Genomic DNA, 57,671 nt, shown 5'->3' on the forward strand with positions numbered 1-57,671 from the left:
GAAAAATATATTGAATACTACAATACCAAACGGTTAAAAGCAAAAATCAAAATGAGTCCGGTACAGTACCGAACTCATTTTGAGAAAGCTGCTTGATGAAATAACCGTGTCTAGCTTTTGGGGGTCAGCGGCTTGTTTTGCGTTATCGGTAATTTGATTTCGCTTTTTTTACTAGGCTATAACCCCAGCCGTTTTCCTAAAGGAGTCGGCATACCGTCGATCGTGCTCCTGTTTTTCTCCTGCCAGTAGTCGTGAAGCCCTTGTTCGCCTTTATGCTCTGCCCATCGATGAAGCGTGTCCCTTTCCTTTTCATAGGTCATGAAGGGGACGGCATATCCGCAGGACGTCTGCACTTTATGCACATCGACCGTTATAATCTGCCTGGCTCCGAGCATCGGATCAAACAAAGGGTATAACGTCTCCCACTCGCTGCTCTCCGGTAAAACCACCGTGCCAGTTCCGTACAGGCGCATAATGTTCGCCGGCCCTTCAAACGCACAGAACATGATCGTGATCCGGCCGTTTTCTTCCAGGTGGGCACTGGTTTCATTGCCGCTTCCGGTCAAATCCAAATACGCGACCCGGTGCTCGGACAAGATCCGGAACGTGTCATAACCTTTTGGCGACAAATTGACGTGCCCCTCCTGCGATAACGGCGCAGTACCAACGAAAAACATATGCTGCTTCCGGATAAAATCCATATGCTCAGGCAGCATAGCCGGAAATTGTTTCCCCATTTGATTCCCCCCATTCGTACGCTGTCGCTTAATTAAATTCATTGTATGTTAATCCGCTGCATATTAAAAATATATTTTTACCGCGTAATCATACATTAAAGTTATGAGTGTTTGTGTTATGGGGGCTCCCTGGTATTGTTTTTGGTTACCGGAAAGCCCCTTCATACAGAAAGGTTAGTTTTTATTGATAATGGCACCGAAACTCTTTGAGATTACGTGTCTCCTGTTTTTCAATGGATATCCTTTTTTACAACCAAAAGACTACATGGAAAGACTTCAGTCTTTATTTACCCACGCCCAAACATCCTGCAATTCTATCCGTGCTTGTTTTTCCAAACTAATCGCAAGTGTTTTATCGTCCCCATTTATCTTCACACTTAAGAAGGTGGCAGGGATTTTAACTAACTTTATTGGGGCAATATTGGGGCAATATATTTAAAAATGTATTCTGAAACAATTAAATCCTCTAATGAATTTCATAATCGTTTGGCGACAACACATCATTTGCATTTTAGTAACTTCCTTCTTTCTAAAATTGAGAATGATGTGTTAAGAGAAGAAACACTTGCCATAATAATGCGGAGACTAAATGATCTTCGCTTTATCTGTTTGAATTATCTGTTTGAAAGGGGTAGGGGCAAATCTCTAAGAGACGTTGCCGAAGGGGAGGCTTCACTTACTTGTACTGTAAAAATATAAAAGGGCATTTCATTTGGTTGTAATTCATACTGATCCATCTCCTTATTAAGTGAAGGCGAGAAAAGTTCAAACCCGGTAATGGCGGCGGAGGCTGGAAAAAGTAATTTTATGATGAAGAAAGAGCGGCTCATTTAGACGGCCGCTCTTTCTTTCGTTTTTTATGGTTATTTCAACTTATCCAAGGATGCGTCATAAGCCCAAGTTAAGCCACCGTCTTTGCTGGATAAATAAATGGTTCCAATGATTCCATTATCCCCGGACAGGCTAATAGGAAAACGTCCTTCTTTCCCGTTAAAGAAAGGCGAGAGCGGGTTCTTTGAGTATTTCTCAAACTTTTCTGGAAGGCTGACAGGGAGTCGATCCCAAGTCTTCCCCCGATCCTTGGTCCAATAAATGATCGGATCGGGCGCTGTGAAATATCTGTATCCTAAAAAGCCGATATCGGGGCTAGCGAAACCGACCCCCGTTAAATGTTCCGAATACTTATCATTCGGATTTCCTGTTTCGATCCATGTTTTTCCGCCATCCGAAGTCTGAAAGACAAAGTTTTCCGCGCATGCGACTCCGCAGCCGTGGCCGACAACCATCCAACCTTCTTTTTCCGACGTGAAACCGATGAATAGCTCATCACCCTTGGCGTCTTCGTTTTGAATGACCGTCTCATTCCATGTCTTGCCCATGTTGTCGCTGATCAGAACATGAACCGGAGCGAATTTGTCAGGATCGGGATTATACACAATGGCGGTTTTATCTTCGGAGATGAAAAAGCTGCCTTCGCTTAGTCCTCGGTCGTAGGATTCCCTTGCCATATCTAATTGTAAAGGCGTTTTTGCAGTCACCTTCCCATTTCGATATGAGATGGAAACATGGCCTTCCTTATCAATCGAATAGGAATTGCCTGCGTCATAGGAGACAACTTGGTCCCCGACGAGGTTAGAATAGATCGTACCGGGTTTGAAGGCCGCGCTGTTGCCGCTTGTAACATTGGCGCAGGCGGCTAATACGCCCAGTGAAAGGATAACCGTACAGAACAGCATAAGTCCACTTCGTTTCTTCTTCATACTCAGGATGGACTTGAATCTTTGTTTCATGGTATGTTTCCCTCCTGAAAAATTCGTGGATAACGCTAAAAAGCGAGGACCCGGCTTCTGCATGACAGATAGAATGACTTCGCAATATTTTTTGCGATAGGCTAGGCTTTGCTTACTCACGACAGTATCGTCGCAGTACAATTCAATTTCTCGACTGGCTTCCCGGACGAGCAGCCATACAAAAGGATTAAACCAATGTAGAGCATGCACCGTTACGAGCAGCAACTTATACAGGATGTCATGGCGCTGATAATGGACCAGCTCATGCTTGATGATGAACGTCAATTCTTCTTCGGAATACTGCTCATGCGGCAAAAGCAGCAGTGGCTTTCTGAAACCGACAAGCATCGGATTTGGCACTTTTTCGCTGGTTAGCACAGGGACAGACAAGGGGACGCCCATTTCGAGCATCATGTTTCGGATTCGGGCTGCGATTGGTTTGCTCTCGATGGGTCTGCTCCAGCGAAGCGCCTGTTTTCTGAACGTGTAATATCCTGCGACATGATACGCGAGAAACAACACCGCCCCGATCAGCCAGAGCGTAGCTAGAATGTAGAAAAGAGACGGGGCATGGACGGCCGGCTCGACGGCTGTCTGTACCTGTATGGGCTGCGCGGCAATTGGCTGTTCAACTTGCGTATTTGCTTGCGAGACGCCTTGAGCGGCGTGGTTAACGATTGGGTTATCGGGTAACGAAATGTCGATTAAGCTCTTGTCAAATGAAAAATGGAAAGGCAACAGCAATCTGATTGCCAAAACCATCCATATCCAGTAGGTCCATTTTGCCGAATAACGTTTGCGCAACAGGGGAGTCAGGAAAAGTAAGATTGCAATGAGCAAGCTGGTCGTAACCGAAATGTTCAGATAGTCTGAAAATAGGCTGGCCATCAGCTTTCCTCCTTTTCCACTTTATCAATGAACTCCCGCAGCTCGGCAAGATCGTTTTTGTTAATCGCTTTCCCGTTGTACAAGGACATCACCATGTCTTGGACTGAGTTGCCGAAAAGCTTCATCAATGTGGACTTGCCTTCGCTCTCCTTATACTCGCTTTCCGATATGGCGGGATAGTACCTGTTATTTCGACCTTCTTTCTCACAAATTAGAAATCCTTTTTCCGTTAACCGTGCAAGCACAGTCATAAGAGTAGGCAATGACCAATTCCGCTTATCCCGAAGTTGATCCAGAATGTAAGAGGAATTTAGCGATTGCCCCGTCTTCCAGATGACTAGCATGACTTCCAGTTCAGCATCGGGCAGTCGTTTCATTTTAGGTTCCATGTTTTTTTCCTCTCTGTTATACATTTGTCTAATACAACCAATTATACAAGTGTATAATTGAAATGCAAGTTATTCCTTATAATTTTAGTTTTCATTATGTTTGACGTTCCGGAATGATGGAAGGTTGCATTAGGGGGACATTTGCGTTAACCCAATATGGAACATGCACGCCGAAACAGCGGCCGTTCTCCCTCCTGTTCAATGAGCTACGGCCTTGTACAGAGCGAGAACGTCCGGACGGGAACTGGGAGGTAAAGAAAGCGTCAGTCTACAACTCCTAAGCCAATTGAGGTAGTTGGAAATGGAACAATTGGAGATGCAGATGAACCAATTATTACTCCAATGGATTTGGATTCTACAAAGGTGTTTAGCACTAATTTCAATGGGGATAGAACATCTGATTACTGAGTATTTACAACATCAAATGCTATGCCCCGACGGGGGACCACTTAAACGGTTTAGCGTCATGCAGAATCGCTTCTACTATGGCGGAATTAGACGTTTAAAAAATTCTAGTGTTTAGATTAGTTAGTTTAAACGAATAACTATAAACAGACAAAAAAAGCATCCTTCAGGGGTGCTTTTTTCATTTCCCAATAAAGAAATTTGGGGATGCTACGCATGAACAAACTTGAATTTTCTAGGGAAATATTAAAAATCGCTTTGACTATTCCAGGAGATTTTACATTCTATTGGATCTGATAGACTTCTCAGAATCAGTTATTTTACCAGATGTATCAAAAGGAGTCGTATGATCTTGTAATGCTTTACGCTCCTGAGAAATACCTTTACCGGTAATCTGCTACTGCATGAACCAGGTCGGAATGCACTTATGTAATATTCTTGTTGTCTTGCATTACACCGTTGTTATCAGAACCTTGTACGAGTTCGAGAAACTCAGTAATGATAGCTGATATCGCATCTTCCTTAGGCAAATGGATAAATTGACTAATTCTCAAAATATCCTCTCTAAAAAGGTCTATGAGTTGTAACATCGCAGTACGATCCTTTTGTTTGGCAGCTTCAAGAAGTTTTATCATTTCGCTATTAGAGATAGTTGTGCAAGCATTTTTCGCTTCCATTTGTTCACCGCCTGTTGACTAATGTTAAGCTGTTTCGCTACTTCAACTTCTGTAAGGCCTTGTAGATATATTTTTTCAATAATTGATTTCCCCTGAGGGGGTAATGTGTCAAGCAATTGATGAACCCACATTTTTTCTTCTGTTTCCGTAGCAAAGTTTGAGTAGAAGGGCTCTTTATCATTGAAGGAATGTTCACGATTTCGTATCTTTTTAGCTTGATACTGAACCCTCCAACCAATACGATAAATTTCTGTTTTATAGTGTTCATAAATTTCTGTTTGTTCCATTTGTATCTCTCCCTTTTGTGATCATCGTGTATATATAGGGAAAACAAGGAGTAATTTTACAACTAAAATAGGAACACTTGTTCCTGTTTTTTTTATTGTATCATTTTTTGTTGTTAAATGGTAAATTGAGTTTCCTAATAGATAGAAATTCGAAAAGGAGGGTACGGTATATGGAAGTTACGGATACAATATCATTAATTACAAATGTGGGTTTTCCGGTAACTTTGTGTTTCATTTTGATACGCTATGTCTTACAGACGATAGGTGAGAAACTGGATCGTTTGGACTCCTCCTTAAAGCAGCTTGCTCAAGCCATTCAATCGGTTCATAAAGAAACACAAGATTAAAGGTTTTTGGTCTATATGGATTGAAGTGATTACTTTGAAGTTAATTTCAATTTTGTATAACAGGATCTGCGAAATTACCTGGTTAATGAGAAGTCGGTCTAGGCTTTCTGTTCAGTCTTCTCGTTATATTTTTTCCGGAAGATCATGGTCAATGGATCAAAGCGAAGGAAGCAAGCGTCGTATTGGATGGAAAGTTCATCATTATTAACATGGATCAACCGTCTATTCAAATCCCAGAAAAACCAAAAAATTACGGATGCACGGTTAAAGGTGTTGTCCGAGAAGCTAAACGAAGCAGGGAATACAGCATCACTGAAAAATGTTAGTGCACATTTTAAACCGTATTTTACTGATAAACTGATAAAATCGATTGTTCAAAATAAAGGACTGGGTACGGTAAATACTTATACAGCCCCTGTTACTTTGCCTGAATATATCAGTCAGACAAAAGCTTATACTTTCACAGTCTGTCATACTAGCAAATGGCTTAATGGGTGAAGATCAATATATAGAGGATCGGTCAATTACGCTTGTGTTTACAAATGGGGTATGGAAGGTGGACGGTGTTAACAGGGGTCCTCGAACTCTTATTACAGGATACGCATTTTATGAATAATTAATTTATTCAGACCAAGCAAAGAAGCCCTTTGTAGGGCTTCTTTGCTTGGTTTTTGTTTTAAGGAGCTTTATTCCTTTTGCCTTCCGCATGGCAACGCGAGTAGCATCCTACTAGCCGTTTGACAAGCCGCCTCTTAACCTGCAAAAAGCTAAGGCGGTCGAACGGTCTCCCTTTCGAGGAGATGGGGCAATAAAGTAGGAAAATGTCGGGCCTCTTGCGGCTGCTCGCTGTATTTCTGTCGGTTATCGATCCGCTCTGTCCGGACTGAGCATTAGCTGCGCTGATCTTCCACATTTCGCAAGGAATGATATAACGCCCTCGCCTCCAAGTGGAGGCAGGCATCAAATCTTCCCTCAAAATAAATGATAAGTAGTAGTACAAAAATGAATACCGAAAAATAAGAAAATATTTTTTAGTGGTTGTTTTTTAACTCTCTCAAACTACTCTACTGTATAAGGATTCAATCGGAACGGTGCACAGTTTACGAATTGAAACTTAAATTTAATATTCAAAGCGAGGTTATTATCAATGACTTGTAATCAAACTGAACTTGCCAAAGAAACTAATGTTCCTAACGTAACACCCACAAACTTTTATGGAATTCCCGTATCTGGTTCCCGTCGATTCTTTATCTCGGATAACCCGGAAACGATTCGATCCTCGGATTTTACGAATGCAAATACAAATATGATTACATTGTGGGATGATACGGTATCTAGTCAATCGACTGTAAAATATCGTGTGTTTTTTTGGCACTTGAATGGTACTTCTCAGCCGATTAAAGTTGGCTTTACGATTGGTAACGGTTCGACTACAGACACGTATACCGTTTCTAATATCAATACAGGTGTTGCAATTACAAATAACTTCTTGCAACAAGGGAAATGTGCTGCCGCCGCCCTGCTAGCTGGAACCTTAGATGGGGGCAACTCAAATATATCTGTACCGAAAAACAGTTTAAAAGTGATTAAAGAATGGACTGTGAATCCTGGTTATTTAGTCGGTGGTGTGATGGAGTTCGATATCTCAAACGCTACAAATTCGAGCAGTGCGTTGATTTACAAAATCCGCTCCGTAGCGGGTAAAGACACTTCGCAAGACTTGACCAAGCATCAAGGATTTGTCGTTCGAGCGGGCACTGATTCTAACGGTAACCCTACAAAACATCCACGTGGCTCTTGGAGCTTCAGTGACATTAGCGGGTCCATGAATACATCCACGGTTCAACCATTTGTATATAACGTGGGTTCAGCACCTGCTAGTGTTAATGTAAGTAATAAGGATTATGACAACATAATGAAGGCAAATACAAGCTATAAGAATCCTAGTAGTCCTGATTATGCTATTCCATATGATAACCCAGGTCATTACGGAGTGATTTACCAAGTACCTCTTCGTTTTGTCAACAATACGACAGCAGATAAGACAGTTAAAATTAATCTCTGCGCACGTGGAGGAAGTTATCTCGGTGCTGTACGTGCGAACAATATTACTAAAATTGTTCCGGTAATTTCACCACCTGCATCAGGTGCAACCACTCAAGAAAGTGTTCAAGTTGTTTCTGTAAATGTTCCTAAAGGAGCAACTGTAGATTATACTATCAAAATTTCTAATGGCGGAGGCGCCAATACAGCAGTAGCTGTGTTAATGTCTACGATCTAATACCGAACACCTATTTATAAAGAGAGGCTAAACCATAAGTTAATATACTTATGATTTAGCCCCTTCTGCTTACCTTTGTTCGTCTCTAAACGTTAGACCTGTAAATACCGTATATGAATTTATAAGTTCTTCCTTACTTGCTTTATAGATACCATCAATTAAATACTTCCCTTTGTTTATGTCATATTTCAAATTAAAGTCCAATTGAATTTTTGCGACTTTTGCTGCTCCTTTGTTAACATCAATAAATCGGATGACTTCTACACGAAATTTATATTGTACTAGCTCTTCCAATGTCCCATTATATTTACCGCCAATAATTTTATAATCTAAGATTGGTTCATCATTGGAAGTTATAATTTTTTGGGGGTCAACAAAATCACTCTTAAATTGATCTGTCACCAACGCTTGATAGCCATCCTTTTTTGAATCATAGTAAGAGAAGTATTCAGCGATCACGTCTCTCGCGTCAGCATAGGAAGTGTACAGAGCACTGAGATCATCATTTAAAACGTTCGGCTTCGAATCCACCTTCACAGATTTAGATTTAGGATCCCAAGATACCCCAACACTTAATGCCTTGGATATCGTGCTGATGGGGACGAGCACTCTTCCATCTTCAATTTTGGGTGATGTGTCCGTTGTAAGCTCTGTTCCATTCACAATTATTTTGATTTTCCCTGTGGCTGCAAGAATTGATCCGCTAATGAGTACAGACGCTAAACCAATTGCAAGTCCTGACCATACGTATTTTTTCAAAAAAATCCCTCCTATGATGGCTTTACTATAACATATTTTAATATAAATATTAATATATGGAATTCCTTTGAAAAAAATATCAAGATGACATTTAGCTAAACCGGTTCCTGAAGAAAGTCTGAAGATGAACGAACTTCTGGATATTATAAAGTTAAATTTCCGCAGGGATTTTATTGTGGATGAACATGCTTTGGATTGCTCGCTGCGGATGGCAGCCGGTTATGTGATTGAAACGGCGCTTGGGCGGAAGGATATCGCTCTGTTCCAGTTCCTCATTTTCACTTCTGCTCTGATCCTTGGCTCCAGGTAGACGAATTTGCGATTCTCCCGGATATCATTTTTTTGCTTGCTGCGTAAAATTCCTTCTTTGTCTTCATGCTCGGACCATGCTCGATAACACCGGCCGGCCGCAGCTTTCAGGAACCGTCCAGTACAGCCGTCAGCCACCCAAATCCCCTTTACTGTAGCCTGTGATAAAGACCTCAGTATACGACCAATTAATGACCTTTTTCCAGGTCTCGGAACGGAGGCTTACGTACCGGCTGTTTTTACGTTTGCCGACCATGCCTTCCATCCCCCAGCTTTCAATAAGGGACAAACGAACATGACGTACGATCCGGGGGGGAAGAACAAGCGGATACCGCTCGGCGACTAGCTGAAATAGATGGGCAAATCAAGACTCCTGCTCTACCTCACGTCCTTGTCTTATTTGCGGATGGCTCGCAGCAAGGACGGACATCATTTCACCATTGAGGATAAGCCTTTCATTTACCCTTCCAACTCGCTGGAGATTTTCGGCATCGAAGACCCGCGGATTACGCAAATCGGCGACACTTATTACATTTATTTCTCGGCGGTATCGCCGGTAGGCATCGGGGAAGCGATGGTATCAACGAAGGATTTTCGGACCTGAACCCATCATGGCCTTATCTTTGGACCGGACAATAAGGACGTGATCATTTTCCCTGAGCAAATCAACGGCAAGTATTATGCACTGCACCGTCCGACAACCAAAAGCGTAGGCCGCCCCGAAATCTGGATCGCCGAATCGGATAATTTATTGTATTGGGGCAACCACAAACATCTGATCGGCCTGCGTCAAGGCATGTGGGACAGCGGCCGTATCGGTGGCGGAGCCGTTCCGATCAAAACCGAACAGGGCTGGCTTGAACTGTACCACGGAGCGACCCAGGATCACCGGTACTGCATGGGAGCGGTCCTGCTGGACCTGAATGATCCATCCAAAGTCATCGCCCGTTCCGGCAAGCCGATGATGGAGCCCGAAGCGGATTATGAAACCAATGGATTCTTTGGCGATGTGGTGTTCTCCTGCGGCGCGACGGTTCACGGGGACGTCGTCCGGATGTATTACGGAGTGGCTGACACGTCCATGGCGTGCGCCGAGCTGAGCCTTAGCGAAATATTAGGGAGTCTTGAACCCGTAGGGGAATGACCGGCATAAGTAGAATGAAGGAGGACTTCGGATAGGATCCGGAGGCCTCCTTTTTAACGTCTCCTAGAAAAACCACTACCATTTAGCTTTGCAGGAAGTTGTGGATGTAACTAAAAATCAGACCGCAAGCTAAGCCAGTCCCGCGATTGGCTGCCGCTATCCGTTGGCTAGACTCGGACATGCTTCTAAAAAAGCTTGAAACGTAAAGCGTTCCAGGATAGGGTTCTGATTTAATATTTTTAGCTAATGTTTGGTTATGCCCAAGTCGTAACGGTTTCAACCGGCAGGCGGTAAGACGGATAGCCTTCTTTGGCTGCTTTTCCGATCGAGATCAACATGACCGGTTGGAACCTGTCTTTATGAAGACCAAAAACTTCAGCAATTCGTTCCTTATCATATCCGGCCATCGGGTTCGTGTCATATCCATGGGCGCGGGCAACAAGCATGAGTTGCATGGATACGATGCCCGAGTCGATCAAGTTCATGTCTCGGAGGTCAGATGAGGATATATTCGCATAGTAGGATTTCGCTTGTTGCAAATTCAAGTCCATGATGTCCTGCGGCATGTATCCATGTTCTACAGCTTTACCGTAAATCTCGTCCATATATTCAATGTTGTTGGCATCGTAAAAAACCGCGATGACAGCCGATGAAGTCAAAACTTGCGACTGGTTGAAGGATGCCAGAGGTGCAAGTTTTTCTTTGCCTTCAGCGCTGTCTATAACTAGGAAACGCCATGGCTGCATGTTAATCGCAGAAGGGGCGCGGGTAGCTTTCGTTAAAATTTCAGTCATTTCTTCCCGGCTAATTTTCACTTTGGGATCGTACACTTTTACCGAACGGCGTCCCAAGACAATTTCATTGAAATTGTTAGTTGCGTGGAATTTTCCGGTCACTGTGCTCATGTTTATTCTCTCCTTCATCTATATTTGTTGTGAGATTCGGGCCGCTTCACCTCACTAGGAGGATTGTAAACTATGAAGTATACTTTATAGCAAGAGAAGGAATTGGGGTGATTAATATGAAGATTAGTGAAGTCGCCAAAATGGTTGACCTTCCCATATCAACAATCCGATACTATGAGAAAATAGGCATTATAACGAATGATTACGTTCGGAGAGAACAGAATAATTACCGGGATTATGCTTCAGAAATCATTCCTTATCTAGAGGTTGTTAAAAAATGTTTAGCTGTGGGATTTTCAATTAACGATATCAAAGCGATGATCTCGAAAAATGGAATGTCCAAAGAGGATCAATCACATATAATTCTGGAGAAAATATCCGAAATCGAAAATGCTCAAAAAAAGTTAGAGGATTCCAAAAAAGACCTTTACGACATTCTTGAAACGGATATTATATGCGAGAAAGGGTTCGGAAAATATTGACACATTAAGAACTGGCCTCGTGAATCTGAGCATATGGATTACCGTATGGCATAAACGGAATTGTCTTGTTCGTAGTTTATTGTCAAAAGTTATCGTGGGTCACGTACAAGCAAAATGGGTTGTTTTTTGGCAGGGGTTTATTCATACTGAACAAAACGGAGCAGAATGATACTGTGCCCTTTTAAGCATAATTTTTTAAAAAAAAGAAAGCCTGACACCTGACAGCCGTAAATACGGATTAGACAGGGTTTGAGAATATAGGAGGAACCATGTCCTGGAGTAAATTGAAGCAGCAGCTGGAGAGTTTTCTCTGTCCTGCGTTAAATGGAAGGGTTGAATACCGTGCAACCGGTTATCGTTATTTGCCTGATAAAGCAGGGCTTTGTTATATTTCGGTAGATAAAAAGGACGTACTCCGAATGAATGATAAAGCGAGTTCAATTAGGTGGTATCAGACGGAGATAGAAATTAAAAATGACCCCGATATCCAAATTCCGATCAGCGATGAAGAAATGGAAGCGGTAAGAAAAGATACCAAGGGGACCGTTCCGGAGGATCGTCTAAAAGTTATTGCCAGAAACAGAAAAATATCGGAGTACGCCAAGGAGCTTTTGTCCGCGCAGGCTTCATTAAGCAAATCTAATTTTGTCGCTGTCGCTACTCAATATTTATCTACTTCTATAGAAGAAAGCATCGAGAGCAAAGATATCTTACTGAATATTCTAGCTTTGGTAGACAGACGAGTCGGGAAAAAGCGGATTTTGAACATATCCGAGAAAATGAAGTTAAAGCATCCCGTTGTGCAGTATTTTTATGAACTGCGGCGTAGTACATGTTGAGAATCTCACACAGAACACTTGTTTGGGAGGTTTAGGGTAAAGATGTAGCGAAATATGTAGGGTTATAGTCATGCATAAATGTTGTAAGCGTTTATATGCTCTGAACTGCTTTGAAAGAGAGTAATGTAACGAGGGGGAAATAATCTGTGAAACTTAAGAGTCTTGTAATAGAAAACTTCCGTAATTTTCTTAGAGTAGAAGTGAATTTAACCAATCAAAATGTAATTTTTGGAATGAATGATATGGGGAAAACAAATTTAATGTGTGCACTAAGATATTTGCTGGATAGGGACATGCGGAAAAATGGGTTTAAGGAAAGTGACTTTTATAAATCACTGACTGAAAAAGTGATTAGGATAACTTTAGGTGTTGATTTATCAGATCGAGTTGAAAATAATGATTCTAAACACATTATTGCAAAAGTTGGTGGAGCACGATCAAGTGATGAATTAAACAGTTTCTTTTTCCGAGTCGAGGGTACATATGATAAAGGTGAAGAAGCTGGAATTCCAAAATTATTTTGGGGAAATAAAGTGGATGAACTTGAGGAAATAGTCCAAGAAGGGTCATTTAGTCCTATAGATAAAATATTTAATATTGTCTACGTTGATCCAACAATAGACTTATCAACAACATTCTCTAAGAATAGAAAAAAATTATTCGATCAAAAAAAACTCGATGAACAAGATATTGGTATCTCTAGAGAGATAAAAGACTTAGGAATTCAATTAAACGCCAAAATTAGCAGCATGAATGTCATTCAATCATTTCAAACATTAATAACTGAGGAGTACAAAAAACTTAAAAAAGAGAAAATTAATATTGAAATGAAATCTGAGTTATCTATTAATGGATATTTTTCTAATTTGATTCCATATATAAAGAAGGATAACGATGATAATATTTATCCTACATCTGGAGATGGAAGAAAGAAAATTCTTGCATATTCGTTATTGAACCACTTAATTAAAGCACAAGAAGGGAATAGAATTATTATTTTCTTAATTGAGGAGCCAGAGAATAGTTTACATAGATCAATGCAAATAGCATTATCCAAACAGCTTTTTAGTTCAGAAGTTTATCAATATTTCTTTTTATCTACACATTCCTCAGAACTGTTATATGAAATGGATAATGCTTCACTAATTAGGATTTATTCAAAAGAGACAGTAGTTTGTGAATCCTACATTTATCAAGTGGATGATGAATATAAACAAGTTAAAAAAGAGCTGAATAGATCGCTAGCTACAGCATTATTTGCTGAAAAGGTGCTTCTTGTAGAAGGTCCGTCAGAAAAAGTTCTATTTGAGAAGATATTAGAAGAAGTATCTCCTATGTATGAATTAGATGGGGGGTATATATTAGACGTAAGCGGTATCAAATTCAAACCATATTCAAAAGTACTAAAAAAACTTAATATTGATGTCATTGTAAAGACTGATAATGATTTGAAAGCAAAAAGAGGGCAACCTAAGGTTTTTGACCTAATTGGTTTACAACGATGTATGAATCTTTTGAATATTGAATTAGAAGATAATGACATTCCCTCACTAGAATCAGTGGAAATTGATTATTTTCATAAAGGAAGAAAAACTTTTTCAGAAAACACAAAAATCAAAAAAATAATTGAAATGAAATTAAAGATTTATGATAGATATTTTGATGAAATAAATAGAATGAAAGATAAACAGATTTATTTATCTAAAATTGATTTGGAACATGATTTGTTTGAGGTTATTGGAAATAGAATGACAGAGATATTAGGGAAGAATCCAGTAAAATATCTACAGGATCATAAATTAATTAATATGATAGAATTAACAAATTCTCTTCTTGAAGAAGATTGTATAAAAATTATTCAACATCCTCTATTTGAATCATTGAGAAAGTTGGTGAAACATGAGCAATCTAGTGGATCAGGCGGAGAGAGAAGCGATACTCAATAACGAAGGTAACATCTTGGTATCAGCAAGTGCAGGGTCCGGTAAGACAACAATAATGGTAAAAAAAATGGCAATTGAACTAAATAAAATAAAGGATCATCGTACTATTGCTGCAATTACCTTTACAGTGAAAGCTACGAATGAAATCAGAAAAAAAGCTTCTAAACTTATCGAAAAACCTTTTTCTGTAATGACAAATGACTCATTTATTGAAAAAGAAGTAATTCGTCCATTTATTACAGATGCCTTAGGGATACTTTATACAGGAGATTATGCTGTCGATTACGATGAAAAATTTAAATTTAATAATTTTACGGCAGGGTTAGAGCAACTAAGTAAGAATAAAATATTAGGAAGTTTCAATGATAACAGGCTTAATTTTAATTTTCAAATAGCTCTAACAATTATCAGAAGCTCTCAAGCTGCACAAGAATACATTAAATCTAAATATGCTGTTATTTTTGTAGATGAGTACCAGGATTCAGACTCCGATATGCATTTATTTTTTATGTACTTAAAGAATACATTAGGGCTTAAGTTATTTATAGTAGGTGATGCGAAACAAGCGATCTATCTGTGGAGAGGAGCAATGAGTAATATTTTTGAGCAATTGGCAAATGAAAATTTCAATTCATTTGAACTTGTAACTAACTTTAGATGCCATGAAGAAATAGAGAATTACGCCAATTTATTTCATAATGATAAATACTATAAAGCTATTTCAGGTAATGTAGAACATGTGATATTTAAGAAGAATAGTAGTAGAAACTCTATCGTAGAAGATTTTAATAAATTAATTGAGGCTAATTTAGTTGATCTTAATAAAGAAATAACAATTATATCAAATTTTAACAATGACGCACGAAGGATTGCTGAATTGTTAACAAATGAAGGTTTTGATTTTGTATATATACCAAAAACGCCTATAGACGAGGGCCTTCCTAATGGTCAACTCTTAAAAGAGTTGGCACTATACTGTAAAAATGTTGCTTATACCATTTATGATTTTTTAGAGAACTCAAACATTGATGAAAGAAATCAAACTAGGTATGAAGTGGAGAGTATTATATGTGATCTTAAGAAAAGTGAAACTCTATCAATTGAAAAAATTGACTCGATTTTGTCTGAATTAGCTGAATATCTTGGAATCTCAATAAGTGAAGATGAAATATCAAAGTTTCATGAAAGTGTATCAAACACTATATATGAAATGGCTTTTCAAATAAATGAAAAAAAATATAAAGTCATGACGGTTTTCTCTTCAAAAGGATTAGAATTTGATCAAGTTATTAGTTTTTCAAGGTACTATAGAATATATAATAACGAACACATTCATAATCATTATGTATGCATTACAAGAGCAAAAGAGAAGTTTATCATGATGATAGAAGATGCACATTATTATAATTACTTTGAACAGGTTATAGAAGAGAAGGGTATTAAAAAAGCTGAACAGGTAGTGAAATTTGTAGAGTAATTTGGATAGGCCTAATTGGTCACACTTCTTCTTTCTTGTAGCGTTGCGGCGCACTCGAATGTAGAAACGTAAAATTCAAGAAAGCCTTGTTCACAAGGCTTTCTTCTGCATTAAATATCCCTCCCATTTTTCCACTATCAACGAAAAGTTCAGAGATTAAATCTTATCGCTCCACTGGCAATGAAGCGGTCAGGGTTCCCTGGACCTTGAACCGCCGTACAATCAAAATAATTTATATCTCAATATTCAGCACTTTAGCCATATGGAATCAGTAGCGGTGCTAGTTTGGAACGGAGCTGAAAAGAAGTATTGACAAGAAACCCTTCTAGCGAAGGGTTTTTATATCGTTTATACTTATAAAGCCAATTTACTTTCTAGGAGTTGTCTGACGAACCATGAACAAGAAAGAAGTCGCGCACATACGCAAGCAGTTTAAGCTGGATAATCATTTGATGCAAATTTATGATATTCTGAACGTGTACATTATGAAGGAAACGAACGAAATTTATCACTGGGAGCGGAGTCCTTTTGGGTTAGTGGACCGGGAGAAGCAGGAGCTGTACATGGGCAATTTCAAAAAGCTGCTGACTGGCGAATTGGATCATAAGCTGTTCGAGCTCAAGTTTCAGGAGGAAGCGAAAGAGCAGAAAGACCCTTCACGAGTGCTGCTTCACCAAGCGATCCAGACGGGCGATCCGGAGGAGTGGCAGGATCTGATGCTGCTGCTCGTAGAGAAAATGATGGCAGACACGACGTATGAACGGGATACGGTCATTACGTTCGTACGCGGACAATACTACCGGCCGACCAAGGCAAGGAATGATGAAGCCGAAGAGACAGGAAATGACGAAGTGTTCGGGCATCCGTTCATTCTATGCAGCGTGAACTCTACTGAGAAGCAGCGGAAGGCGCTCTTGTTCGACTATGTGGAGAAAGAGTTTAAGTACAATATCATTGTAGATCCGATTATCAAGCTCAGCACACCGGAGGAAGGGTTCTTTTATCCCAGCGTGACGGACAATTATTCCGATGTGAACCGGGTTCTCTATTGTACGGGGAAATCGAATGATCCTAATGAGCGTTTCATCTCGGAAGTTTTGAATGCGGAACGGTCTGTAACGGCGCTGGAAGAGCGAGCGATCTTTGAAGACATCGTGAAGGAAGTGGCCGGTGAACAGCTGGACTCCGCCACGATCGCACACGTGTACGAGGAAATTCATCATGTGATTGAATCCCACCAGGATGAGGAAGAACCTCCGAAGCTGGATTATACCGATGTGGAACGCGTGCTGACCGCAAGCGGCGTGGAAAATGTGACCAAGGAAGCCGTGGAACGAGCGTTCGAAACCATCGTGGACGATAAGAACTATGAACTGAAGGCGAAAAGCGTGATCCCGAAGTTCACGTCCAAATCGATCAAAATCGATACCAAGGTAGCTACGATTACGATCAGCCCACAGGATTTAAGGTATATTAAGCAGGTGAGCTTTCAAGGCAAACGCTGCATCATGATTGAGGTTGACGAAGATGCCGTCATTGAGGGGTTTACGCTGAGCACAGAGACGTTGTTGGAAAAGGCGGATTGAAGTGGTAAGAGCTTTTGAATTGGATTTTGCATACGTCATACCAGTAGATTAGGGAGATGCTCCCCTTACGTAGACAGGTTTTATGATTCGCCTGTCTAGCGTGAGGGGAGGTTTTTTTATGCTTGCTTTATTGAGTCTGTTATTTAGTGTATTTACCATGTGCGTTGAGTCGATACGCTTCCCTTCCAGAAATCCGATTCCAGTTGAAAAAGGTCCGAGCGCTTATGGGGGGGCGGTTATTGTGAATCAAAGAGCGTACCAAATTCAAATTTCAATTACGGGCCAAATCTAATGAAGATCCTTATTTTTATTTTTTTGAATATCATGCGGCGTTGTTCTTTTTGTTTTGGGGTAACGGAGCCTACCAGCAAGGAAGCCCCACTATTATGGAGCTGCGGATTTTTTATTTTTTTAGGCCGGCGCCATTGAATCATTTACCTGGCTGGGGACTCATCCTTCGACCTTTTAAATTCCGCTTGCCATGTCTCCCTTTCATGATTCAGGGTACTGGTTAATATGGTATCCAATCTTTTGAGCCAATCCTGCATCAGGATTTTACCAAAGGAAGAGTCATATTTATCGATGATCTCCTTGATAAAAGAGAGTGACGGATTGTCCTGTCCAAGAAATTTCAAAGAAAATAAATATGCTGAATGTCTAATGGAGATTGCTCGCTCATGATAATCCTCCACCTTATGCTCATTTTTCGCCAAGCTCCTTATATCTTCGATAAGATCTCGTAAATCGCCGGTTTCATAATAAAAGCTGTATTCCTCGGGAACTTTGGGAAGTGGGATGTCTTCCCAAGGTGCATAATAATAAACGGGATAATCTAATTGTAACTGGCTGACCTTGTGTTTAATGTCAATCGGTGCGTCAACTAACCTAAACCATTCAAGGTAGTACAAAGGAAGATCGCACCATTCCCAGTCAGCTTTAGGAATTCTAAGCTTTCTGAACTGAATTTCTGGGTTTTTATCCCAGGCGTCACTGTATGATTCGTGGAAATGGATTCCAAGCTGGCACTCCCCATCATAGTTGTAATAATGCGCTCTAGTGACCCAGGATTCACTCCTGTTAAAGGTGATGTTCTCAAATAATAAAAAGCCGCGAGGCAACAACCAGACGACCCTTTCTTCATGTGTATTATCTGTTTTGAGTGTAGGGTTTTTCTCCTGAGGCTCTGCTGTAACTATCTGATTTTGAAAGTCCGGTTTTGGTCCGCGAACGGGCGGTCTTAATTGCGGCTCTTCCCATATCAGCCTTTCCAACTCACTATAGTCACGTTCGAAATTGTTGGGATCAGTCATTCCTAATGCGAACCGAGAGCTAATATATGTTGGGAGAAGAAAATTTCCATTCGAATCTTTGTTAATCGCAATTGGGATGAATTTCTCTTGCTTGGTGTTTTGATATACTTCCGGAGTGATGATCAACGTTTCCGTCCCTACGCCTCCAGCTCTATTATTAGCTTTTCGACAATACATCTCGTCACAAATTACGAGAACCTTATCAGCTTGTTTTATACTGTCCTCCATGAATTTGAACCTGTCATGACCCACGACACCATGCCATCTATCCAGAATTACCTCAACTCCGGATTTATTCATTAGCCGATTGGCCAGGTTCAAGACCCACTCTTTGTGTGTCTCGTTTGTCCAGCAGTATGAGACAAAGACAACAGGCACTTTCTCTTCATCCATGTAAGCAAATTCCTCCTTAACTGATACTTTAAACAACCATTACCAATCGAGACCTAAATCCTTAATATCAACACGACTTAAATTACAAAGATTCATACGGCAGTCGTGACATTTCCTTTCCTTACTATCAGGGTCTTCACCAATAACCTTTACAGGATCATTCCCGCACTATGTTCTTTTAAGGCTTCGCTCCCCTATGCCTCATAACATTCAGAAAAGGTTGTTGCAGTGGAGGGGCTCTGATATAGAACTGCAATATAATTTCCGTTCACCCGGGATTTAATTTTCTTCGCATTCTCCGGGAGATAATGGAGGATCTTGGTTCTCTTTGTTTATAAAGGTATTATGTGAAAATGACATTGATATCGAGCTAACCATTCCACTGACGTAATCACTGTCTATAAGTAGACCATCGTGACTATACGAGATGGAATCTATGTATTTTGATTCAGGCTTTCCAAACCTATCCTTAAAGGCTTGAAGAGGATCGGTATACCTGAAGACGGTACCGATGATGAAGTACAATACAGTGCATAATAGATATTTTTCAATTATTGGGTTCAATATGCAGGCATTTTACTTATAAGCGCCAGTACCTTATGCAGTATCTTCATGATACACTAGGAACTGGTGTTTTCTGGGCTAATGATCGATATTGGGCGACGCCTTACGTTATTCAAAGAAAGGGAATTCAGGGGTACTTAAAGAATTTTATATAGAATACAATAACAGAGCTGCATATAGAAATCTATCCTAGAAAATTGGAGGATTGGAAATGGACAAGTGGGTTTGGGAAAAGGGATATATCACTAAAGCTGTCAGTGAAAAGAAAATCAACAAAATCATTATTGTATCGGCCTTCTTTTCGGATTATGGCCTAGACATTATACGAGAAATTCAGAGGAAAAACAACTTACAAAAAAGTAGTATTTTAATATATTTATCGAAAGAATTTAGCCTACATAAACCTGGTGATTTGTTAGAAAAATTAACGGAATATGCAATTGTGTATATTGTACATAAACTAAAATTGCACGCAAAGTTATTTCTCTTTTATACGACGGAGGGGGTTCAAATTTATCATGGTTCAGCTAATTTTACACGCGGTGGGTTGGAAAATAATCTGGAACTAACACAAGAAATAGTGCTAACTGATACATTAAGGCTTGAGGAGTTTATTGAGCATTGCCATGAAGCTGCGGTTAAAGCAGAAAGTGAAACTATTCAGCAATACAAAGATATCGATGAAGAATTAACAGAATTCGCTAAGATAAATCGCTATGCAAATCAAAAAATCGCGGAGATTTTTATGGTTAATGGCGATCCTTTTAGCGAGATGGACTACGACTTAGATAGCTACTATTTTACGTTTCAAGATTACGAAACATTATTTCCGAAGTATCACTCCTCAGAAAGTCCAATTATCCGGAAAAGGAGGGATGAGGTGCGTCGGAAATTGTTAAATCTAAATGATATATTGAAGTATGAATTGGTAAAGTTAAATTTACACAATCATTGGGCTTCTAGTAAAAACCCTAAGTGGACTACATCCCAAATCGAACCCTCCAGTTACAATCATGATCGAGTCTCATGGATTTGTGTGCGTTATGGTAAGCACAAGAAAAATGCACTTTTAGGAGGGGGCTCTGCAGAACACTACGAAAGCTTTGTCAAGCATGCCTGTATGCAAGTTACGGTTGTAGAAGATGGAATTCAAATTGGTCTTTTTCACGCTACGGCAAACGGGGCCATTGACAGAAATTATTTGAGGAGCAAAATAGATAGTTTAAGGGATGAGATACACTACCAAATTGCCAAATTGAGAGGAGAACAACTAGTTTGGCATATTTACGATCCCAAAGCAAATAGAACTATTCGTTCATTTAAGATAGATGAAGAGAATCCTAACGACTTTGTAGATTTCTACAAGAAATATGATGCTGAAGGTTATGAATCATTTTGTATTTCTCAGTTACAACCAGATGATGAGAATCTTAAGACAGTATCGACAATTGTTCAGATAGCTAAGGGAAAAATAGAGAAGATGCACCCTCTGTATCGTTTGATTACGTGGACGATTCAGAATTAAGTAGCCACTTCCTTACCTTCATCACACCGACGAAAGGTAGTCCCAATAAAGCAGCTTTTCATGGCGAAAATAACCACTATTCGCTTTATCCTTGTTCTGATGGTTAATATTCCGCCATCTTTCAAAGGAACATATCAACGTACTTCGGAGAATCTCGATTTTGCAAAGTCATGTCATGCAAGAGGCTTTATTGCCTATAGATTATATGAAGATTGTCAAAATAATGTTTTTTTGCTCGGAAAATGTTTTTGATTACGGTGGAAACGTTCATAATCGTCCGAATGTAGTAGGTCCCATCCAAGCACAGGCTATTTCGAAGTTAAGTGTAATTCAGGGGAATATATGATCTGTTAATCATATCTTGTTGAACCCTTCCGTATGGCAATGTAGATTTGCATAGAATGCAAGATTTACAAAAAGAGATGCCATATAATACTATATGACCAGTACTTTAGTTCAAATTGAGAGAGAACAAGGTGGTATCTACGATGGAATATACATTAGAAAAATTAGTGGAAAATTTCAGGAAAAATTTACACACTTTTAAAGAAAGCAAAGCAAAATATAATGAGCATTCAACTAGAATTGAGTATATTGATCCTCTCTTAGAGCTTTTGGGGTGGGATGTGAAAAATAAAAAAGGATTACCTCCAGGTCTCCGGGAGGTAATCCCTGAAAATTACTCGAAGCAAGGGAGTAGACCTGATTATACTATTACTGTTAGAGGAGTTAAGAAATTTTTCGTTGAAGCAAAAAAACCAAGCGTTGATTTATTAAATGAACAATCTCCTGCACTCCAAGCAAGAAGCTATGGAGTTTCTGCTGGACACTATATCTCAGTCTTAACTAATTTTGAATACTTACTTATATATGATACAACGGTAATACCTAACGAGAAAGACGATCCTAGAGTTGCTCTTCTTAAAGTTTTCCATTTTGAAGAATACATCTCTAAATGGGACGAGATTGTGTCCCTGATCGGACGTAATACAGTTTATAGTGCGAAATTTGAAGAGAATTTCAAAGACTTTACAAAAAATCGTACTGTTATTTCTATCGACCAGTACTTCCTAACTCAAATAAATGAGTGGAGAATTCTACTCGCTAATGACTTGTTTAACAAAAATCCAGATTATACTCTGGAGTATATTAATGATTCAATTCAGGATTTTATTAACCAAATGATATTTTTAAGAATCTGCGAGGATAGAAACTTACCGACATATCATACACTCCATGAAACAATAAAAGATGAAAACACTCTAAAGGACCAGTTAATTGAAGTACTGAGGAATGCTGATACTAGATACAATTCTGGTTTGTTTTCTAACAATAACCTCGTGTTGGATTTAAAGAACGAAATTATACATAGTATAATCGAAAGTCTCTATTTTCCCAAAAGTGTTTTTGCTTTTAATGTAATAGAGGCGAATATTCTTGGTGATATATATGAGCTTTTTTTGGCTGAAAAATTAGTTCTTACTGAAAATGGAATTACGTTAGCTAAAAAGGATGAAAATCTAAATAGAGATATTGTGTCTACACCGTATGAGATAGTTAAATATATGGTAGAGAAGTCACTAGAACCACTTTGTACTGGAAAAAAACCTGAGCAAATATTAAAACTTAAAATAGCAGATATTGCCTGTGGATCTGGAATATTTTTAGCTGAGATTTTTCACTTTCTTTTAGAGTATATTAAACAGTGGTATTTAGAAAATGATAAGGATCATTTAATAGAAGGGGAAAATGGAGAGTTTTTTCTTCCTTTTGGGGAAAAGCGTGAATTACTAACGTCATGTGTCTATGGAATTGATATCGATTCTAGTGCAGTAGAAGTAGCCAAGTTTAGTCTTTTGTTAAAGCTACTAGAAGGTGAGACTGCTCCTACCTTAGGTACTGGAAATAAATTGTTACCTTCATTGATTGATAATATTAAAGTAGGGAATTCCCTGGTTGAATACAGCTATATTCGAGGTAATAACATAAGCGAAATAGAAAAAATGGAATTGTCACCTTTCGATTGGAAGTTTCGAGGTGAGGATGTTTCATTTGATGCTATAATATGTAATCCCCCCTATGTAGCAACTTCTGACATGAAGAGCATACTCCCAAGCGAAGAAATTAAAGTGTATGAAAAGAGATATTCTTCATCATTTAAACAATATGACAAATATATGATATTCCTAGAAAGGGCGATACAAAAAGTAAAAGAAAAAGGGTTTGTATGTTTTATAATCCCTAACAAATTCTCAAAGATTATTGCAGGTAAAAATCTAAGAGTTTTATTAACAAGTCAATCTTATGTAAGAGAGTTTATTGATTTCGGATCAGCACAACTCTTTAAACAAAAAAATGTCACAGTGTATAGTTCTATTTTACTCTTGAATAAAGAACCAAATAGTACATTTGTATTTGAGGAAGTATTCAATTTACAAGAGTGGTGGGCTAACCAGGAACAAGAAGTAAAAAGAAATAGAGTTGTTGTAAATAGTAATATTATTAAAGAGACTCCTTGGGTACTTGTTTCAGATAAAGGCAAGGCAGAATTAGTTAACAAATTATATGCAAACGCATCACTTCTAGGTGAAGCTAAGTTAGCCGATATTTTTAATGGAATTCAAACAAGTGCAGAACGACCAGTGCCTATTTATTGGTTTAGTGATGAAGAAATAATAAACAAAGGGTGTAATGATCCATTTATTAAAGTGGAAAGGAACGGAAAAGTTCACAATATTGAAAAGAGTATTCTCAAGCCCTTTTTTAAACCAACAAAACACAATGAGAAGAATCTTAAAACTTATGACGTAATAAGTCCAAATAAGTGGATTATATTCCCTTATGATGTGAATGGGAAATTGTTGAGTGAAGAGATAATGAGAACAAATTATTCTGGTGCTTGGGAATACCTTCTCGATCATTATGATAACCTACTGCCAAAGCAAATTTCCGGGAAAAAAAGTGGACGCGATGTTCCCCATGCTAATGAGGATACATGGTATCACTACGGCAGGATTCAGGCACTTACGAGATTCATTAATACACCAAAACTTATCGTTGGTATACTCAGTAAAAATCCGTTATACTTATATGATGATCAAGATATGCTAATAGCATCTGGTGGAACAGCGGGATATTGTGCAATAGCGGAAAATTTAAATAGTCCTTATAAGTTAGAATTTATACAAGCAGTCTTAACTCACCCTGCAATTGATTGGCTATGTAGCATTATCGGCAGTGATTTTGATAATGACTTTTATTCAAGGGGAACTTCAGTCCTACAAAGGTTGCCTATTGTAAACGTCAATTTTCAAGATAGGATGCAGTACCAACTATATGATGAAGTAATTTCGTTTACTCAAAGAATTAATCAGATTAATAAGCTTTTAGTTAAAAATACATTAGATCGCAAAAGCAGGTCTGTTTTGGATAATGAAAAAGAGACACTAATTATTCAAATTAGTGACAACGTTTCGGAATTATACGGCATTAAGGAGTTAATGCATGTGATAAAGTGAGGAATAAAGGTTATGAAATTATTGGCTCAAAATACAAAACAGAAATTACGTGGAGGCTACTATACCCCAAGAGAGTTAACTGATTTTATTGTTAAGTGGGCATTTCACGATGGACGAAAAAAAACAGTATTAGAGCCAAGTTGCGGTGATGGAGCTTTTCTCGAAAGTCTAACTAAGCTAAATGCCGATGATATCATAAGCTGTACAGGGGTAGAGCTGGATTCTGTAGAGGCAGAAAAATCAAGAGGGGTTGTAAAAAACTTCCCTAGTTTTCAGGTTATAAATGATGACTTTTTTAGCGTTTTTAGAACTGATTTAATTTATAAAGAATATGATGTTATTGTCGGCAATCCTCCGTATATTCGGTATCAATATCTGACAGCTAGCCAACGAGAGATACAGTCACAGATATTGGTTAACAACCTAATGAAATCCAATAAGTTAATTAACTCTTGGGTTTCTTTCGTTGTTGCTTCGGTACAGTTGCTTAAAGTTGGAGGTAAGATTGGCTTAGTAATTCCAGCAGAGCTTTTGCAAGTTGCATATGCAGAAGATTTGCGATTGTTTCTTGTAAACAGCTTATCGAAAATTTCAGTAATCACCTTTACTGAATTAGTATTTCCAGATGTTCAGCAAGAAGTAATTGTATTACTTGGTGAGAAGAGTGAAGAAACGAGTGTCGATAGTCGTATATCACTTATTGAACTATCGAATCTACAAAGTCTAGAACACTTGGATTTAAACTCACCAATCGACTACAAAGAAGTTGATCATAATTCTGAGAAGTGGACTCAGTACTTTCTTTCAAATGAGGAAATCAATCTTGTAAGGAAAGTTAGAGCTGATAAACACTTTAAGAGATTTGATGAAATTGCCCAAGTAGATATTGGGATTACCACTGGTAATAACAAATATTTTTCTGTATCTAAAGCAGTAGTTGAACGTTACGAGTTGTCTCCAATTACTTTACCATTGATAGGGAGAAGTGCTCACGCTTCCGGTATTTTCTTTGATTATGATAATTGGCAAGAAAATGTAAATAAAGGTCTGCTCGCTCAATTGGTGTACTTCCCTGATGTGCCGTTGGAACAGTTACCTCCACTACAACAGGAGTATATAAAGTGGGGAGAAGAGAATGGGCATAGTAAAGGCTATAAGTTAGGTTTAAGGAAAAACTGGTACCACATACCTTCTGTATGGAAGCCCGATGCTTTCTTTTTAAGGAGAAATGACATATTCCCCAAATTTGTACTAAATAAAGTTGGTGCAGTAAGTACTGATACAATGCACCGTATTAGGTTCAACAACGGGGTTGATGCTAATAAAGTTTTACTGTCCTATTATAATAGTATCACCTTAGCTTTTACAGAAATTGAGGGAAGAAGCTATGGTGGGGGAGTATTAGAAGTACTTCCAGGTGAAGTTGAAAAAATAATGCTTCCAGATGTTCAACATTTAGACGATAAGCTTACAATAGAGCTTCTTGAGAAGATTGATTATACAATCAAGAATAATATTGCGGTTGATTCTTTATTAGATGAGATTGATAAGCTTGTTCTAGTTGAATTTTTAGGAATCGAAGAAAGTGTAGTAAGGCAGTTCAGGGGTATGTGGAAAAAATTAATGACAAGAAGGCGTCAAAGAAAATAACTGAAAAAGAACCTACTATATTTTATAAACCCTGTCAAGATGACAGTAGATTTAAGGGGCCATCTGTTTCCTACAGAGCACTGGAAACAGATGGCCTAGCCTGTATTCACTACAATTTTCATACGGTAGTGAAATTCAATACTTATGCATTTTAACTTTATAGCTAGGAAAACAAATGCTTAGTAAGGGATTTGACTGAAGCATTAGGAGTTGAGTTAAAAGTGATTGAAAAGAAGATAATCATTAATAATACTGATTCAAAACAGACAGAGGATTCTAAGGCAAATGATCCAAAGAAAAGCGATTCAGGAAATAAATATGTTGGAGTAAATAGAAGCAACTTAGAAACCTTAAAAGATAGTATTCAAAATAACGGGATTAATCCTGCTGTCGAAGAAAGAAAAAGGTTACTGTCTGAAATTGAAGCTCTGAAAGAAACAGAGGCTAAAGAAGTGTCAGTTTCAGTTCTTGCAGAAAAAGAGAAACAGTTAAAAGAGTACGACGAAATTATAAATAAGGCAAATGAAGAATTGCGTTTAGTAAATGAAGCACTGGATAAGTTAGGGAAATAGTCATGATATACAATATGTTAAAACGTTTGGTTCAGTTTTAGTTATTCTCGGGATCTTGTTAGGAGTTATTTATGCAGCGTCTGATCGACCATTAATAACTACAATAATCATAGCTAATTCCTTTATGGCCGGAGGCTTTTTCTTTATCGGGCTTGGAGCACGGCTGGAATCAGTGAATAAGATTCAGGTTCATCTAACTGGAGAATCAATTCCCAAGAAAACTTTCGGTAACGCCATACCAAACAAGAACAATACCAGGTGTTAAGGACTGATTTTGAGGGCTTTATCTTTTTTTTAGTAAAAAAATAACCGAAGTAAACAAGTAATAAAGCTAAGATAAAATAAAGATGCGAAAACCTCTCCGAAATTCGGGGAGGTTTTTTTCTATACCAAAGGAGGTGTATTGATTGAAATCGGCACTGAAATATGAAATTAAAGCTGATCCGTCAAAGCCGGTCGAGGAAATATCAGACTTCATTTCTTTAATGCTCCAGACTCATCCAGATAAGCAGATCGAAATACTTCAAAAGGGTAGACGAAAACATCGGAATTGCTTTGGCGGAGTTGCAGCGTAAGGAATCTTCCGCTGATGATCCTCAACTAGAATGTAATTAATCATATTGTAGCGGAGTCGATCCGGAAACATTTATTAAAGGAGGGGAGCCAATGGATTTTACAGCGATCACTGCACTCATTTCGGTGTGCGGAGTAATCAGCGGAATTATCATTGAATGGTCGGGGCGTAACCGGGGAGCAAAGCACGCATCCAAGAGGAAACGAGGTCGGATGCTACAGTGCGCGCGGATATCGAATATATCCAAAGGCATCGAGGACATCAAATATGAACAGCGGACACAGGGAAAGCGATTTGACGAGCTGACCGAGCGCGTCACGCGCGTCGAGGAGTCCGCAAAACAGGCGCATAAAAGGTTTGAAGAATTGAAACATCAGAGAGGAGGAGCAAACCTTGGACAAGACAAAATACAAGATTGAGCGTCGTTTCATTGAAGTGCGGCATAACACAAAGCCAGGACTCCGGCTCAAAACCGGAAGCCCGGCCCTTTTTGTTGCCCATGACACGGGGAATCCTGGCCGGGGGGAATGCCGGGTTGTCAGTTACAGGGTTGTTTGAGTTGGCCTTTAATAAAAGGGACGGGAATACGAGGATTAATATTAATATTTACACAATTAACCACATGAAATAATATAAAATAAAAAACAGCCGAAGGGGCTCTTTGAAATATAGGGTCTCTTCTCTTTTTTTACAGATTGGAGAAATTCATGACAAGGTTAACAAGATTGAAAAATTATATCCACTATATTCTATGTTACACGCTAGTAGAAATAGCCATTCCTTTAGCGAAGTGGTTTTGGTTGAAAAAATTTAAAATTATTAATTCGTTATCCATTATTATAGCAATTCTTGGTGTTGGATTAATTCAAATATTTAAGCCGTATATAATGGATTTATCATTTGTAAGAGAAAGAATCTATGAAGATAAGATTGAAAAAATAAAAGTTGGTTATTCAAAAAAATATGTAGAAGGGTTATTAGGAATACCAGAAAGGCAAAATGTTTTAAAATGGGATGATTCTAAGGGAAATAACTACATAATAACAAGAGCAGATTATATTAAAGAAGATTTTTTATACACATTATTTTACAAACAAGACGAGAGCATATTGGGTTACGGTTTAGTTTCAAGAAACAAAAACTTTAATCCAAAATTACCTTACAAAAAAACAGCAGGACTTTTAAAACAAAAACAAGATAATTACATATTGAATCGAGGAGAAATAAGGTTCTCTATGTTTAATATAGGTGGTACCAGAAACGATGTATCTGATTTTGAAATGGACTTTGATTACGGTCATTTAATTACCGGCGGGTTAATAATTGGATATGGTGTTTCAGAACTTGGTTACCAGCGTAAAAACGATGCTCTGTATGATTATGCTAGAAATTATATATATAAAGCACCTTATGTTAATGAATTTTATAATGGTGGGGAATATTACAATTTGGTGGGGGACCGGATTAGAACATTTCGACAGTTTAGCGATAATAGTAATCAAGCGATAGTAAATGATCCACAGAATAAATATAGAAAAGCCCTGTTCCCTAATTCTGTTTTTGTTTTTGATGGGTATGGAATGGATGAATTTGAAGATTCTGACTTAGATTCCTTTGATATAGCATTTGAATTTATAAGAGAGCAATTTAATTTTGGGTTTCTTTACGAGCGAATTAAACTTTTTGAAGAAAACTAAATTAAAAAACAAAAACTATAGAGTTTCATTTACATTTACATGGAAAATAATATTTTGTAAAATGATCTCAACATTATACGGACGCGTCGTTGTGCAGTCCGAAAGCATCGAAAAAAAGGCTTACCTGCAGTTTGCAGGGAGCCTTTTACTATTCTTGTATGGGATTATATGCTTATTATCAATAGTTACTACCATGTATTAAAAACTGACACTGAAATGCTCGTTGTAGCACTAAGCCATGTTCACGATTACATCGCGTTTGACTCAGGAGGTGGGGAGATATGATTGTTGCATGTGTTGGCATTATTGAAATATACATGCCAGATTATGTCCAGATCTCAACGTCTATTATTCTCGTAAAAAGTATGAATTTCGTGTTTAAATATGGTAGAATTTAGGGAATGATACACGAGGTGATCGAAATGAGTCGTTACATGAAACCGTTAACCTCCGCCATTCATTTACATACTGCGATGATGGACCGTTTACAAGTCGTTGTCTTCATCGGTGACGAACTTGTGGGAGCCGGTCGGATTGTAGAGATAACGGAAACAAGCGTCAAAATCGGGGACGAGCGGTACATGCGTGGAGCGTGTACGTTTAAATATGCAGTATAAACTATACGATTCCATGGGGATAACATGGGGTACTCAAGAAAATGGATAGAAATCCTCAACCAAGTCAAGGATTTCAGCCAAAATAAAGGGTTCGTATATTATAGAGGACACTCTAATTCAAGTTACAAACTGAACTCTGGTTTATTGATTTAATGTATGTATACTTTTGGGAACTCGCATCCATTACTTAACAAGATTACGTTGAGTAAATCTCAGGAATGCCTTTCAGACAGACGGTCCCAGATACTCTTAAAAGTAAAGGCTGATTGGAATTCAATCAGCCTTTTTGCTATGTAGGATGTTTACTTATTATTAAAAATCGCTTTAAGTACATTCTTTGCCATAGCGATCTGCTGAGAATTTTGTTGTTCGAGCATATGCATTATTTCTTGAAGATCAGCTTGCGACTCATCGTTACTCTCTACACTGGTATAGGTGAAGAGTTGAGATATATCTACCTCTAATGCCTCAGCAATCTTCGCAAGATTTAACAGAGCAACGTTTTTTTCTCCTCGCTCGATTTGTCCGATATAAGAAAAGTGAAATCCACCTTTTTCGCCCAGGGCTTCTTGTGTTAATCCTTTTTCTTTTCTCAAATCACGTAAACGGGCACCTATTCGAAGAAGGATCTCTTTATCCGTCATCATTCCACACCTCTCTACTAAAAGTGTAGATAAAATCACAACCGCTATACACCAGCGTTTAAATATCATAAATAATATCTATAGATATTAAATTTGTGTATAATGGTAAATATAAGTATTTCCAGATCCATGGATTCATAACAGTCGAGGCAATGTTTTCAGTATGAGTCGTACAATTACTAAAGCGGGAGCTGAAGCATGTGAATCATTCAACCTCCATCGACAAAGCCACAGATAGTAGGAATAAGCCGTTAAAAATCCAGGAACGAAGTTTGGCTCAAGCCAAAGGCATGATCAAAATGCAACATCTCGCACAGATCCACATGAACTCTGCCGCGCGGATGATGCATCCAACCTCTGCACATGTCTGCATCTTGTTTAGTGACCGCGCTTTCGAGTACATGCTTAAGGCATTGTATATGAAGAAGAACAACTGTATGTTTCCTCCGCCTTCATTTACGCTTCAGGATATCTTCCAGTTAACGGTGCAGGACTCTGTCGCAGATTTGGATAGGGTATTGTTCATGTGCACCATCCATTTTCTGGCCGGCTACAATGATATTTCCTTTTTGCAAAATGTAACCCCCTCACAGCTTCAGAAACTGCTGAACCAAGTGGACGATGTACTGCTTCACCTGTCAGCCAGAGTCGGCTCTCATCCTTCCGAGTCGTACCGCTCTATTTTTCACTAATTAAAATGCAAGCTAGCCAGTGAAGCCGATCAAGAGGGATTCGCGTCTGCGTGTTTGAATTTTGGGACAGCAGCATTTTCGACAGAGCCACAGAAATCGCAGAGCTCAAATTGGTAACGGAAGAGGACTTGCAAAAATGGCAGGAAGAAGGATGTGGGGGTGCTGTTTGGTGGAGCTGGATCATGAGTCGGTGGATTTGGCGAAGAGTGTGCTCGGAATCCGTAGAGGGTAGTAAGAACGAACGGTTGGCATTGAACGAAATATATGATCGTTGATGAATCTGTTTTCACAGGTGTTATAACTATTTGGATGGTACATACACCCCTTGAGTGGGCGCACTCCTGCTTGTGAAGGAGGTGGTGTGATGAAAATTTCGTTTGGTGAGGTGGTGAGGCGATAACCTTCGGGGTCTTCTTGTTGGCATTGCTGCCTTACATCGATAAACGAAAAGTAACCCACTCTTAAGGTTCGCGCCTAAGTAGGTTACTTCTTGGTCATTTTCGATTTTGGAGGAGAAATTCCCGCTCAAGATGTTTGTGCCGGGGAGCAGCAGGGCGGCTGCTCCTTATTTCTATTCTTATCTTTAACAGCCCCATTTTTAGTCCTCAATAATGAGTGGGCAGTAGGTTGTGCTTGATGTTTCGGTGTGATCTTACTAAAAAATATGGACTAACAGAGCACGCAGCTACTGCGTGTTCTTTTTGATTTCCCTCATGTTTTGTACTCAGGTTGCTATTATAGATGGAACTTCTCCCATTAGTTAAAACTAGAACGTTGCGTATATATGTTTCTCCCATGTTCATTGTAGTTCCAACTCCATAAACACATCCGCTCTTACATACGGCATTGGCCCGATCTGCTCGATCGAAACGTGCTTGAACCCAACCGATTCGTAAAGATGAACGGCGTTCGGCAGCTTCGTGCTGCTGCCCAAAAAGAGCGATGTTGCGCCAAGCTCACGTGCGCGGTCAATCGCGGCATAGATAATTCTCCGACCATATCCTTGCCCCCGCGACTCGGGTGTAACGCTCATCTTCGAGAGCTCGAACACGCCAGCTTCGCCCGGCACGAGTGCAACGCATCCTACGATCGAATCTCCGGCACGCGCGATGAGTACATCTCCTCCTCTGTTAACGATGTTCTCTACTGGGTTTTCTAGAATAACCCGGTCTGCCTCTTCGATGGTGAAGACACGGGTGATCCATTCTTCGTTAAGGGCTTTGAAGGCACGAGCTTCGTCGGGCGTCTTCAGCGAAGTGATTGTGAGCGTTGCATCAAGCATGATATGTTGCCTCCTCTTGTATGGTTAATTTCCACTATAGAAAAAACCAAATGATTGATCAATTTCAATTTTAAAATAATTATCATAGATAATATCTATGATCGGACGGTGGCAACTCAGTTTCATGCCTCTGTTATTTGGTTCCATCAGAACTATCCAGTTTTACAAAATAATCAAATTATAATTTTATTTTGCAAATTTAATATATAGAAACGCTGGCAAGAAAGACATCAACAACTAATCTACTAAGGAGGGTTGGGGGTATGGGACCAGGGGTTACTGTAGATAGTCAATCTGCAACTCTCGGTACGTATATTGGTGCTTCCGCATCATAAGTTTTTGCAATCCCAGGCACTAAATACTACCAAATGAACTTCTTAATGAATGTTTCATATGTTGGTCAAATTACTCCGGTTAGTCAGCATCTGGTATAGTATTATTAATAGAGTGGCTCGACCATGGCCGGAAGCATACACGGATCCTATTTCTGGAAAAACAGTTGATTATATAAGGAAACTTACAATGTTCCTAATTATATCTGGGAAAATATTGAAATGTTCGAGAATGGTTACATCCGCAAAGCGACTATATATCCACTCCAAGGTATTTACGCATCATGACTACAGCTTCGGTCGTGATCAGAGAGTTTTACAGTGAAATAGATTGGAGCGGTAAGTTTTGGAGAGGAGATATCCCTATCTTTAATGGAGGAACAGGGGCTTTTTCTGCTGAGAAAACAAAGACCCTGCTGGCTACGTGCTGGCAGTATAAATCAAGGGATTTAACCAACTAACACAGAATCCAAACAACGCCGACATGTTCCCGCATACGGTTCAATGTTTGAGCTTAATCCTCCATCTCCCTCTCAAACCCTTCAATTAATACCGAAGGCTTGACTTGAAGGGCCCTTGCCAATGCTGTAATCGTGAGCAGAGAGGGCGCTTTTTCTCCGTTTTCTAGTTCACTAATATACGACCGATCGACCCGAGAATAAATGCTCAACTCATCCTGAGTAAACTTTTTCTCTTTGCGTACTTTTCGCAATGCCCTGCCGAAGGCAAGCAGTTCTATGGATTTCTCACTATGATTAGCCACGTTATAACCCCTTAATTGATAGTTAAAATAATCTTATGCGGTTCTATAAGGGAATTTCCGTAGGCTATTGCCTACAAAATGATTCAGATGATACAATACAGATACTGGAAAATATATAAAGTGGGTGTAAGTTCTTATTTGAAGTGGGAGCTGAAGCTAATCATGAAATCGATCGTGAAAAATGATTCTATTGTTACTAGGCACCCGTCACTCAAACAGAAGCAGCTAGGTTTCAGTTATCTGGATACGATTCATCGTTTGAACAACTGTGTTCAAGAATACATGAGTTTATCTATTCACTTCTTGGAGAAAAATATGCTTCATGTAAGTCTATTATTCTGCAACAGGGCGCTAGAATGTATGTTAAATGCCCTATACTTAAAGCAAAATAACGGACTGTTCAGCTACAACATTGTACCAGATGACATGCTTCAAGTGTTTTCTAAAGACTCAGGGATAAAGATGGTGGATTCATTGATCTTTATCCAATCCTTATCCTATTTATGTCAGGAGAGGTCTCTGATCAGCAAAATGCAGTACACACATTTAAAGAACCTAATTAAGAAAGCGGATGATCTGCTGCTTCGGCTATCAGAACAACTCTCTATACCTACTGAAAAATACAATTCTGTTCTTGAATAATTTTATTGAGCGGCTCATAGCGGAGAGGTGTAGGATCATGGCCTAAAGGCTGCCAACCTTATGTGGCAGCCAATTTGTCATTTTATTATTCTTTTCTGAAAAGATGATTTCTGATCACCAATTGAGACCTAAATCCTTAATATCATCACGACTTAAATTACAAAGATTCATACGGGCAATCGTGATATTTCCCAAACGTTCCTTACTATCAGGTTTTCCACCGATAACCTTTACGAGGATCATTCCCGCACCATGTTCTTTTAAGGCTTCGCTCCCCCATGCCTCATACCATTCAGAAAAGGTTGTTGCAGTGGAGGGGCTCTGATATAGAACTGTGATATAATTGCCGTCCACCCGGGATTTAATCTTCTTCGCATCCTCCGGAAGATAAGGGAGGATCTTGGCCAATGCGTCTTCTTTGTTTATAAAGGTATCATGTGAAAGGGACATTGATATTGAGCTAACCATTCCGTTGACATGATCACTGTCAATTAGTAGACCGTCTTGACTATATGAAATGGAATCTATGTATTTTGAATCAGGCTCTCCTAACTTATCCTTAAAGGCTTGAAGAGGACCGGAAAATAGGGGGGAGGCTCGACAGGAGGTTCTACCTGGTTGGACTCCACTTTTGATGGGTTAAGTGTTTTTGAAGTCGGGTCTACATGGGTCGTAGTATTTGAAGCACTTGTGATTTCTTTTTGTGTAGGTCGTGTGGTCGTGACGTCATCTGTATCTTTTGACTTCCCCGCAAAATAGCCTACAGCAATGACTATTAGTACAGCAACAATCATTGAATTTTTTCGTCTCATTTTTCCTCCTTAATTGTAGATTCCTCTAATTTATTCCGATCATATCATGGAAGAAGCATCCACGAATACAAAAACGTAAATCCGAAAAATCTCAAATTTGCACGAAACCCCGCCACCCACGAAAAGCCAAGTGACCAGCAGGAATGCGCTGCTGTTCCATCGGTTTTTTGCGTTGTAAGGGAGGCGATCTTGGGCAGATCGCTTTTGAACGAGGCTCACTGTGGGTACCCAGCGGCGTGAAGGAGAAATAGTATCAGAACGGATGCCAGCAGATTTTCTGCTGGTTTTTTAATGCGAAATGCTTATTATTACAAAATAAACCAGGTGGAAAATAAGAATGCCAAGAAGGCTTTTCAATGTTTTTTAGATGGTCTTCTATACGATCCGATGGGAATAGGTTTGAAATTGGGAAATATATGAGCAAAAACATCCTAGCGTATTTTCCTATTTATATTTAGGCTTAAAAACTCCAAGTATGAACCATGAATGGTTGGAATCGTATACTTAAATGAGAAAAAGCGCCCTCTTACGAGGACGCTTTTTGTTTTACCATGTTAAATCCATGGAGGCTTCATCATTTGAACCTGGACTGCTGTTGAATACTACACTTAAAGCTCCCCAAGCAAGTTGCACACCGTAGCTACCGAAGGCATTGTTTCTGGACTGACTATACTTTGTTGTTACTCGCTGATTTGCTGTACTAACTTTTTTCTTCATTGTTAATTTAACAGTACCTTTGTATTTTGTTAAAATTCTCTTAGAGTGATCACCGGAGAATGACCAGCTTGCTCCATACTGAGAATAGTTCGAAGGCTGACCATTGTTAACCATGGCGCTGTCTGGAGTACTCCATTCCGAGTGGTCCAAATAAACATCCCAACTTTGGGCAGCTCCTGCATATTTACCTGACTGGATTTCCCACCCGTCAGGAACAGCAATAGCAAAGTTGTCTTTATAAATTCCATCAGGATTCATAGCAGGATTAGTTCTCCACTCAAAGGAGGAGTAAATTTCATCTAAACCTGCGCTTGTGAAGTGATTCAAAGTAAGGGTTAAATCAGCAGTAGGTATATAATCTTGGGGCAAAATCACACCTTTGATTTCAGGAATTTCAGTTAATTCTCCTGTTTCTTGATCCATTTTAAAATCTTGCTTAGAAGAGCCACCAAATACTAGATTTTCACCTGATTCTTGAATAATGAATGATTTAGTATCGTAGTCTAGCGAATTAATGGATTCTTGAGGCATGCCTGACTTAAGAAGAATTGAGTTTAACTCTGCTTCAGAACGCTTTGCTGGATCAGCCGACGAGAGGCCAGATAATGCAGTGCAACATACCAATATAAATGCGAAAACAAAAGAAATCCTTTTTTTCATTTTACTACCAACCTTTCGTATAATTTATTATAATAAATCAAAAAAGGAAGTTGGATAAATGAAGAAATATATTCCTTTTCTGCTTATTATCGTTCTATTTTCTCTGATATTCGTTGTGCATGGTTGCCCTGGTTCTAAAAATAGTACAACCTCATATGTGAAGGTTTTAAATAAGAATTTTTCGAAAAAAGATCAATATTGGATTATTGCGGTAAATCCCTATGATACTAAATTACAGCCATTTAAAATTACCATTGATAGTATGAATACATGGAATTTAATTAAAGAAAACGAAATTTATCTTGCTTCTTATGAGATTCTTTCTGATGGAAATGCAAAGATTCAATCTATTAAATATCCAGCCGACACCACAAAATAACAATTTGGTAATTTAATGGGCACTTATAATAAAAACAATCATAAAGTCAAAAAGTTATAGTTTTCCAAAAAAAATATGTAAATTTTTTTATAATAAGCAATCAAGCTGTCTTTTATGCATTTTTACTTCGAAGATGCATAAGCAAGTTTATGAATTACCTTTCAGGGCATACGCCTCTATTTGTCCAATTCCGGAAGCCGCCACCGAAGAATTTATGTTTTTCACGGTGATAGATCTGCAGTCAAAATAGCCAGTACATATTCAATTGGATCGTCGTACCTGGGCGGTTTACGATCGGAAGGTTACGGATGAAGGATGGATAGAGGTGTGGGATATAGAACCCCTGGAGAATTAAATTAAATCACTAAAAAGAGTAGCACGCTGGTGAATAGCCCCCCGTCAAGTAGACAATATAAAAATAAAAATCAAAATCAATCAAGCGGCCTTCGTTCTAACTCCATTGGACTGAGGCCGTTTATTGTAGAAGTGAATATACGAAATGATGTCCTTTTCGAGCTCTTCAAAAGTGTGGTATGTATGCAAATAATACTTCTCGCATTTTAGAGTCCCCCAAAATGATCGATGCATCGCCCAACTCGAGACATGCTCTGAGACAGTTTGCTTTCGTCCAAAAGCGCTTTGAAGCGGAAATGCACCGATCGGATAACAACAATGATTATTAGCAGGTCAGCACCCATTCCAAGCAGGGGAAACTCTCCCTGTTGTTTTTGATCCCCTATAGCGTTTATATCATCCCATAAATTCCAGTAAAACACTCTTTTTCAAATAAAAAATAATGGAGGAGTCTATGAAATTAAGGATGCTTTTCATAATGGCTTTGCTCATCGTTTCATTTTTGCCCGCCTGTTCAAAAGTGGAAGACAACAAAAACCAAGAGACACTGAATCAAAATCCAACCACCATTTATATCTCCCTTTACAGAACTGATTCAACGAAAGTTCAACCCGAACTGATCGAAATGGTAGGCGACCCTCATTTATTGAAACAGGCCAACGAGTGGAAAAAAGATGGCATTCAGGTTACTCTTCCTTCTCCCGATAAAGTTGATCGTATTTATGTCCTCCAATATTCATACGAAGGAGCTGACCCAAAATCAGAGTATTATATGTACGTAACGGACAGCGAAGGGAACAACTATATAAAGCAATTCGAATATAACGATTCCTACGAATCCTATCAGGGTTCTCTGAAAAAAGAAGATATTTTAAATAAGATCGGCCCTGAAGATTGGCATAAAGTTTCCGCTATGGAATTGTTGCATTAGTTCATTTCTCAAAGAACAAGTTCGTTATTGCATTAAGTTCAAAAGACGAGCAAATAAGCATCGGCTGGACCCAAATAAGCAGGCTATAATTTATAGAGCCATAAAAAACAAATTATTTTTTCTAGATTCAATTTTCTTATTTTCTCTGGAAAAGACGTCTATGTAAATTTAATAGATCTATTGAACCACCTGAGTAGTACCAATGCACCCATTAAAGGGTGCATTTCTTTTCACCTAAATTAGAGGAAATATAGGAGCAATTGTCGAAAAATGGATGTATACATAACCGGAAGGATGAGTAACGAATGGCTAGGACATACAAAGCAGAAGGCAAGCAGATTGCATACGTTTTGAGAGGTTTATTTGTTATCGGTGGACTTACGCTTTATTTTAGTATTCCAGGATTACATTGGGGTTTCTTCTTTGGCATTATTCTTGTTGCTGTTCTAGCAGCAGAAATTTTGGGTGCGATGTGGACACGGAAGAGACGTACGAATAAAAAGCAATACTCTGCTAAACCAAATCAAAAGAAAAGCTCAGCCGCAACAAGACGTACCAGCAACTCAGTGAGATCAGACGAAATTATCCTGACAAGCCGACTAGACGATTTAACTGGAGCTGAATTCGAAAGATTACTTGCCCTTTATTTCCGAGATCAAGGTTATACCGTTAAGGAGGTCGGTGTGGGGGGAAGCGACGGTGGAGTGGATTTAGTCATTATTGACCGTCGCGGTGAAAAGACCGCGGTGCAAGCCAAATGTTATGCGGACCATAACCTGGTTCCCGTCATGACCGTACGCGAACTAGTTGCAGCAAAAAGAAATCATGATTGTATTTTATCCTTGCTGGTCACCACCTCCGACCTGACTTCTTCTGCGAAGAAGGAAGCGGAACAATTTAAAGTGGATTATTGGCATGGCGGTCTTGTAGAGCATAAGCTCAGAGCTTGGGGGAAGTGGCAGCCTAGTAAAAAACGAAGTCCAATTGAAAAAAGTGTAGCCGCTGCTAAATCCGAAATAGTAAAGACAAGAAGAGAGGTGGCGGCAACCAGCAGTGGTATAACATGCAAATGTGGTGCCCCAATGGTTAGAAGAAAAGGAAAGCAAGGTACGGAATTTTGGGGGTGTAGTAACTTTCCGAAGTGTCGGAATACAAGAAGTATCTAGTCAAGGGACTAGAAAAGTATGAAAGAGGCATTCAAATGACAAAACAACAATGGGAGGTCCTCTAATTTTGTTACCTAATGATTTAGCTACAATATTTAAAAACAAACAAAAATCATACAAAATGGTGCTTGTTTTATCTTTTATAAACCATTACGAAAAGACAAAAAGTCTGACGGTGACTTTAAATGAGATTGCGGAATCGTTCCTTAATTATTACCGAGGCAAGGAGGAACTGGGCTTCAAAATAGACTTACCACCGAAAGGAGAAGCGTCCAGTTGGAAAGAATGCTCCCTTGGCCAAATTAGAAACTTGCTCAAAACGCCGATAGACGCTCTTTCATCCATTATTGAATATAACAGTTTGCAACAAACACTATCCTTTAAATCCCCTGTAAAACAACTGCTTAATGAAAGAGTTTTTCAAGAATTAAAGGAATATGCTGAACGTGAATTGGAGAGCTATAACAATCAGCTACCTTCCAGTAGTACTGGGTTGGGCTTTTCGCTGCAAGCAGTCTTTCAAGAAGTTTTTAATAGCTACTTGGAGGCCAAAACCCAGTCATTTGCAGGCCATCGACTCGGGACTCTCTTCAGACAAACCTTGCCTAATGAACTGAAGAAGTTACCCTTTATGGATGATCACTATAAAATTCAAGGCTCGATCGGCATGGGGAATTGGGCAACCGTGCCATGGCTTGCAATCATGGATAAGCGGGTAACCGACACCACTCAAAAAGGGGAGTATGTCGTTTATTTATTTTCAGAAGATATGAGTTCGGTTTACTTAACCTTGGCCCAGGGGGTTACGGTTCCTACTCGGGACTTAGGTAAAAAACAAGGATACAACTATTTAGAGCAAAAGGTAGCTGAGATGCGAGGACTTCTCTCTCTTCAGGGAATGAAAAAGGACGATCAAATCTTTTTAACCTCTAGCGGGTTAGGAAGGGATTATCAAGTGTCCACAGTTGCTTACTACCGATATGACCGAAATAATCTACCGGATGATGAACAATTAATAACCGACCTGAAGAATGTAATGGACAATTATAGATTTTATGTCGAGCGGCAAACCGACTTATCAGAGGATGACCAGAACTCACAGATGATGGGGAGAATTGAGCCAATGGACCCGCAATTAATTAAACCTAAGCTGAATGAAATAAAAGCTTTTATAAAACAAAACGGCTTCCACTACCCCGACCCTCTTATCGAAAACTTCTACCTCTCCCTAAAAACCAAACCCTTCGTCATCCTGGCAGGTATTTCAGGAACAGGTAAAACTAAACTCGTGAAGCTTTTCGCGGAGAGCGTAGGAGCTACAGGTGAAAACGGTCAATTTACGCTGATCCCGGTACGTCCGGATTGGAACGATCCTTCGGATCTCATTGGTTATCAGGATTTATCCGGCCGATTTAAGCCGGGTAGGTTAACGGAAGTTTTGGTCACCGCTTCACTGACTGAGAACCGGAATAAGCCGTATTTTATATGTCTAGATGAAATGAATTTGGCTCGGGTGGAGCATTACTTCAGTGACCTCCTTAGCTTGCTGGAGACCCAGCGTTGGATGGACGGCCAAATCGTCACCGAACCGCTTATTCCCAATGCTTCGCTGGATCGGCTTGAAGATCAAGAGTTGTATGGGGATCTTGGCATTCCTGAAAATGTCTATCTCATTGGCACGGTGAACATGGATGAGACGACCTACCCGTTCAGCAAAAAAGTGCTAGACCGAGCCAACACCTTGGAATTTAATCATATCGACTTGACGCAATTGCCATGGTCAGAAGGCGATGACGAACAGGAAATCGTGGAAATCGCGCCGGTTTCCCAACGTTTTTTACGTGCCGATTACTTGAATCTAGTGAATGTCGATGCCGAAAATAAAGAATTGGTGAAGCGTACAACCGACAAGCTAGTCGCAATAAACCAAATACTTGAGGAAATTCATGCCCAGGTTGGGTTTAGAATCCGGGATACGATCAGTTTTTATAGCATTTATGCGGAGCGTTTTGGGTTGCTGACGGAGGATGAAGCTTTTGATTTGCAGCTGCTTCAGAAGATTTTACCTCGTATCCAAGGCAGTCATACGTCGGTAAAAAGAGTACTCCTAAAACTTCTAAAAGTTTGTCTGGAAGGGGAATCGCTTAAGGTCAACGATTTACTGGATGACGCCTCCTCCTTGTACTCCAGATGGGATGCCGGCAAAGAAGCCCCAGCCGCGAAATATCCCCAAAGCGCACGGAAGCTGGCGTTTATGCTGAGGAGGTTAGAGGAAGATGGATTTACCTCCTTCTGGCTCTCTTAATGCTGATATCGAGTTGTTATGCGTGGAGACTAATCTTTTTACGCTATATCTAAAAGGGCGTCCAACTCATCCCACGGTCGAAACGCTAAAGTTGCATAGGGATGGGGAAGGGCAATGGATCAATGCCCTACTTAAGGTTTCAAGTCCAGCTTCTCAATTGCAAATTGAGGAAGTGAAAGTGTTTTCCCCGTTAGAAGGGGGATTAGTGGACTGGCATGAGGGCATGCCGGCTTTTCCTTGTTTTTACGAGACTCGAAACTATGAGCTCATTGTGGAAAAGAAACAGCAACCGCTGGACCTGACTTTTTACCATGACAACATCAGCTTGCGGGAAAGCGTTAAACCCGTAGGGAAGATGGTTCTATCCGGCATCTTGAACTTTAAAAATGAAGTCGGCTACACGGAGCTTGAATTCCGCTTGGCGGGAAAAACGGTGCTTCGGCTTGAACTTGAAATTTTCCCCGTTAAGCTGGATTACAAGCAAGACTATATGACGCTGCTGCACGAAGTGAACAGCCAGATTTATAACCTCTCGTTTGATTTTATGAGGAGGACTTATCAGCTAACCGGGTTAAAAGAGACGCAGAGTCAAAGCTTGACGGAATATTATACGATTTTGCAATTTGTGTTTGAGCGTTTGCTGGAAGCCGTAAGACGAATTACGTTGCAGCCGCATCATCGTTTAGTGACCGACCGTCAAGTAAAACCTGCTGAGAAGGTTCGGAAGGCGGGGAAGGAGAACATCTCTTTTTTGAACAAGAGGGCAGCCAGACTTCTTGAGGATCCCACGAATGGATATGTCCGGATTGAGGATCGGCTTTATAAGGCGACGCATTTGATCGAATCCAAGAAGCAACTTTCCTACGATACGAATGAAAATCGGTTTGTAAAATGGATGCTGGAACGGGTCAAAGGGAACCTATTAAAGCTAAAACGTCGTTTGCAAGAACCGCAAGGGATGCAGCAGCGGAAAGAAGATGTTTTGCTATTACGTCGCTTAGATCAAATGGCGAGCCAAGTCGAACAGGTGTTACATGCGAGCTTTTTGCGTGAGGTGGGGAAGCTACAGCATTTCACGGTCAGTTTGGTTATGCAAATGGCGCCAGGGTATAGGGATGTTTACCGGTATTATTTGATGCTGCTGAAGGGTTTGTCCATTCAAAATGATTTGCTTCGCCTCTCGATGAAAGACGTGGCGCAGCTTTATGAATATTGGTGTTTTCTTAAGCTCAATGAAATTCTTGGTAGAAAGTACAAGCTCAAGAGCCAGGATATCGTAACGGTAAATCGGAACGGCATTTATGTAACTTTAGATAAGAAACCGACAGCAAAGATGGAATATGAGAATCCAAAGACGGGTGAAGTGTTCACCCTCTATTACAATTTAAGTTTCGGAAAAAGCCAAACCCCAACAATCTCACAGCGCCCGGACAATGTGCTGACTTTAAGTAAAAAAGATGCAGGGCGAGAGAAGGTGTATCAGTATATCTTTGACGCAAAATATCGTTTGAATCCGGCTTATGAAGGTGATGCTTATTTCAATGCTTATCGTGCACCGGGACCAGTGGAAGAGGACATCAATACGATGCACCGCTACCGGGATGCGATTGTCAGCCTGAATGCTTCGTCTCAGGAATATGAAAGGAATATGTTTGGGGCTTATGTTTTGTTCCCTTATCATGATGAGGAACGTTTCAAGGATCACCGTTTCTATAAAAGCATTGAGCTGATGAACGTGGGTGCGTTCCCTTTTTTGCCGGGATCGACGAAGCTGGTGGAGCAGTTTCTGGACGAGATCATTTTGGACAGTCCGGAGAAAGCGTATGAACGTTCCACGAAACCGCGGGGAACCCAGGAATATTTTGCGAATAAATTAAGCGGAAAAAATGTCTTGGTCGGCTCTCTTCGAGACGTTTCCCAGCTGCAGGTCATGCTGGATCATAACATCTACCACATGCCGCTTAAGAATCTATCTGACGCCAAAATTTTGACGCAGCTGGAGTACATCGCGATGTGCCAGTCTCGGAAGAAATTCGATCATACAGGCCGTACGGGAATTCACTATTATGGAAAAATCAAAGACTGGCAGGTCGTCCGGCGTGGGGAGATCAAGGAACGTCCGGCAAGACCTGGTCAGGAAAATGAGCTGTACGTCAGATTCACCTTAGAGTCCTGGGAGAAGCTTGAACAGCCTATTCAATTAGGTGGGATAGGTATTTATACGGTCTTGTATACGTCGAAATACATGCTGGACCGAGCCCGAGAACTCGCGGAATTAAAGCTGGAGACGGAAGAGCAGCTGCAGGAATGGCGGGAGAAACGGCGGGCCGGGAAAGTGAAGGTTAAGCTGGATCATCCGTATGTGGACTTGGCGAAGCAGGTGAGGGTTGATTTAGTGGAGGAGAGCGAGGTGAAGAATGAATAATTATCCTTGCTTTAATGTATGAGTTTGTTACACATTATTTATATAAATCTTGATCACGGATTCGTGAATCATCCGAAAACAATAATTTCGCACAGTTAAACATATGACAGCTTTGTGCAAGGCAATAACAGATAAAGGTGTCGGAAATCGTATGGTTTTTGGGGGACATATTTATGAGGGAAATTAAATTCTATTCGAGAAATGACTTAGCAAGTGGGTATATTCTACAAAAAATTGAAGATTTTTTAATGGAACATAAAGGGGAAAAGGAACTAGAAAACATCAACGATATAATTGAAATATATAATATTAAACAATATTTTGACCATAAGGTTTACTTGTTGAAGTGGACTTTTGATGAGATTAAAAAGTACGAAAGTCAAGTCGGAGAATATTTTAAGCAAGTTGCACGTTTTTTTAATTTTATAAACGAAGAGAATTTAGTAGTTTTTTTTAATGAATTGGATGTAGAGTACAGAGAAGATTTTTGGACACTTTTTGAAAAATTTAAAGTTTATGAAAAAATCACGGATGTAGTATTTAAACAACTTATGCATGAAAAGAATTTTTGGCTTTATCAGGTATTGAAATATAAATCTGTTGTTCAACATTTTGGTGGAGTTATCAAGGAATATATGTTGAATGATCATTCAGCAGCTGAGCTTTTGTTGGATGCATTTGAAATGGAGCACACAGTGGAAAAAGGAAAGTTTATTTTTCCAAAAGAACTAACTAATCCGGATAAGGAAACAATTATTCTTAACTACATTAACAGCGAAAGTCCTAACTTAAATTATTTGCGGCTTATTGTGAATATACAAAGTAGTAAAGACAAAATTATGCTTTCACCAAGAACTTTATTAAACGCGAAAAAACGAGTAGAGAAGGAAGAAAAAGAACTTTTCCCTGAAGAATCTGGAATGCTTGTGGAAACTAGCGTAGGTTTTTCTAAAAGCCAAGAAGAAGCTGTTATTGCTAGTCTAGATGGAATGTCAATAAAGGCAATATACAGTACGAAATGGCTTGAAGAAAACAAAGATTATGAAACACTGTTAAATAACTTTATATATTTGTTTGAATTTGTTGATTCTCAAATGAGATGTAATTTTGTAAACAAGCCTAACCAGATGGGAGCAATGGAAAGAATCATGTATTCTCGCTCTCGAAATGCCTACTTAACAGGAATGGCTTTTAATCAAATGAACATGTTATCTTTACTGCAAACTCACGGATATTATAATGAATTACTTAGTTTAGGAATACGACTGGAGTCAATCATTGAATGGTTTTTTAAAGAATACCTGTCTAGTGAATTTCAAGCTTCAAATTTCGATATAAATATGCCGTCTGCTCATTCTACGCTACTCGAAAAGTGCACTAATATAATGCCAGCAGTAGAATCGGTTCTAAAACAATTTTCCTTATTTGTTGAAGAAGGAATAGTTGATTTTGAATTACTTGAAATACGCTCTGAACATCTTATATATAGCAATATCCCATCATTAGTTAATAAAAAATATGTGTACGGTGTCGGAGAAGAGTTTAACTATGCAACTTTTCTTCTATTCTCTGATCAAAGTGGATTAAGGAATCTTGAGAAAAATCAGAGTAGCTATGAAAATTACTTTGATTTGTTATGCAATCAATCTCTCAAATTAGTTGAATACCCAGAATACTGCCATCAGAAAATTGAGTGGTTATTGGAACGAAATTATCTGAAGAGTGACGATGAAGGATATATTACTTTTGAAGATGAATCTGTAATATTAGTAATGAGGGATTTATATTTTAATGCAGTAATTAACTATTGGCGATCTTCACGAACAAAAAGAAGTGCTATAGATAAACTTGAAACAAAAAAAGTAATTGTTTTTGAAAGCTCATTATTTTCAAAACCTGAGCAAGATTATATAAACTATACGCTTAACAAGTCTCAATTCAATAATGGATGGGATTTAAGAAACAGATACAGTCATACTCAACCCAAAAGTACTGAAAACGAAAAAATGCACGAACAAAACTTCATGATATTTCTACGATTGCTAGTTTTATTTGTGATAAAAATAAACGATGATTTTTGTATAGCAGCTGCGATATCTAAAGATGAAATTTGAGAATAATTATATACAATAAATGAATGTTAGCGTTCGCTCGTAGATACCGAAACGTTAAATGACATTTGGGAAATTAGAAAAAAATCACTTGATATAATATTGTTCCTTGCTGGTCTTAATTAAATCACATACATAATTGATAATATGTTCAAAGTTGTGATTTATATCGTGTTCCCAAATTCTTATCAATTTCCAGTTCTTCTCAAGATAGTGTTGACTTACTTCATGATCTCGTTGAATGTTTCGATTTATTTTATTGCGCCAGTATTCAGGGTTTTTAGTTGGTTGTTTGTAGTGGAGACTACATCCGTGCCAAAAGCATGAATCAATGAAGATTACCAACCTATATTTTTTTATAGCTATATCGGGTTTCCCATATAAACTTGTGACATTTTTACGATATCGAAAGCCCTTTCTCCAGATGGCTTTTGAAATAGTCTGCTCTAACTTTGTATTTTTTCCTCTGATTGAACTCGTGACATGAAAGTTTTCCTTATCAGTTCTTTTTCGAGACATTTTATCACTCACCTTCCAAGATGAGAACTTTTGTTCTTATTTTAAACTGAAGGATAGAAAAATAGCAAATATTTAGCATTTATTGGATTAACGAACATCACAAGACACAGCCACACACTGCCAATGCTTCAGCGAAACTGACAGATGCTCAGCTCATTACAGCAGACATTCATAGTTTATCGGGAATGGATTTTGAAAGACTAATGGAGATGTATTATAAAGATCAAGGATATTCCGTTGAGCGCGTGGGTGGTTCGGGTGACAGTGAGGTTGATCTAATCCTCCGCGGTAAAGAGGGATACAAGATTGCGGTTCAGTGTAAATGCTACAAGTAATTTTACCAAGGATGCTAGAAGGGATGCTGAGCGTTTGAACATTAAACTTATTAACGGGATTGCGCTTGAGAATAAGCTGAATGCCTGGAAGAAGAAAAAGCGAGTTCAGTAAAACCACAATACATAAGGACGGGGCTTTCGTATGTTGAAAAAATTAATGTCCATGCTTAAATCATCTGAAACGCCAAAGAATAAGCCAGCGCAAGCAAAGAGTAACGTCAAATCATCTGGAAGCAGCACGAAGACTAAAGTTCAGCCGACTCGAATTGGAGAGCTGGGCGAACATAAAATCAATATTCAGCTAGATCAACTTCCTAAAGGATGTAAATATTTGAGTGATTTATTGGTGGCCAATCCAAAATCGCGCACGGGATATTCGCAGATCGACCATGTCGTGATCACCCCGCAAGGCTTATTTGTCATTGAGACTAAGAACTACACGGGAGAAATCAAGGGGACGCGTGAGAATAAATCATGGACGGTGAGCAACCGATATAAAATGTACAATCCTTTTATGCAAAATTACGGTCATATTCAAGCGATTAAGAGCCTTCTCCCCGACTACCAAAGTAGTCGATATATCTCGCTTGTTTCGTTTACGATGCGATGCCGGTTCAGCGTGGATCCAGAGCTTAGAAAAATTCAGTCGGATGAACTGATTGTGTATGATGTTGAGCTGTCTGAATATATCCAGCGGAAAATAAATCGGATTCAAGCGGAAAAGGTTGATGCGGTTCTGACGGATTCGGATATCCAGAAGATTTATCAGGCGTTGAGTGATGCGAATATTACCGATCCGAGAATACGGGCTGAGCATGTGGAGAAGGTGGGCGCGGGGAAGCGGGATAGGTAGTAAGGAGTAAAATGCACTTTTCTATCAATTACAAACATTTTGATTTGATTAAAAAAGAGAGTTCTTCAAAAATGTTGGATTTTTTCTCTAGTAGCAGCGTTCATTGTAAATTGTCAATACAAGTTTCAAAGAAATCCGCTTTGCGTATCACGGAAAATCAGGCGGTAATACGAATGTCACAAACTCGTTGGATAGAGGGAGTTATGTGACATTCATAGAATTGAAGTTGTCCGAAACCACGAAAAATCAAGGAGGAACTATTGTGGATAATTCAATAAAATTGGATGAACGTATTATTCAAAAAGTCAAAGATCTATTAGAAATTGAGGGTAATCAATTCTCACCTCAAGAACTCTATGACAGACTTTATCAGTTTAGATTTAAGACTCACCCTGATCTATTTAGAGATAGTGGAGATAAAGTACAAGCAGAAGAAAAATTTAAGCTTTGTTTGAATTATCTAGAAGAACTTTCGGAGTATATAAAACAAGATAAATTTATTAATTCAACTGAAGTAGTTACATACCGTTCCGATATTGAACTGTTGGATATTAAACAAAGTGTAATAGACAAAGAAAATGAGATTGAGAAATATAAACAAGATATTAAATATTTAAAACACAATAATGAGCAATTATTGGAGAATATAAAATCTCTTGAATCTCAGTTGAAATCAGTACGTGATGAGAAAGTAGAAGAAAAGACTCAAAACTTGGTTAACTCTTATAAACCTACACGTAAAAACCTTGCATCCATAGGAATCACAATGGTTTTGACGGTCTTGTTAGGTTTATTTACGCAAATCGAGCAAATAACAAATTTTCTTATTAAGTATTCACCTTTGAAGGAAAACACTATAAATACAATGATTTTCATTTTGCTTATAGCAGTTTTGGTTGTTTATGTATCACGGTATTTTGTAGTTAAAAAGATAGAAGGAATCTCCAAGAATATTAAATCTCAAGGAAGTATTCATTCTTTTTATGAATATTTATTAGAAGACGATAAAAAACGAGATTTTAATGATTTAGATGTATACAGATTCATTAGTAAAAAAATAAAGCCTAAAGGAAAAGTTAGTAGTTTTTTCGAAACAAAGATATTAAAAACCCAAGAAGAAGAAATTATTGATAGTTTGAAGGATATATTCATTTACAATTTATTCAACAAGTCCTTGATTCATTATGTTGGGACTGAAGATTTAAAACAAAAATTTAGAATAAAAAATAATAATTACAATGCACTTCAGGATATGCTTATTGAATTATAAAGATTACTCAAAGCAGTGGCATCGTATAACATAATATTCAAGCAGCGGCTCCTAACGGAGCCTTGGTCTGTCGAGGAGGACATTTCAGCAGACACATCCAACTTCGTTAGACGTCATGAATATATGAACTTTATAGGAAATCAATAGCACAAAAATCGTGAGGTACATCATAAGAAACTGAGCCGATTATTGTAAGGCTGCTGCAATATTACTAGCTCCTAGTGGAGTCTCCACCCATTAAGCTATTGCACAGATAAACTATTACACCAACAGGAGGGAGAACTAAATCCATAACAAAATTTCAGCTCCGGCAGCAACCTCTCAGGCCTGCTGGAGGATCAGCTAACCGGCGACGTTTTCGGCGCGATCCGCTAAATTCCGTTCAGACGGAAGAGGATTTGCAAAATTGGCGGGAAGAAAGACGTTCGGATTCTGTTAAGGTTGAGCTTGATCATGAGCAGGAAGATTTGGCGAAGAGTGTGCTCTGAATCGCAGAAGGCAGTAAGGCGAACGGTTGGCATTGTGATTGAACGAAATATATGATCGTTAATGAATCTGTTTTCGTACAATGTTATAATTTGGATGGTACATACACACCTTGAGTGGGCGGACTCCTTCTTGTAAAGGAGGTGTTACGATGAACAATTTCGTTCGGTGAGGCGATAATCTTCGGGATCTTCTTGTTGGCATTGCTGACTTGTATCGATGAACGAAAATAACCCACTCTTAAGGTTCACGCCTAAGTGAGTTAATTCCTGGTCATTCTGATCTTGGGGGAGAAATTCCCGCTCAAGATGTCTATACCGAGGAGCAGCAGGGGGCTGCTCCTTATTTCTATTTTTAGTCCTCAATAACGATTAGGCAGTTGGTTGGTGCTTGATGTATCGGTGTGACATTAGTAAGAAATATGAATTAACAGAGCACCCAGCTACTGCGTGTTCTTTTTGATTTCCCTCATTCTTTTGTACCCAGATTGCTATTATAGATGGAACTTCTCCCATTAGTTAAAACTAGAACGTTGCGTCTATATGTTTCTCCCATGTTCATTGTAGTACCAATTCCATAAACACATCCGCTCTTACATACGGCATTGGCCCGATCTGATCGACCGAAACGTGCTTGAACCCAACCGATTCGTAAAGATGAACGGCGTTCGGCAGCTTCGTGCTGCTGCCCAAAAAGAGCGATGTTGCGCCAAGCTCACGTGCGCGGTCAATCGCTGCATAGATAATTCTCCGTCCATATCCTTGCCCCCGCGACTCGGGTGTAACGCTCATCTTCGAAAGCTCGAACACGCCAGCTTCGCCCGGCACGAGTGCAACGCATCCTACGATCGAACCTCCAGCACGCGCGATGAGTACATCTCCTCCTCTGTTAACGATGTTCTCTACTGGGTTTTCTAGAATAACCCGGTCTGCCTCTTCGATGGTGAAGACACGGGTGATCCATTCTTCGTTAAGGGCTTTGAATGCACGAGCTTCGTCGGGCGTCTTCAGCGAAGTGATTGTGAGCGTTGCATCAAGCATGATATGTTGCCTCCTCTTGTATCGTTATTTTCCACTATAGAAAAAAACAAATGATTGATCAATTTCAATTTTAAAATAATTATCATAGATAATATCTATGATCGGACGGTGGCAACTCAGTTTTATGGTCACTGTTACCTTATCCAGTTCATTAAGCCTTTCCTCGGATTCCATATTTTATCAGTATCTTTACCTGTTTTTTACTCGACAAATGGTCTATTTTTCCTTGTAAATACTTGCCAAGAACTTTGATTGAAATTATATAGACGCTCGCATATATCTGCCACTTCTATAACCACGCCCACCCACGAATGATTTATATTAAACTAAACAGCCTTAGTCCGCTAGAGTACCGAACTAAGGCTATATCTTAACTCTCTGTTTTACTACTGTCTACTTGACTGGAGTACTTCAAATCGATCAGCTTTTTCTAACTTTTTCCATCAATCCGCCGAAAAATCTCAATCAGCACATTCCTCGCCATCTCAACATCCTTTGGATCACGTTCTCTCAGCAATGAGACAACTTCTTTTAAGGTAGATTCTTCCGGCAGTTCTTCCTGCTCCTTCAAATATGTAAAAAGCTCATAAACTCCGACTTCTAAGGCACTAGCAATCTTCTCCAGATTCTTCATGGAAATATTGCGTTCTGCTCGTTCAATAAATCCTATGTAGCTTATATTGAAGCCAGCCTTCTCTGCCAGTGCTTCTTGAGATAATCCCCGTAATTTACGAAGATCCTTTATACGTGCTCCGACTAATTTTAGAATATCTGACATCGTTACACCTCTCTTTAATAGAAGTGTAGGGAAAGTTTCGAATACAAATAATATATAGATAATAAGTTATTTTAAATAATTACTACTATATAGTAATATTATGTATGTATTTTATCCTAAATTAGGATATTTATTCATGATTGATGATTATTGTTCTCCAGATGTGTGTGATTAATTGATACCTATACTTCTAGGGCATCGCAAATTTGGCAAGGTCAATAAAGCGAAATAATCGCAGTTGAGGAATCGCCAATAATCGCAATAGGAGCTGAAGCATGTGAATCATTCAACCTCCATCGACAAAGCCAGAGATAGTAGGAATAAGCCGTTAAAAATCCAGGAACGAAGTTTGGCTCAAGCCAAAGGCATGATCAAAATGCAACATCTCGCACAGATCCACATGAACTCTGCCGCGCGGATGATGCATCCAACCTCCGCACATGTCTGTATCTTGTTTAGTGACCGTGCCCTCGAGTATATGCTTAAGGCATTGTATATGAAGAAGAATAACTGCATGTTTCCTCCGCCTTCATTCACGCTTCAGGATATCTTCCAGTTAACAGCGCAGGACGCTGTCCCGGATTTGGATAGGGTATTGTTCATGTGCACCATCCACTTTCTGGCCGGCTGTAATGACATTTCCTTCTTGCAAAATGTAACTCCCTCACAGCTTCAGAAACTGCTGAACCAAGTGGACGATGTACTGCTTCACCTGTCAGCCAGAGTCGGCTCTCACCCTTCCGAGTCGTATCGCTCTATTTTTCACTAATTAAAATGCAAGCTAGTCAGTGAAGCCGAGCAAGAGTGGGTCGCGTCTGCGTGTTTGATTCTAGGGATAGCAGCATTTTCGATAGGGCTACGGAAATTGCAGTGATCAAATTAGAGACGGATGAGGATTGGCAAAAATGTCGAGAAGAAAGACGTGCGGGTGCTGTTAAGGTGGAGCTGGATCATGAGAGGTGGGTTTTGCGAAGCGGGTGCTTGGAGTTCGTAGAAGCATTCCCCTATTGGAACATGATCGAGTATACCCTTGACCTGCTGGGGCATTTAAAAGCATGGATATGAGTCAGATGAGCTGGAAACAGTTTATTGCGGCCGTCAGAGGTTCAGCACAAAGCCATGAGTTACCGGAGCACATAACCGGGGGAATTTCATCCCGATCGTTATGGAGCATCTACTGCTCTTCAAAACGGACTATAAGCCGACAGGGAAGTTATGGATAGACGTCCCTGGCCAATACGAGTTCGTTGATGCCGACAACTATGTAACCTGGAAGACAGCCGTCAAGCATGTCATTAAACGCATTGGTCAAAGCATTACACCAGAGTTCGTATACAAGGGGATTCAAGATCACTTTCCGATCAAGCTTAAAAAGACGTATACGCCGCAGGCAACCATCCAGCGAACACTCCAGGAGCTCGAGGCAGAGGGTTTTCTGAATCGGATTGCCCGGGGGGATTTATGAGTTGACCGCGTAAAAGAAACCGCAGATTGCGGTTCTCAGGCTGTCGAGAAACCCCCTGTTTTTTTGCAGGGGGTTTAAAATTGCCTCACCGGTCACTGAAGTAGGGTTCTCAGAGCGGTTTAAATCGATTTTTATTTTAAAAGATATGTTTCCCCATATAAAAATTAGAGTGTCGAAAAGTCCGTTGGACTTTCTCGACACTCTGGAAACCGCAGATTGCGGTTCTTTTTTTTTGTTTTTGAGGTGCGCCGGGAAAAGGTAACGAGCTGCTGTCGCAGCTCCTCTTGAATAAAAAATTTTCTGACCTTACGTTCCGATCTTACCACTCCGCGCCTCAAGCAATGTAAGTCCATGCCCCTTCGGTGTGGCCGATGTTAAGCTTAGCAGCAGGGCCGAAGGCGGACTATATCGCCCGCCTGCAGCCCTTCATTCAATTGGCCAGACTTGCATTGACGGCGCTCCGTGGTGCGTCTACGTGTAAGGTTAAGAAAATCAAGGGAGCTGAACAGAGATGAAAAAACATGAACACATTTTTAAAAGCTTTTTCAAGGACTTTGAAGGACTTAGTGGCTTTTCATTTCATGAAGATCGCTTGCAATGTTTATCCTCCGGAGAAACCTCAGTTATGTATTACGATGCGTTCTTCCGAGGGGAATCAAATGTAATGTCGGTGGTTCGGATCTCCGTTCAAAATGACGGGGAAATCAGATGGAATGCATGTTGTGTTAAGGCTGCAGAGGAGCTTCATGGGCTATATAGTCTGTATTTTTCAGAGGATGAAGAACAGTATATTGCTTGATTTTATAGCCGCCCGCCTGCTGTTCTGGCGTGTTTATTGTAATACTTCCGCCCTGTTCTCGATTTGAGAAGAATGGCATGATAGGTAAGTAGAGATTTAAGGATTAAGGGTGACGATGACCATAAAAATAATTTAAAGTTGTTTATGCGGAGTACGGATGAATTTGATTCGATATCTTCATAAAAATATAAAATATCATTGTCGGGTGATTTCTTATGACACAGTATACAGTTTCAGGAAAAACGGTTTTCAGCGGAAAACAAATAAAAGAAATCGTTGATGCAAAGAGCGAGAAGGATGCTCTAAGAATAGTAAATGACATGCATGGTAAACTTCAGAAAGGTTGTGAAATATATAAGGAGAGTCTTTGGGAACCCGGGCTAGAATACCCTGTTGGTTCATTAGAAACCAAGATTCCGGAAATTCTAACCGACGATGAGGTTATGCGTATTGCGGAATTAATTCAAGACGGTGATGCTTCAAGCGATGATTATAAGCTCTTTAGTTCCTATTTTAGGCCTATGGTTAGTGCTGCGATCAGAGATTTTTGGAATAACATTTCAGATGATCCGTCTTCTGATAAGCAAAATGAGCTGTTTGCCAAAATAGCTACCGAGTTTATTCCCCGATATGATCCCAATCGTGGTTCTTTAAGACCGTTTATCAAACAAAATGTAGCCAATTTTTTGAGAAAGGGCTGGTCTCGGAAAACGTATGTTAATGGAGACAAGACAAGGCCAAGGGAGGAAATGCGAAGGGAATTTATCAGAAGTACCCATACCTATATTGAAAGTCGCAGTCGAGATGAAAAGAAGGAGTTTGTCATCAGTACCGGTCTTCGAATCATCACAGAAGGTATTTCGCTCGATCGTAAGGCTAAGAAAGAGTTTTATGGTTTAATTGTTGAATTAGGACTTCATAATGCCTTTTTAACTAAGGAGAAACAAATTGATGCTATTGAAGCATGCTATGGCCTAGAAGCTAAGAATGAATGGGAAGTAGCGAAAGATCGAGGCGTTACACAGCAAACGATACACATTAACAAGAGACGTGGGGAGGATAATATTCTAAAATACATTCATAAAAATTTTTCTGGTTCCGAGAAAACGTCTGTTTTTTGAGAATTGGCAGGGGAATTAAAATTTAAACAGGTGACCCTGTTATATATATTAGTATTATTAGTTGTTTTATTTCCTGATTGGTTTATGAATCGCTACTGGATTTATAACCTATAAAACGTTATTGAAGTTCAGTAAATCTAACGGCATCCAACGGCACAGATTAATTAAAGTACATAAATTAAATACGTAAGGAATGAAAAGCTCTTTTTGGTGGGCGTATGCCTATCAAATAGGGCTTCTTTTGCTTTCATAAAATTTTTCGTTTCTACAATGATGCCTTAATGCTCATATTCCCTTTTTATTGACTTGTTTTTCTTCTGAGAGAATAGATCCCTATTCATTAATAAGGCCCAGGAGACAGCTTTTTAGCTGTTTCTTGGGCCTTTTTTTGTTTTCCGCAAATTGCGGCAGAGCGCTGGATTTTTCCAGCGCTTTTTTTATTTCACTCAAAAGGAGACAAGTTTCATGAAAAGTAATGTGGATTGGACGGCAATTCCTTTTTCCGAGTATCCTCTGGTTGCAAGTTTGAAGCTTATTCGCACACATAGGAGATGGAAAAAAGAAACGATTTACTCGAACCACGATAAAACAAGATACTATCACAAAGACCCATTACATGGGGAGGTTGAATTTTATGATAAGCGTGGGAATCACCTCGGCGTTTTAACGCCTGACGGAGAACTGCATCCCACCAAGGGAAGAGTTAAGGGCAGAAGGATCTCAATTTAGAATGGCCCAGATAGATTACAAAATCAGAGGAAGCGTCTTCTTAAATAATGGCGTGCTGTGGGTACCGAGTGGTCATTGAAAATCCGAATACTACAGTTGCTTCAGGTATCATCCTAAAAGAAAAATATGGATTTTCTGAAAAAAACGGTTATTTGCTTGTATCAATTGATATACTTTATATAAGTATTAGTTCGCAAGAGAAAGGGGGGGACTGAGTTATGAATGGTGGTCATAGCGTGGTTGGAATTGATGGACTTATTCAGCTTATAGTTTTTCTTGTTGTCAATTACTTTATAATATATCTTATCGTTAGTCATACTGTGAAAAAAGGCTTGCAAAAGGAGATAAATGATCTTAAGAGTGAACTTAAAAATTTGAAGGACACTTTAGAGAAAAACAAACAGTAAGAGAAAACCTGCGATTTTTGATTATATTGAAGAAAATAATAAAGGGCGACATGAATGTCGCCCTTTATTATTTTTAATTAGACAGGTTGCCCGTTAATCGTGTAAATAGTTTCCCAATACCATTCGTCACCAATAAAACTACTAAAAGAAATTGATAGAGGGCCAATAGAAACGGCAGGCGTTCCTAATGTCCATGGGTGAGCATATTTTGCGACGAATTTTCCTGTATGTCCTTTTTCGCTTATAGGTATTCTTACGTCGTTATAAAGATAACCGTTCATTGAATCGAATCTTGTGGTATATGCAAACTTAAAATAGGAACCATATAGACCTTCTGGAATTACACTCGGGTACTTATAGTTATTACTTCCCAAAACAACAGTGTTTGTAACAGCTTGACTTCTGACACTAGTAGAGTGTGATTGCCAAGCATGTGCTAAAGTATCTGTAAGTAGGTTTTGCGGAGTAGACGACCAATCGAAAGAGTCGTGATATCGGTATTCGAATTCTGTTGCATTTGGTGATTTTCCTTGATATGTGACATGACCTCTCGCACTAAAAATACCATCTTTAACGGTGCTTAAAGGCTGTATTTGTATTTCTTTGTTTAATTCTTTACTGAGTTTCTTTGCCTCTTGTTGTCTTAATGCTTCAATCTCATCTCTGTTCTCATCAGTTATCAAGTATTTTTTGCCATCAGATGCATTAAAGTACTGGACTAAAGTAGTTTGTGAGTCTACTTTTACGCCACCTGCTAAGGCAGTAGATTCCTTTTCGCCAGGACTCATACTTTGGATTTCATCTTCTGTAAATCTCATTTCTTTTAAAATCGCATCTTGTTGATCAGATGTAAGCTTTTGGTTATTTGAATTTAGAATAGGGAAAACCCTGCCGTCAAATTTTTTTTCTATAGTCAGATCTGAATCTATCCTAATTAATTCACTGTTCTGTTCGTTTTCGTCATCTACATTTTCTTGGGCATTTACGACCGGGACGAGCAGTAAAAAGACTGTACTGAGGACAAAGCATGCTTTAGTGAATTTTCTCAAGATAAAACATCTCCTTTTAATTTAATATAGTCTTCGTAATTTTGAAGTTTCCCTCCCTTCTTATACTCTTTAGTTGTTCAGCCAATAACGAAATCCATTTATGGGCAATATTGGCATGTACATATATATAAAACAACTTATAGTTAAAAAAGTTATAGGTTATTTTCATGAAAAACGATATTTTATTGCAAGCAAAGGAGATATACAACAATTTTCGCGTCATAATAAGCACACAGCTTAATGAATACTTTAGGAAGGATTCAAATACACATTTGCCATGAAACCCCACCACTCACGAAAAGCCCAAGCGAACAGCGAAAAATCGCCGCCGTTCCATTGGGCTTTTTGCGCCTAAAAGGAAGCGATCCGTCCGGATCGCTACGAATCATGTCGCACTGTGGGTACTCGGTTGCATGGAAAAATACGGAAGATATACAGTGGTTGCCGGCGCCGCCACGGACGCTATCATCAGGGTTTGTTCTCAGACTTTGTGCAGTCTTCACGGTTTGCGCTTATTTGCGTAAATCTATTTTTCGCTGCTTGCTCAAAATCCGCATTTACCTCAAATTCATACCCAACAAAATCAACCCTTAACTCCGATCCTTCCGCTGCCCCCAGCGTTCCTTCCTATACTTAATCAGATAACATAAGCCACCCTCATCTTTAATAGAAATTCATTAAGAGAATGAATGCACCTATTATAACCATGGCACTTTCACAAGGTGTACTTCGCAGACTCCTCTTAGATTAATCCATTAAAATAAAAAGATTTAATCCTGAAGAAAGAAGGTGAACAAGAGCGTCTGGGGAGAAAGGAATAATAGGAGGTGACACATCCCAATTCCGAAACATTGGACATTCGCCTAAGGAGGTCAATGAAGGATGAAATTCATACATCGGCTATCAAGCAAGTCGATTCGGTTCAAGTTGATTGCGGGCT

Annotated in this window: 52 protein-coding genes and 1 pseudogene (1 of these 53 running past the window's edge); 35 read left to right on the plus strand and 18 right to left on the minus strand. The window is 39.2% G+C overall.

Annotated elements, in window-relative coordinates; genetic code table 11:
* The coding region (locus RJP21_RS18540) for an IS3 family transposase (RefSeq protein ID WP_310860868.1) at positions 1 to 96 on the plus strand (96 nt) is incomplete at its 5' end.
* Positions 97 to 176: 80 nt separating this feature from the next.
* On the opposite strand, the gene RJP21_RS18545 is transcribed toward RJP21_RS18540, so the two are convergent.
* The 5 genes from RJP21_RS18545 to RJP21_RS18565 form a co-directional block, all read right to left on the minus strand.
* Positions 177 to 737 (minus strand): pyridoxamine 5'-phosphate oxidase family protein, encoded by a 561-nt coding sequence (locus RJP21_RS18545; protein ID WP_310860623.1) that lies wholly within the window; start codon positions 735 to 737, stop codon positions 177 to 179.
* 863 nt (positions 738 to 1,600) lie between these two features.
* On the minus strand, positions 1,601 to 3,415 hold the full coding sequence (locus tag RJP21_RS18550; RefSeq protein WP_310860624.1) for a M56 family metallopeptidase: 1,815 nt from the start codon (positions 3,413 to 3,415) through the stop codon (positions 1,601 to 1,603).
* Positions 3,415 to 3,804, minus strand: a complete 390-nt coding sequence (locus tag RJP21_RS18555) for a BlaI/MecI/CopY family transcriptional regulator (protein ID WP_310860625.1) — start codon at positions 3,802 to 3,804, stop codon at positions 3,415 to 3,417. The genes RJP21_RS18550 and RJP21_RS18555 overlap by 1 nt, the downstream gene beginning before the upstream one ends.
* Before the next feature lie 830 nt (positions 3,805 to 4,634).
* Positions 4,635 to 4,886 (minus strand): hypothetical protein, encoded by a 252-nt coding sequence (locus RJP21_RS18560; protein WP_310860626.1) that lies wholly within the window; start codon positions 4,884 to 4,886, stop codon positions 4,635 to 4,637.
* Entirely contained in the window at positions 4,841 to 5,173 is a 333-nt protein-coding gene (locus RJP21_RS18565) for a sigma-70 family RNA polymerase sigma factor (protein WP_310860627.1), read from the minus strand. The genes RJP21_RS18560 and RJP21_RS18565 overlap by 46 nt, the downstream gene beginning before the upstream one ends.
* A gap of 170 nt (positions 5,174 to 5,343) precedes the next feature.
* Here RJP21_RS18565 and RJP21_RS18570 point away from each other — a divergent pair, with 170 nt between their 5' ends.
* Both RJP21_RS18570 and RJP21_RS18575 read left to right on the plus strand, forming a co-directional pair.
* Positions 5,344 to 5,520, plus strand: a complete 177-nt coding sequence (locus RJP21_RS18570) for a hypothetical protein (RefSeq protein ID WP_310860628.1) — start codon at positions 5,344 to 5,346, stop codon at positions 5,518 to 5,520.
* Between the two features lie 1,147 nt (positions 5,521 to 6,667).
* Positions 6,668 to 7,801, plus strand: a complete 1,134-nt coding sequence (locus tag RJP21_RS18575) for a hypothetical protein (protein ID WP_310860629.1) — start codon at positions 6,668 to 6,670, stop codon at positions 7,799 to 7,801.
* A gap of 69 nt (positions 7,802 to 7,870) precedes the next feature.
* Here the strand turns inward: RJP21_RS18575 and RJP21_RS18580 are convergent, their stop codons facing one another.
* The gene (locus tag RJP21_RS18580; protein ID WP_310860630.1) at positions 7,871 to 8,560 is read right to left on the minus strand and encodes a stalk domain-containing protein; all 690 of its coding nucleotides are present in this window, start codon (positions 8,558 to 8,560) and stop codon (positions 7,871 to 7,873) included.
* A gap of 124 nt (positions 8,561 to 8,684) precedes the next feature.
* Between RJP21_RS18580 and RJP21_RS18585 the strand changes: the two genes are divergently transcribed.
* Positions 8,685 to 8,870, plus strand: a complete 186-nt coding sequence (locus RJP21_RS18585; protein ID WP_310860631.1) for a hypothetical protein — start codon at positions 8,685 to 8,687, stop codon at positions 8,868 to 8,870.
* Between the two features lie 378 nt (positions 8,871 to 9,248).
* Positions 9,249 to 10,013 (plus strand): annotated as a pseudogene (locus RJP21_RS18590) (glycoside hydrolase family 130 protein); the annotation flags it as partial.
* A gap of 254 nt (positions 10,014 to 10,267) precedes the next feature.
* On the opposite strand, the gene RJP21_RS18595 reads toward RJP21_RS18590, so the two are convergent.
* Entirely contained in the window at positions 10,268 to 10,918 is a 651-nt protein-coding gene (locus RJP21_RS18595) for a nitroreductase family protein (protein ID WP_310860632.1), read from the minus strand.
* Between the two features lie 116 nt (positions 10,919 to 11,034).
* On the opposite strand from RJP21_RS18595, the gene RJP21_RS18600 reads away from it, so the two are divergent.
* The 5 genes from RJP21_RS18600 to RJP21_RS18620 all read left to right on the plus strand — a co-directional run bounded on the left by RJP21_RS18600 (position 11,035) and on the right by RJP21_RS18620 (position 17,245).
* A complete protein-coding gene (locus RJP21_RS18600; RefSeq protein WP_310860869.1) occupies positions 11,035 to 11,400 on the plus strand; it encodes a MerR family transcriptional regulator in 366 nt (121 codons plus the stop codon).
* Between the two features lie 269 nt (positions 11,401 to 11,669).
* Positions 11,670 to 12,239 carry an SF0329 family protein gene (locus RJP21_RS18605; protein WP_310860633.1) on the plus strand — a complete coding sequence of 190 codons (570 nt, stop codon included), beginning with the start codon at positions 11,670 to 11,672 and terminating at the stop codon, positions 12,237 to 12,239.
* Between the two features lie 146 nt (positions 12,240 to 12,385).
* Complete coding sequence (locus RJP21_RS18610; RefSeq protein WP_310860634.1) at positions 12,386 to 14,185, plus strand: ATP-dependent nuclease; 1,800 nt, start codon at positions 12,386 to 12,388, stop codon at positions 14,183 to 14,185.
* Positions 14,139 to 15,659 carry a UvrD-helicase domain-containing protein gene (locus tag RJP21_RS18615; protein WP_310860635.1) on the plus strand — a complete coding sequence of 507 codons (1,521 nt, stop codon included), beginning with the start codon at positions 14,139 to 14,141 and terminating at the stop codon, positions 15,657 to 15,659. Before RJP21_RS18610 ends, RJP21_RS18615 begins: the two co-directional genes overlap by 47 nt.
* 395 nt (positions 15,660 to 16,054) lie before the next feature.
* The gene (locus RJP21_RS18620) at positions 16,055 to 17,245 is read left to right on the plus strand and encodes a DUF4317 domain-containing protein (RefSeq protein WP_310860636.1); all 1,191 of its coding nucleotides are present in this window, start codon (positions 16,055 to 16,057) and stop codon (positions 17,243 to 17,245) included.
* Positions 17,246 to 17,679: 434 nt separating this feature from the next.
* Here RJP21_RS18620 and RJP21_RS18625 read toward each other — a convergent pair whose 3' ends face one another.
* Positions 17,680 to 18,948, minus strand: a complete 1,269-nt coding sequence (locus tag RJP21_RS18625) for an SEFIR domain-containing protein (RefSeq protein ID WP_310860637.1) — start codon at positions 18,946 to 18,948, stop codon at positions 17,680 to 17,682.
* Between the two features lie 775 nt (positions 18,949 to 19,723).
* On the opposite strand from RJP21_RS18625, the gene RJP21_RS18630 reads away from it, so the two are divergent.
* The 8 genes from RJP21_RS18630 to RJP21_RS18665 all read left to right on the plus strand — a co-directional run bounded on the left by RJP21_RS18630 (position 19,724) and on the right by RJP21_RS18665 (position 29,665).
* The gene (locus tag RJP21_RS18630; protein WP_310860638.1) at positions 19,724 to 21,037 is read left to right on the plus strand and encodes a phospholipase D family protein; all 1,314 of its coding nucleotides are present in this window, start codon (positions 19,724 to 19,726) and stop codon (positions 21,035 to 21,037) included.
* 488 nt (positions 21,038 to 21,525) lie between these two features.
* On the plus strand, positions 21,526 to 24,555 hold the full coding sequence (locus RJP21_RS18635) for an Eco57I restriction-modification methylase domain-containing protein (protein ID WP_310860639.1): 3,030 nt from the start codon (positions 21,526 to 21,528) through the stop codon (positions 24,553 to 24,555).
* Positions 24,556 to 24,567: 12 nt separating this feature from the next.
* Positions 24,568 to 26,205, plus strand: coding sequence for an N-6 DNA methylase (locus tag RJP21_RS18640; protein ID WP_310860640.1), 1,638 nt, complete (start codon positions 24,568 to 24,570; stop codon positions 26,203 to 26,205).
* A gap of 221 nt (positions 26,206 to 26,426) precedes the next feature.
* Positions 26,427 to 26,777, plus strand: a complete 351-nt coding sequence (locus RJP21_RS18645; RefSeq protein ID WP_310860641.1) for a hypothetical protein — start codon at positions 26,427 to 26,429, stop codon at positions 26,775 to 26,777.
* Between the two features lie 407 nt (positions 26,778 to 27,184).
* Complete coding sequence (locus RJP21_RS18650; protein WP_310860642.1) at positions 27,185 to 27,352, plus strand: hypothetical protein; 168 nt, start codon at positions 27,185 to 27,187, stop codon at positions 27,350 to 27,352.
* A gap of 91 nt (positions 27,353 to 27,443) precedes the next feature.
* Positions 27,444 to 27,770 carry a hypothetical protein gene (locus RJP21_RS18655; RefSeq protein ID WP_310860643.1) on the plus strand — a complete coding sequence of 109 codons (327 nt, stop codon included), beginning with the start codon at positions 27,444 to 27,446 and terminating at the stop codon, positions 27,768 to 27,770.
* Positions 27,771 to 28,058: 288 nt separating this feature from the next.
* Complete coding sequence (locus RJP21_RS18660) at positions 28,059 to 29,048, plus strand: ETEC_3214 domain-containing protein (RefSeq protein WP_310860644.1); 990 nt, start codon at positions 28,059 to 28,061, stop codon at positions 29,046 to 29,048.
* Positions 29,049 to 29,470: 422 nt separating this feature from the next.
* On the plus strand, positions 29,471 to 29,665 hold the full coding sequence (locus RJP21_RS18665; protein ID WP_310860645.1) for a hypothetical protein: 195 nt from the start codon (positions 29,471 to 29,473) through the stop codon (positions 29,663 to 29,665).
* Between the two features lie 302 nt (positions 29,666 to 29,967).
* Here the strand turns inward: RJP21_RS18665 and RJP21_RS18670 are convergent, their stop codons facing one another.
* On the minus strand, positions 29,968 to 30,309 hold the full coding sequence (locus tag RJP21_RS18670; RefSeq protein ID WP_310860870.1) for a helix-turn-helix domain-containing protein: 342 nt from the start codon (positions 30,307 to 30,309) through the stop codon (positions 29,968 to 29,970).
* A gap of 200 nt (positions 30,310 to 30,509) precedes the next feature.
* Here RJP21_RS18670 and RJP21_RS18675 point away from each other — a divergent pair, with 200 nt between their 5' ends.
* On the plus strand, positions 30,510 to 31,001 hold the full coding sequence (locus RJP21_RS18675; protein ID WP_310860646.1) for a hypothetical protein: 492 nt from the start codon (positions 30,510 to 30,512) through the stop codon (positions 30,999 to 31,001).
* 799 nt (positions 31,002 to 31,800) lie between these two features.
* On the opposite strand, the gene RJP21_RS18680 is transcribed toward RJP21_RS18675, so the two are convergent.
* Both RJP21_RS18680 and RJP21_RS18685 read right to left on the minus strand, forming a co-directional pair.
* A complete protein-coding gene (locus RJP21_RS18680; RefSeq protein ID WP_310860647.1) occupies positions 31,801 to 32,283 on the minus strand; it encodes a GNAT family N-acetyltransferase in 483 nt (160 codons plus the stop codon).
* Positions 32,284 to 33,129: 846 nt separating this feature from the next.
* Positions 33,130 to 33,378 (minus strand): helix-turn-helix domain-containing protein, encoded by a 249-nt coding sequence (locus tag RJP21_RS18685; RefSeq protein WP_310860648.1) that lies wholly within the window; start codon positions 33,376 to 33,378, stop codon positions 33,130 to 33,132.
* A gap of 162 nt (positions 33,379 to 33,540) precedes the next feature.
* Here RJP21_RS18685 and RJP21_RS18690 point away from each other — a divergent pair, with 162 nt between their 5' ends.
* Positions 33,541 to 34,020, plus strand: a complete 480-nt coding sequence (locus RJP21_RS18690) for a hypothetical protein (protein WP_310860649.1) — start codon at positions 33,541 to 33,543, stop codon at positions 34,018 to 34,020.
* Between the two features lie 114 nt (positions 34,021 to 34,134).
* Here the strand turns inward: RJP21_RS18690 and RJP21_RS18695 are convergent, their stop codons facing one another.
* Together RJP21_RS18695 and RJP21_RS18700 are read right to left on the minus strand one after the other, a co-directional pair.
* Positions 34,135 to 34,428: a hypothetical protein gene (locus RJP21_RS18695; RefSeq protein ID WP_310860650.1), complete on the minus strand. Its 294-nt coding sequence runs from the start codon at positions 34,426 to 34,428 to the stop codon at positions 34,135 to 34,137.
* Between the two features lie 950 nt (positions 34,429 to 35,378).
* A complete protein-coding gene (locus RJP21_RS18700) occupies positions 35,379 to 36,209 on the minus strand; it encodes a hypothetical protein (RefSeq protein WP_310860651.1) in 831 nt (276 codons plus the stop codon).
* A gap of 58 nt (positions 36,210 to 36,267) precedes the next feature.
* Here RJP21_RS18700 and RJP21_RS18705 point away from each other — a divergent pair, with 58 nt between their 5' ends.
* The gene (locus tag RJP21_RS18705) at positions 36,268 to 36,588 is read left to right on the plus strand and encodes a hypothetical protein (protein WP_310860652.1); all 321 of its coding nucleotides are present in this window, start codon (positions 36,268 to 36,270) and stop codon (positions 36,586 to 36,588) included.
* Positions 36,589 to 37,023: 435 nt separating this feature from the next.
* Here the strand turns inward: RJP21_RS18705 and RJP21_RS31310 are convergent, their stop codons facing one another.
* Complete coding sequence (locus RJP21_RS31310; protein ID WP_397386243.1) at positions 37,024 to 37,176, minus strand: IS3 family transposase; 153 nt, start codon at positions 37,174 to 37,176, stop codon at positions 37,024 to 37,026.
* A 244-nt stretch (positions 37,177 to 37,420) separates the two neighbouring features.
* On the opposite strand from RJP21_RS31310, the gene RJP21_RS18710 reads away from it, so the two are divergent.
* From RJP21_RS18710 to RJP21_RS18730, 5 genes are all read left to right on the plus strand, one after another.
* Positions 37,421 to 37,873, plus strand: coding sequence for a hypothetical protein (locus RJP21_RS18710; protein ID WP_310860653.1), 453 nt, complete (start codon positions 37,421 to 37,423; stop codon positions 37,871 to 37,873).
* A 305-nt stretch (positions 37,874 to 38,178) separates the two neighbouring features.
* Complete coding sequence (locus tag RJP21_RS18715; protein ID WP_310860654.1) at positions 38,179 to 39,039, plus strand: restriction endonuclease; 861 nt, start codon at positions 38,179 to 38,181, stop codon at positions 39,037 to 39,039.
* Between the two features lie 67 nt (positions 39,040 to 39,106).
* On the plus strand, positions 39,107 to 41,344 hold the full coding sequence (locus RJP21_RS18720) for an MrcB family domain-containing protein (RefSeq protein WP_310860655.1): 2,238 nt from the start codon (positions 39,107 to 39,109) through the stop codon (positions 41,342 to 41,344).
* Positions 41,316 to 43,769 carry a DUF2357 domain-containing protein gene (locus RJP21_RS18725; RefSeq protein ID WP_310860656.1) on the plus strand — a complete coding sequence of 818 codons (2,454 nt, stop codon included), beginning with the start codon at positions 41,316 to 41,318 and terminating at the stop codon, positions 43,767 to 43,769. Before RJP21_RS18720 ends, RJP21_RS18725 begins: the two co-directional genes overlap by 29 nt.
* 173 nt (positions 43,770 to 43,942) lie before the next feature.
* Positions 43,943 to 45,883 carry a hypothetical protein gene (locus RJP21_RS18730; protein WP_310860657.1) on the plus strand — a complete coding sequence of 647 codons (1,941 nt, stop codon included), beginning with the start codon at positions 43,943 to 43,945 and terminating at the stop codon, positions 45,881 to 45,883.
* 84 nt (positions 45,884 to 45,967) lie between these two features.
* Here RJP21_RS18730 and RJP21_RS18735 read toward each other — a convergent pair whose 3' ends face one another.
* Positions 45,968 to 46,399, minus strand: a complete 432-nt coding sequence (locus tag RJP21_RS18735; RefSeq protein ID WP_310860658.1) for a very short patch repair endonuclease — start codon at positions 46,397 to 46,399, stop codon at positions 45,968 to 45,970.
* A gap of 209 nt (positions 46,400 to 46,608) precedes the next feature.
* Here RJP21_RS18735 and RJP21_RS18740 point away from each other — a divergent pair, with 209 nt between their 5' ends.
* The 3 genes from RJP21_RS18740 (at position 46,609) to RJP21_RS18750 (ending at position 48,857) form a co-directional block, all read left to right on the plus strand.
* Positions 46,609 to 46,734: a restriction endonuclease gene (locus RJP21_RS18740; protein WP_310860871.1), complete on the plus strand. Its 126-nt coding sequence runs from the start codon at positions 46,609 to 46,611 to the stop codon at positions 46,732 to 46,734.
* Between the two features lie 142 nt (positions 46,735 to 46,876).
* Positions 46,877 to 47,587 (plus strand): nuclease-related domain-containing protein, encoded by a 711-nt coding sequence (locus tag RJP21_RS18745; RefSeq protein ID WP_310860659.1) that lies wholly within the window; start codon positions 46,877 to 46,879, stop codon positions 47,585 to 47,587.
* A gap of 262 nt (positions 47,588 to 47,849) precedes the next feature.
* Complete coding sequence (locus RJP21_RS18750; protein WP_310860660.1) at positions 47,850 to 48,857, plus strand: hypothetical protein; 1,008 nt, start codon at positions 47,850 to 47,852, stop codon at positions 48,855 to 48,857.
* Positions 48,858 to 49,900: 1,043 nt separating this feature from the next.
* Here RJP21_RS18750 and RJP21_RS18755 read toward each other — a convergent pair.
* Positions 49,901 to 50,383: a GNAT family N-acetyltransferase gene (locus RJP21_RS18755; protein WP_310860661.1), complete on the minus strand. Its 483-nt coding sequence runs from the start codon at positions 50,381 to 50,383 to the stop codon at positions 49,901 to 49,903.
* Between the two features lie 430 nt (positions 50,384 to 50,813).
* Complete coding sequence (locus RJP21_RS18760; protein WP_310860662.1) at positions 50,814 to 51,161, minus strand: helix-turn-helix domain-containing protein; 348 nt, start codon at positions 51,159 to 51,161, stop codon at positions 50,814 to 50,816.
* Between the two features lie 277 nt (positions 51,162 to 51,438).
* On the opposite strand from RJP21_RS18760, the gene RJP21_RS18765 reads away from it, so the two are divergent.
* The 5 genes from RJP21_RS18765 (at position 51,439) to RJP21_RS18785 (ending at position 55,682) form a co-directional block, all read left to right on the plus strand.
* Complete coding sequence (locus RJP21_RS18765; RefSeq protein WP_310860663.1) at positions 51,439 to 51,930, plus strand: hypothetical protein; 492 nt, start codon at positions 51,439 to 51,441, stop codon at positions 51,928 to 51,930.
* 1,207 nt (positions 51,931 to 53,137) lie between these two features.
* Complete coding sequence (locus RJP21_RS18770) at positions 53,138 to 53,425, plus strand: hypothetical protein (RefSeq protein WP_310860664.1); 288 nt, start codon at positions 53,138 to 53,140, stop codon at positions 53,423 to 53,425.
* A gap of 215 nt (positions 53,426 to 53,640) precedes the next feature.
* Positions 53,641 to 54,546, plus strand: coding sequence for a hypothetical protein (locus tag RJP21_RS18775; RefSeq protein ID WP_310860665.1), 906 nt, complete (start codon positions 53,641 to 53,643; stop codon positions 54,544 to 54,546).
* Between the two features lie 465 nt (positions 54,547 to 55,011).
* Positions 55,012 to 55,275, plus strand: coding sequence for a colicin E3/pyocin S6 family cytotoxin (locus RJP21_RS18780; protein WP_310860666.1), 264 nt, complete (start codon positions 55,012 to 55,014; stop codon positions 55,273 to 55,275).
* 218 nt (positions 55,276 to 55,493) lie between these two features.
* The gene (locus tag RJP21_RS18785) at positions 55,494 to 55,682 is read left to right on the plus strand and encodes a hypothetical protein (protein WP_310860667.1); all 189 of its coding nucleotides are present in this window, start codon (positions 55,494 to 55,496) and stop codon (positions 55,680 to 55,682) included.
* A gap of 77 nt (positions 55,683 to 55,759) precedes the next feature.
* Here RJP21_RS18785 and RJP21_RS18790 read toward each other — a convergent pair whose 3' ends face one another.
* Complete coding sequence (locus RJP21_RS18790) at positions 55,760 to 56,731, minus strand: hypothetical protein (RefSeq protein WP_310860668.1); 972 nt, start codon at positions 56,729 to 56,731, stop codon at positions 55,760 to 55,762.
* A gap of 882 nt (positions 56,732 to 57,613) precedes the next feature.
* Between RJP21_RS18790 and RJP21_RS18795 the strand changes: the two genes are divergently transcribed.
* Positions 57,614 to 57,671: the 5' end (the start) of a sensor histidine kinase gene (locus RJP21_RS18795; RefSeq protein WP_310860669.1), read on the plus strand. 1,670 nt of this gene lie beyond the right edge of the window; the window shows 58 of its 1,728 coding nt (coding positions 1-58); it begins with the start codon at positions 57,614 to 57,616; the stop codon falls past the right edge of the window.

It is taken from the genome of Paenibacillus sp. VCA1 (assembly GCF_031583795.1).
Taxonomy (GTDB): domain Bacteria; phylum Bacillota; class Bacilli; order Paenibacillales; family Paenibacillaceae; genus Paenibacillus_AQ; species Paenibacillus_AQ albilobatus.

Coding starts and splice junctions, on each gene's coding strand:
- RJP21_RS18545 (WP_310860623.1), bottom strand. CDS start 737: ATGGGGAAACAATTTCCGGCTATGCTGCCTGAGCATATGGATTTTATC.
- RJP21_RS18550 (WP_310860624.1), bottom strand. CDS start 3,415: ATGGCCAGCCTATTTTCAGACTATCTGAACATTTCGGTTACGACCAGC.
- RJP21_RS18555 (WP_310860625.1), bottom strand. CDS start 3,804: ATGGAACCTAAAATGAAACGACTGCCCGATGCTGAACTGGAAGTCATG.
- RJP21_RS18560 (WP_310860626.1), bottom strand. CDS start 4,886: ATGGAAGCGAAAAATGCTTGCACAACTATCTCTAATAGCGAAATGATA.
- RJP21_RS18565 (WP_310860627.1), bottom strand. CDS start 5,173: ATGGAACAAACAGAAATTTATGAACACTATAAAACAGAAATTTATCGT.
- RJP21_RS18570 (WP_310860628.1), top strand. CDS start 5,344: ATGGAAGTTACGGATACAATATCATTAATTACAAATGTGGGTTTTCCG.
- RJP21_RS18575 (WP_310860629.1), top strand. CDS start 6,668: ATGACTTGTAATCAAACTGAACTTGCCAAAGAAACTAATGTTCCTAAC.
- RJP21_RS18585 (WP_310860631.1), top strand. CDS start 8,685: ATGAACGAACTTCTGGATATTATAAAGTTAAATTTCCGCAGGGATTTT.
- RJP21_RS18595 (WP_310860632.1), bottom strand. CDS start 10,918: ATGAGCACAGTGACCGGAAAATTCCACGCAACTAACAATTTCAATGAA.
- RJP21_RS18600 (WP_310860869.1), top strand. CDS start 11,035: ATGAAGATTAGTGAAGTCGCCAAAATGGTTGACCTTCCCATATCAACA.
- RJP21_RS18605 (WP_310860633.1), top strand. CDS start 11,670: ATGTCCTGGAGTAAATTGAAGCAGCAGCTGGAGAGTTTTCTCTGTCCT.
- RJP21_RS18615 (WP_310860635.1), top strand. CDS start 14,139: ATGAGCAATCTAGTGGATCAGGCGGAGAGAGAAGCGATACTCAATAAC.
- RJP21_RS18620 (WP_310860636.1), top strand. CDS start 16,055: ATGAACAAGAAAGAAGTCGCGCACATACGCAAGCAGTTTAAGCTGGAT.
- RJP21_RS18625 (WP_310860637.1), bottom strand. CDS start 18,948: ATGGATGAAGAGAAAGTGCCTGTTGTCTTTGTCTCATACTGCTGGACA.
- RJP21_RS18630 (WP_310860638.1), top strand. CDS start 19,724: ATGGACAAGTGGGTTTGGGAAAAGGGATATATCACTAAAGCTGTCAGT.
- RJP21_RS18635 (WP_310860639.1), top strand. CDS start 21,526: ATGGAATATACATTAGAAAAATTAGTGGAAAATTTCAGGAAAAATTTA.
- RJP21_RS18640 (WP_310860640.1), top strand. CDS start 24,568: ATGAAATTATTGGCTCAAAATACAAAACAGAAATTACGTGGAGGCTAC.
- RJP21_RS18655 (WP_310860643.1), top strand. CDS start 27,444: ATGGATTTTACAGCGATCACTGCACTCATTTCGGTGTGCGGAGTAATC.
- RJP21_RS18660 (WP_310860644.1), top strand. CDS start 28,059: ATGACAAGGTTAACAAGATTGAAAAATTATATCCACTATATTCTATGT.
- RJP21_RS18665 (WP_310860645.1), top strand. CDS start 29,471: ATGAGTCGTTACATGAAACCGTTAACCTCCGCCATTCATTTACATACT.
- RJP21_RS18670 (WP_310860870.1), bottom strand. CDS start 30,309: ATGACGGATAAAGAGATCCTTCTTCGAATAGGTGCCCGTTTACGTGAT.
- RJP21_RS18680 (WP_310860647.1), bottom strand. CDS start 32,283: ATGCTTGATGCAACGCTCACAATCACTTCGCTGAAGACGCCCGACGAA.
- RJP21_RS18690 (WP_310860649.1), top strand. CDS start 33,541: ATGAAATCGATCGTGAAAAATGATTCTATTGTTACTAGGCACCCGTCA.
- RJP21_RS18700 (WP_310860651.1), bottom strand. CDS start 36,209: ATGAAAAAAAGGATTTCTTTTGTTTTCGCATTTATATTGGTATGTTGC.
- RJP21_RS18705 (WP_310860652.1), top strand. CDS start 36,268: ATGAAGAAATATATTCCTTTTCTGCTTATTATCGTTCTATTTTCTCTG.
- RJP21_RS31310 (WP_397386243.1), bottom strand. CDS start 37,176: ATGCATCGATCATTTTGGGGGACTCTAAAATGCGAGAAGTATTATTTG.
- RJP21_RS18710 (WP_310860653.1), top strand. CDS start 37,421: ATGGCTTTGCTCATCGTTTCATTTTTGCCCGCCTGTTCAAAAGTGGAA.
- RJP21_RS18715 (WP_310860654.1), top strand. CDS start 38,179: ATGGCTAGGACATACAAAGCAGAAGGCAAGCAGATTGCATACGTTTTG.
- RJP21_RS18725 (WP_310860656.1), top strand. CDS start 41,316: ATGGATTTACCTCCTTCTGGCTCTCTTAATGCTGATATCGAGTTGTTA.
- RJP21_RS18730 (WP_310860657.1), top strand. CDS start 43,943: ATGAGGGAAATTAAATTCTATTCGAGAAATGACTTAGCAAGTGGGTAT.
- RJP21_RS18735 (WP_310860658.1), bottom strand. CDS start 46,399: ATGTCTCGAAAAAGAACTGATAAGGAAAACTTTCATGTCACGAGTTCA.
- RJP21_RS18740 (WP_310860871.1), top strand. CDS start 46,609: ATGTATTATAAAGATCAAGGATATTCCGTTGAGCGCGTGGGTGGTTCG.
- RJP21_RS18745 (WP_310860659.1), top strand. CDS start 46,877: ATGTTGAAAAAATTAATGTCCATGCTTAAATCATCTGAAACGCCAAAG.
- RJP21_RS18755 (WP_310860661.1), bottom strand. CDS start 50,383: ATGCTTGATGCAACGCTCACAATCACTTCGCTGAAGACGCCCGACGAA.
- RJP21_RS18760 (WP_310860662.1), bottom strand. CDS start 51,161: ATGTCAGATATTCTAAAATTAGTCGGAGCACGTATAAAGGATCTTCGT.
- RJP21_RS18770 (WP_310860664.1), top strand. CDS start 53,138: ATGAAAAAACATGAACACATTTTTAAAAGCTTTTTCAAGGACTTTGAA.
- RJP21_RS18775 (WP_310860665.1), top strand. CDS start 53,641: ATGACACAGTATACAGTTTCAGGAAAAACGGTTTTCAGCGGAAAACAA.
- RJP21_RS18780 (WP_310860666.1), top strand. CDS start 55,012: ATGAAAAGTAATGTGGATTGGACGGCAATTCCTTTTTCCGAGTATCCT.
- RJP21_RS18785 (WP_310860667.1), top strand. CDS start 55,494: ATGAATGGTGGTCATAGCGTGGTTGGAATTGATGGACTTATTCAGCTT.